Source organism: Pseudoalteromonas sp., assembly GCF_036960685.1.
Classification (GTDB): Bacteria; Pseudomonadota; Gammaproteobacteria; order Enterobacterales; family Alteromonadaceae; genus Pseudoalteromonas.
In genome coordinates this window covers 1-51,575 of record NZ_JBALXK010000012.1, presented here as the reverse complement: position 1 = coordinate 51,575, position 51,575 = coordinate 1, and the positions used below count along the sequence as shown (strand labels likewise).

Below are 51,575 nucleotides of genomic sequence, written 5' to 3'. Positions count from 1 at the left end.
GCGGAGTGGTAGTTCAGTTGGTTAGAATACCGGCCTGTCACGCCGGGGGTCGCGGGTTCGAGTCCCGTCCACTCCGCCACTTGATATCATCAATAAAATTAGTAAGTGCATTACCCCATGCACATACCACTGCGGAGTGGTAGTTCAGTTGGTTAGAATACCGGCCTGTCACGCCGGGGGTCGCGGGTTCGAGTCCCGTCCACTCCGCCACTTGTTATTTCCTCAATAACAAGTTAAAAAATACTTTCCCTAATAAATAACAGTAAATATATTTTCTATCAGCTATCAGCTATCAGCTATCAGCTAGTTATTTAGTTCGATAGAATGGTTAAATATTTAAGTTGATCGGTATGACTAGGCAATAAAAAAGCCCGCATACTGAGAAAGTCGCAGGCTTTAATATAAATTGGCTTACAATTAACCTTGTGGGCCAAATAACTCCTTTAAGTAAGTATCCAAAAAGTTTAGATACGCGTTGGAGGCGCTAATACGGTTTTCTTTTTTGCTAAAACCATGGCCTTCATCATCAAACAATACATACTCTACTGGCACACCATTGGCTTTTACTGCGGCAACCAGTTCATCGCTTTCAACTTGTAGTACGCGTGGATCGTTAGCACCTTGTATAACCATTAAAGGCTTAGTGATGTTCTTTGCGTGGAATAATGGTGAGATGGCACGATGACGTTCGCCATCAGTGGCAGGGTCGCCCATTTCATCATACAAGGCTTTTTTAAAGCTTTCCCACCAAGGCGGGATGGAGTTAAGTGTTCTTACCCAGTTGGTGACGCCAAAAATATTAATGCCAACTTTGAACTCTTCTGGCTCAAACGCCAGCGCTGCTGCAGTCATAAAGCCACCGTAACTGCCACCTATAATGCCGATTTTATCCGTATCAACCCAGTCTAAAGTTTGTAAGTGCTTTTTGCCGTAAACGATATCTTGTAAATCATCGGTGCCATGTTTTTTGTCATCCAGATGGAAGAACGTTTTACCATAGCCTGAGCTACCTCGGTTATTTACTGCAAAAATGGCGTAACCATGATTAACTAAATGCTGTTGCATCGCGCTATAACCTGTGCGACTTTGTCCACCTGGGCCGCCATGCACCCAAATAAGCGCAGGCACTTTATTGTTACTATTGGCTTGTTTAGGTTTATAAAGTACGCCGGGTATTTCTAAGCCGTCAAAACTTTTAAAACGTACGATAGTACTTTCAACTAAATCATTTTGGTCAATTTCTTTACTTAATGTATTCGTTAATCGCTGTGCTTTATTACTGCCTACTTGCCATACAAACAGGTTATTTGGGGATGTGTCTGAGTTTAGGTAAAACGCCATACTTTTTTCATCTGCAGAGAAGTTAACACCACGCAAGTTACCCGCTGGTAATTGCGGCATCGCAATTTCTTTGCCTGTTTGCGTGTCTATCACTGTAACTTTGGTACTGGCATCAGCATTAACACCACTGACTTGATAGCGCCCCGATTTAGAAAAATAAATAAAACTAACATCCCAGTCATCTTTGAGTGCTGGGCTATGTTCCCCTGAGGCTAAGTCATAGCGCCAAACTTGTGAAAACTCACCTTTAGCGTCTGTAGAGTAGTATAAAGATTTGCTATCGGCTGAGAAGGTTTCAGGGCCATATTGAGCGGGTGTGTCGTGTTTGGAAATTAATTGTGGTTTGAGGGTCTTTTTATAAGTATCAAGAATAAACGTGTCGCTGTCTTTATTAGTGTTACTTTTAGATAGTGCAATATAGCGACCATCAGGGCTGATTGCACCGACATCTAAACCTAGGGTGTTTTGATAAACAGGGGTCATTTTATAGGTTTTACTATCAACGCGATATAAGTCCATAAATTTAGCATCGCGCTGGTTACTGGTAATAAAAAACTGACTGCCGTCTTCAGTAAACCCTGCAAAGCTTGCACGGGTTTCTTCCCCTGGAGTTAAATCTTTTACAGATCCGTCAAGTTCACGCACGTAGACATGAAAGCGTTCATTACCACCGGAGTCCTTGGTAAATAAAACGCGCTCATCATTTGGAAAATAACGGACTGGATAGGTACTGTCTGCAAAGTTTGTTAAACGGGTTTTATCCCCTGTTTTTGCATCTACTTCATACAAGCTGTAAATACCACTTTCATCAGAGCTTACCAGTACTTTATCGCCACTGGGTGAAAAGCTACTGCCCATAATTGAAGTAGTATCAAAGAAGGTTTTTGCGTTATATGTTTTAACTTGCTGAGTTTGTTGTGACTGTGCGGCAGTGGTGGTAGTCGTTGAGGTTGATTGACTACAACCGCTCAAGGCAAGACTAATTGCACAGGCAAGTGCGGCAAATTTTAATTTGTTATTCATCGGACATTCCTTGGTTTATAGTTATCTAATCATATTTTTACCGATTTTAGTGTTGCCCGAACACTATTTAAACGCAAGTTTTTGGCTTATTTTATCTGCAACAGAGTGTTACAAAGCCTGTATCGTTATAAATACAGCTCACGCTATAATGTTTACTGATAAAGGGACCCTTCATATAAAAGGAAAGTGATGATTGAAGTTAGTGGTTTACATAAACAATTTGCACAGAACATTCTCTATAAAGATTACCGCATCAGCTTTACAGCGCCGAGAGTGTGAATTGAAGCGCCGAACGGGCAAGGTAAAACCACGCTATTGATGATGCTTGCTGGACTTGAACAACCACAAAGCGGGCAGTTGTTGTTTGCAGGTAAAGTGCTGTCTGAGCCTTATAAACAGGTAGCCATCGCTAGTGATCGCATCGCGCTGCCAGATTTCTTAACTGCGAAACAAATTATTAATTTAACGGTTAGCAGTTTAGGCTGCAATTGGCCAGCTGAGCTCATTAGCGGTTTTAACTTTACCGAATTTTTAAATACTCGTTTTGATGCATTGTCATCCGGTAATCAAAAAAAATGCCAGTTAATTTTAGCGCTGATGCGTGATGCACCGTATTTATTACTCGATGAACCCAGTGCTGCGCTTGATCAAGCCAGCATTAAATATTTACTTGGTTTGCTTGATGATTACTTAGCCGATAAAGCACATGGGCAAATCATTATCACTTGCCATGAACCGGCGCCGTTTATTGAGCATGGCTTTGAGTGTATGGCGTTATGAGCAATTTAGGTATTAAGCTGGTGATGGCACAATATCGCGCATTTATGGAGTATCGTTATCAGGCCTATAAAATTGAGCTGACACAATTACTACTGCAACTAAAAAACTTTGGTTTATTATTCTTAGTGATACTTGGCTCTGCCATGCTTGGTATGATTTTGCTGTTATTTTTAGGACTGGGCAAAATTATCGACAGCAGTGATGCGCCGCAGTATGGTGCCCAAATGGCGTGGCTGTATCTATTACTGCAAAGCGTGATGCTCAGTGCAATGAAATCAGCTATTAAAAATAACCAGCAGCGGCTCTTCCAACGTACGATTGTCAGGTCAAATTGGCTTAAGTTAATGGACATAAAACTATTATTTTTAAGCAATGGCTGGTTGCTAGCAAGTGCAGTGATTGCAATGGATCTAACCTTATCACAATGGCTAAGAGCACCGCATTTTGTGCTGTTTATGTTACTGCAGTTTGGCTTAGGCGTGCTGTGTTTGTATAAGCCAAGAGCATTAATATATGGCTTAGTATTCACTGCCATTTTAGTCTTGTTACCAATTAATATAGTGCCGTTAGCTTATCACTGTGGCTTTATTATATTATTTGCGCTGAGCATGTTACTGCCAGCATTTTCGCTGAGCGACCGATTATCGGTCAATTCATTATCTACTTTTTGGCTGAGCTTCTTTCTTCAACACAGTTGGATTTTAGTGTGGCGGGTGGCTTTATTGTTGTGTGTGTTTATGGCTGTTACTACTTTACTCAATGAGCGTAATGATTTAGCCGCAATATTTAGCGTTGTAGCGGTTGCTTTTATAGTACTATTTACCAGTTCACTGCAATTTGATTGTGGCAAATTGCGAGACAAATATGAGTTGTTTTTTCAACTAAATAACCAACAGCGGCTATTTTTTATTAGCCAATTTATACCGAGTTGTTTGTTCTTTTTTATAAGCATGCTCAGCTATTTGATGTTTGTAGCTAACATACAGTGGCTATTGTTGAGTTTGAGTGTTGTTTGGTGCACTTTACAATTATATATAGCGCAAAAAAAACCAGCGCATTATGCGCTGGTTTGGATGATCACAACAGGCGGACTGTTGGCTGCGTTAACCTAATAAGTTAAGCAGCATTCGCCTTGCTGTTTTTACTTTTTTGGGCGGCTTTGCCTGCTACTAGATCTGCAGGGTCAAAGTCGTCAACGTTAATTACATCTAAACGGGCTTTTTCAACTTCAGCCAGTTTATCAGCTTCGGCTTGCGTTAAAATACCTGCTTCAAGGCCCATTTGCGCGACTTTATCAAGCTGGAAGAAAGGCAGTTTCACGCCTTTTTCACGACATACCTTATCAAACAATGGCTCCACGGCTAGCACGTCTTTAAGCGTTTGCTCTTGGCGACCCACTAAGTTAAGCGGCTCATTTTTCAAGTATACATAGCTTGCTAAACGATTACGGGTTTCACTCGGTACTTGTAAAATTTGCGCTAGTTTATGTTCAAGTTTGTCAGTCGGTTTACGCACCGGACGGCCAAATGGGAACAACATGAGCTTAAGTGCGGCACGAAGTGGCGCTGATGGCATATTGTTAATTAAATCAGCCAGTGCACGTTGGCAATGGTAAAGATGATCTTGGCAACTCCATTGTACCAGTGCTAAATCTTCTTTTTTACGGCCTTCGTCGTTATAACGTTTCAGTGTTGCAGATACTAAATAAAGGTAACTTAGTAAATCACCTAAACGTGCTGAAATACGTTCTTTACGTTTTAATGAACCACCAAATACCGCCATGCTGATGTCAGACATTAATGCAAGTGATGCACTAAAGCGAGCAGCGGTGCGGTAAAACTCAGCTGTTTCATCTTTAAATGGCGTACTTGCAAAGCGAGCACCGGTAAAGCTCATCCACTTAGTGCGCACTAAGTTTGAGATAGTAAAGCCGATGTGACCCATTAAGGCTTTATCGAATACTGCCAGCGCTTCTTCACGGTCTTCAATATCGCAGGCACCTAATTCAGTTAATACGAATGGGTGACAACGGATAGCACCTTGACCATAAATAATCATATTACGGGTCAAGATGTTGGCGCCTTCAACGGTAATGGCAATAGGCGCACCTTGATAGCCACGACCTAAGTAGTTATTTGGCCCAAGCATGATGCCTTTGCCACCGTGAATATCCATCGCATGGATAGTCGAATCACGCATTTGTTCAGTTAAGTGGTATTTAATAATAGCCGATACCACCGATGGTTTTTCACCTAAATCCACAGCACCGGTTGACATGCTTACCGCTGCATCTGAGCTATAGGCGTATCCTGCAAGCTTAGCAAGTGATTCTTCAATCCCCTCCATTTGACCAATTGGTAAACGGAACTGACGACGAATACGGCTGTACGAACCACTGGCAAGAGCGATGGTTTTAATCCCACCCACTGAGTTTGACGGTAGCGTGATCGCACGACCAACTGATAAGCACTCAACCAGCATACGCCAGCCTTGGCCGGCCATTTCAGGGCCACCAATAATGTAATCAAGGGGCACGAAAATATCTTTACCGCGAGTCGGGCCATTTTGGAACGGCACGTTTAGCGGGAAGTGGCGACGACCAATTTCAATACCTGGCATATCTGTTGGGATCAACGCACAGGTAATACCAAGTTCTTTGGTGTCTCCTAGTAAGCCGTCAGGATCTTGCATTTTAAACGCCAGACCAAGTACAGTTGCCACAGGGGCAAGTGTGATGTAACGCTTATTCCACGTTAGGCTTAAACCAATTACTTCTTCACCTTCCCACATACCTTTACAAACAACCCCGTAATCAGGAATGGCACTGGCATCAGAGCCGGCTTCTGGTGAGGTTAACGCAAAACATGGGATCTCTTGACCACTAGCAAGGCGTGGTAGGTAATGATCTTTTTGTTCTTTAGTCCCATAGTGTTGCAGTAATTCACCTGGGCCCAATGAGTTAGGAACGCCGACAATTGATGAAAGCAGCGTTGATTTACTGGTTAGCTTTTGCAGTACACATGATTGTGCAAATGCTGAAAATTGCAGCCCGCCATATTCTTTCTTGATGATCATGGCAAAGAATTTATTATCTTTTAGGTATTGCCAAACATCTTGCGGTAAATCAGTTAGCTCATGGGTGGCTTCCCAATCATCTAACATGCTGCATACCACTTCAACCGGGCCATCGATAAAGGCTTGCTCTTCGATAGTCAGTTTTGGCATAGGGTATTGGTGTAGCTTTTTCCAATCAGGGCGACCACAGAATAAATCAGCTTCCCACCACGTAGTACCGGCATCAATCGCTGATTTTTCAGTGTCTGACATGGTTGGCGTTACTTTTTTAAACGCAGCAAAAATAGGCTTAATAATGTATTGCTGGCGAATGCCAGTAACAGAGAGTGGCACTGCGATGATCAAGAAGATTAACCAACTGATTGCGCCAAAAGCACCTGCAAAGGTACCAATAACAAGTGTTGCGATGGAAACGCCTAAGGCAGTATTCCAGCTCGCTCTGTGGTAACTCGCGATGCTAAGCAACACGATTAAACCAAGTACAAATATGAGTGTCATGTATTCAATCCTTAATAGAGGTCAGACCACCTTTGGTTAGAGTAGCGCTAGAGCGAATAATTATCAAGTAGCTTAGTGAAAATATCAGAGGCTGCAATTTACACTTCACCTCACAGCATACTGCTAAAGTAATGATTAGTCTGTATGGTTTTTAAGAAAATGTTCGATGCCTTGAATGTATTCATCAATTGTATTTACGTTCCTAAAATGGCATTATTTAATGGAGTTTTATAATTTAAAGGAATAAATTTAGAATGGCCTCTAAAGAACAAGAGTACGTCACCGTTCAAGAGTTAGAACAAGATCTTCTCACAGTGACAGGCAATCCCGCTATTGCAAAAAATCAAGCAGCTCAATATGCAATTTATTACCGAGGAGAAATCATTGATTCTGCTCGTTATAAAAAAGGTCTCCTAAGTAAAGACGACCTAATTTTAAGTAGGCACGTTCGTTGGGAGCATAATAAAAGGCACAGTAAAAAACTCAGCGATAATATGATAGCCGCCGGCCGCAAACGCGGAGAAAATGTGGCAGCCCACCATATAGTCGCTTGGGATGATCCCCGAGCTTCAAAAGCCAGGTTAAGACTCGCAGGGTTTGGAATCGATATTGACCATGAAGCAAATGGCGTATTTCTGCCAAGATTTGCTAAACATACTCCAATGGATACAATGCCTAAAGCTGAGGCACATACAAAAACTCACACAAACGAATACTTCTTAAACGTAGAAGTTTTACTTACCGATACTATAGGTGAGGGTTTAGGGCGCACAGGTATAATTGAATTACTTAGAGATATTGGCGACGAATTACAAAGTGGTGATTTTCCACTACATAAAGAATTATCAAATATGGTACCAAGGTAATTAAATGAAAGATTTTAATAAGGTTTATGCTGTTGGCGTTGATGCCGGAGAATATTTACTGTTACAAGAAACAATGTTCGAGCAGTCAATGCAGTTAACAAACAATGATATTTATACTTTCGACGGCAACCCAAAGGGTAATGATTGGCGTGCTGTAGATGTTGATTGGTTAATAGTTGAGGGTGAAACCCCTACTAACAAACCCGATGTTGCAGGCTGGGGAGCAATGGCGTTTGTAATTCCAGCATCCTTAAAAGAGATATTTGAACCAACACTTAAAGAATGCTGTGAATTTTTACCACTCAATCTTAATGGTGAAGAATGGTTCGCGTTAAATATTTTAGAGCAGCAAGACGCAATTAACCAAGAGCACACAGAGTTAAACATGAAGAATGGTCGCGTAAATAGGGTTAGGCGCTTTAAAAAGCTCACTTTAAGTAAGGATGCTATTAAACATGGTGGGTTATTTAAAGTTAAAGGAGCTGGAATATTTACCTTTTGTACAGATCAAGAAGGTGGCCTATACGACTTGACTAAAAGCCGTAATTTAAAAGGGCTAAAATTTACGGAAGTAAATGCTATTTAAATAAATTAGCTCGCATTTAGCGGGCTTTTTTGTACCTGTAATTTAAAGTGACTTACCTGCAAAAATCACTTTATTCACCAACGTACAATTGCCATTTATTGGTATGAGTTGCTCTGGCCAGTTGGGGTTGGCGGCTTTTAGGAATTTGTGGTCACCTTCGATAATGAGCTGTTTAAATGTGGTTTGGTTGTTGTCTAGGCGGGCTGGGCTACTACAACGAACCGTGTATGCATTCGGCTTCTAGGTTTACAAAAATCAAATCACCTCCATCGAATTTAGGTACCTGCTCTGTCTTTGTACTGAAAGCAACCTTTAGACAGCTTTATTAATTTAATACCTATTATTCTTATTTTCATCAGTTGTATGATGATAGATCAAGTAAATATATGGACAAACATAATCTATAGTAACTTGCCTTTGCGATAAGGTTGTTTAACAATAACCGCATAAAAGTTGTAATAATAAATTATATAGCAGCCACAAAAGCCAATGTGAAAGCGTAATGGTGACCAGGCCAAATTATAGATTATTTTTATATGCTTAACTATCTAATATTAAAGGTTAATTTATTTTATGTGTGAGTTGCTTGGCATGTCGGCGAATGTGCCTACGGATATTTGTTTTAGCTTTTCAGGGCTGTTAGAGCGCGGTGGTAACACCGGTCCCCATAAAGATGGTTGGGGCATTACTTTTTACGAAGGGAAGGGGTGCCGTACTTTTAAAGATCCTGAGCCTAGCTGCCAATCTGAGATTGCCAAGTTAGTAAAGGCGTATCCGATTAAAAGTGTTTCGGTGATTAGCCATATTCGCCAAGGTAACCGTGGCCGAGTGTGCCTTGAAAATACGCATCCGTTTACTCGTGAGCTGTGGGGCAGGGAACTGACCTACGCACATAATGGCCAGTTATCTAATTATCATGATTTAAAGCCTGAATACTATCGACCTGTTGGTAACACAGATAGTGAACTCGCTTTTTGTTGGTTGCTCGATAAAATTCGTGAAAAATACCCTAAACGTCCAGCAAATATGGCATCAGTATTTCGTTACGCGGCAAAACTTTCTCATACGCTGCGAGAAAAAGGCGTATTTAATATGCTACTGACCGATGGCGTGTACGTATTGGCGTATTGTACTAATAATTTACATTGGATCACCCGTCGTGCGCCGTTTGGTAAAGCTACCTTGATTGATGCGGATATGGTGGTGGATTTTCAACAAGAAACCACGCCAAATGATGTAGTGACTGTGATAGCAACTCGGCCGCTGACCAACGATGAGCGCTGGCAAAAAATGGAGCCTGGTGAATTTGCGCTATTTAAAATGGGTGAGTTAATTTAGCCGTCAGCCGTCAGCCGTCAGCCGTCAGCCGTCAGCCGTCAGCTGTCAGTTTTAAAGTTTGAATTAGTTATAAGTCATAAGGTGAAAAGCTCAAGTGATGATTGTCATACTTGAGCCTTTCATTTTGAACCTTATGCCAATTTACTCTGGGGCTATTTCGCTTTTTACGGCTTCTGGAATAGCGACAGGGCTGGTTACTGTGAATGATTTAAGTTGGACTTCAAACTGTTCCATGCCTTTCTCGCCTTTCCACATTCTAACTAACATGTAGTCCATTTCAGGGGCGAACCACGCAAGCGCTTGGCGCTTGTCGTTGTCGTAAAGACGTTTAACTTTTATCGCTTCAATATTACCAATAGGTAATGAGATCATCTCTTTGCCAACCACTTCAAAATTGTAGTCGCGACAGTTACCTTTTTTATCAACAAGTGGATAAGAAAAGCTGGTTTTACCCATTTTTAGCTCTTCACGTACTTGTACTTGATATGAAATTGAATCTTGAAATTGATCTGACCACTGACATTCAACTGGGTATTTACTCTCGCTACTATTAATTTGTTTTTTAGCGTCATCAAATTGCAGTTTATATTCTTTATCAGGACCGGTGCCTGTGCGGATCATACTATAGCTGACAGGCGTGACTTTTTCGTCAGTGTAGGTAAAGTTTGATGTTTCTTTGCGTGAATCTGAGAAGATCATCCACTCAATATCACTGTGGTAGCTAACTTGATAGCTGTTATCAGCTAGTTTTTTTAATGTGCGTATACCTTGACCATGATTTTCACCTTTGCGCAAAATATCATAGTTGGCTTCAAATTGAGTGAGTTCACCAGCTATTAAACCAGTAGGAAGTAATAAAGTGCCCGCACAAAATAGTAAGGCACTTTGTTTTTTATTCTGGGTAGTGCGCACCGTGTGCAGGAAGTTTTTTTTTGTCAAGAACTGCATAATCTGCTTCCATCGTAAGTCGTTGTTCACTGAACCACTTGACCACCAAAGGGTAGATTATATGCTCTTGCGCGTGCACTCGTTGTGCAAGTGTATCGGCAGTATCGTCTGCCAGCACAGGTACTTTGGCTTGAAGAATAACCGGACCGCCGTCTAATTCTTCAGTAACAAAGTGCACACTTACGCCATGAACGTCGTCTTTTGCATCAATTGCTCTTTGGTGGGTATTCAGCCCCTGGTACTTAGGCAACAAAGAAGGATGAATGTTCAACATTTTTCCTTTAAATTTTTGCACTAAGCTAGGAGTAAGAATACGCATAAACCCAGCTAATACAACTAGATTTGGTGCAAAAGAATCAATAACGTTCATTAATTGTGCATCGTAGGCTTCGCGCGAGTCAAAATCTTTATGGCTAAGCACTGCTGTGGCAATACCTGCTTGTTTTGCTCGCTCTAGGCCATAAGCGTCTGCTTTATTGCTGATCACAGCCGCTATGTTTGCGTTTATCTCGCCATTATTACAGGCATCAATAATGGCTTGTAAATTTGAGCCACTACCTGAAATTAAGACTACTAGACGAGAAGGGGCCATTAATCACGGCCGCCTAAGATTTCTACTTGCTCTTCGCCAGCTTTAGCGTCATGGATTTCACCAAGGTGCCATGCGTTTTCGCCAAGATCTTTTAAGATGCTTAAGCTTTGCTCAAGTTTGTCTGCAGGTACAACTAATACCATACCCACACCACAGTTGAATGTACGATACATTTCGTGGGTGGTGATGTTACCGTTTTCTTGTAACCAGTTGAAAATACCAGGCCACTGCCAGCTATCACCTTTTACAACTGCTTTTGCAGATTCAGGTAATACGCGTGGGATATTTTCCCAGAAACCACCGCCGGTGATATGCGAAAGGGCATGTACGTCCACTTGCTTGAATAACTCAAGTAATGGCTTAACGTAAATACGTGTTGGTTCAAGTAGGGTATCGCCTAATGTTTTGCCTTCAAATTCAGCGCTTGTATCAGCATTTGATACTTCAAGTACTTTACGAATTAAAGAGAAACCATTTGAATGAGGGCCACTAGATGCAAGCGCAATTAATTGGTCGCCAGCAGCTACTTTAGTGCCGTCGATGATATTTGCTTTTTCAACTACGCCAGTACAAAAACCAGCCATGTCGTAATCTTCACCTTCGTACATACCCGGCATTTCAGCAGTTTCACCACCGATTAACGCACAACCTGAGATCTCACAACCTTTACCAATACCTGTTACTACATCTGCAGCAGTATCAACGTCAAGTTTACCGGTTGCATAGTAATCTAGGAAAAATAATGGCTCAGCACCTTGAACGATAAGGTCATTCACACACATAGCAACTAAATCGATACCTACTGTATCGTGCTTTTTAAGGTCGATAGCTAAACGCAGTTTAGTACCAACACCGTCAGTGCCTGCAACTAATACTGGTTGCTTGTAACCAGCTGGGATTTCGCAAAGTGCGCCAAAGCCACCAATTCCGCCCATAACTTCAGGACGACGGGTTTTTTTAACTACGCCTTTAATACGCTCAACTAGTGCGTTACCGGCATCGATATCTACGCCCGCGTCTTTATAACTTAGAGACTGTTTTTGTTCGCTCACAGGATTTCCTCAAAAAAGTTGCATGGTTTTGCATGTGTATGCTTAGAAACGCGCGTATTTTACAACAATTGCAAGGTCGCGGCTAGTTCAAATATAACTTTAACGGTATTGACAAGGACACTTGTCCGCATCTGGAGTAATAGGCTTAGGTAATAAGTGCTAGGTAGTTCCTAGTACCTAAAACCTAGCGCCTTTTGTATTAGGCCTTTGCCGTTAATATAGCGCGCAGCGGTGCTGGGTAGCCTTCAATTGTTTTACTTGTATCGTTTGGATCTAAAAAGTCAATTAGCGATTCGTTTTCCATCCAATCGGATTTGCGCTGTTCTTCAAGTGTGGTGATTGCACAGTCTTTTATTTGCACGTCTTTAAAACCAATACGCTCCATCCAAAGTTTTAGTGCGGCGGTGCTTGGAATAAACCACACGTTACGCATTTTGGCATAACGATCCGTGGGCACTAATACTGTATTTTCATCGCCTTCAATCACTAATGTTTCAAGCACAAGTTCGCCTCCTGGGCGAAGCTGCGCTTTTAACTGTGCCAAAAAGCCGATAGGTGAGCGACGATGATAAAGTACCCCCATCGAAAACACGGTATCAAATGCTTTTAGCTCGGGTAGGGCTTCAACACCAAGAGGTAGCAAGTGTACATTTTCGTCAGGGTTAAAATGCTTGATTGCCTGAAATTGACATAAAAATAAATCAGAAGGATCAATGCCAACCACAAACGCAGCGCCTTCGCCACGCATTCGCCATAAGTGATAACCAGAGCCACAGCCAATATCTAATACTGTGCGGCCTTTAAGTGGTTCAATATGCGGTAGTAAGCGATCCCATTTCCAATCGCTGCGCCACTCGGTATCAATTTCAATACCGTGCACATTAAATGGGCCTTTACGCCATGGCATCATCCGCTTTAATAGATGGATGGTTTGCTTTTGCTCACCTTCAGTCATTTCTCCAGCAGCACCAATTTCTACTTTATCAATGATGTTTACATGGTTAGTAGTCACTTCTGGCAAGTTTTTTAAAACCTTTTGCCATTTTGGTAAATCGCCGTGGCTGGCCTCATTTTGCCAGTGTTTTAACTGGCTAGGCAGTGTTTCTAGCCAGTGACTCAGTGGGCTTTGCGCGATAGCGGCGTAAAATTGGTTAAACCATAAAGACATTACATATTTCCTAAATTACTTAATTGCTACCAGCGAGCAAAAATTAAAACACTGATACCACACTTGGGTTTGACTAAAGCCAATATCAGCAAGGCGCTTAAGGTGAGTGTTTAACGTATCTGGGCGCATAACATTTTCAATGGCGGTACGTTTTTGGCTAATTTCTAATTCTGAATAACCATTGTGACGTTTAAAATCATGGTGTAAATCAATCAGCAAATTGTCGCATTGCTCGTTTTCACCTTTGATTTTTTCACTCAATAACAGCACACCGCCGGGTTTTAAATTGGCGTATATTTTTTCAAGTACCGCAAGGCGCTGCGCAGGTGGAATAAACTGTAAGGTAAAGTTCATCGCAACCACTGAGGCATTTTCGATAGTTAGTTCGTTAATATCACCAAGGGTCACAGTAACGGGGACTTCTGAGCGAAAACCTTGTAAATGTAATTTACAGCGTTCAACCATGGCTTCGGAGTTATCAACTGCAATAATATGGCAATTATCAGTACGAATATTACGGCGCATGCTCAATGTTACTGCACCAAGCGAGCAGCCTAAGTCATACAGGTTTGAATTGCTTTGTGCATATTCGCCCGCTAATTTGCCCATAGTACTGACTATGGTGGCGTAGCCCGGCACCGAGCGCTGGATCATATCGGGGAAAACTTCTACTACATGTTGGTCAAAGCTAAAATCTTTAACCGCTTGCTCTGTGGCATAAATACTGTCTTTTATCGTCACACAAACAGTCTCTTTAAAAAATAATAGGGCTATTTTAGCATTTTATGCTGGATAGTCAGTGATAATTTCAGTAGCTTGGCTAGAATAATGAATAACAAGTATAAAAAGAGATGTTTAATGACTAAAAGTAAAGTAATTAGTACTGATGATATATTGGCAACCCTTTGTCATTCTGTAACTGGGGTATTGTCGTCGGCTAGTGGCAACAGCATTAGCTATTCAGCCATGGTGCAAAAGATCACCCGTACCTGTATGCGACCAGATATTGGCTGCTTTGTGTTATTTGATGGCGGTTTTACCGGGCTTGTTATCACTAACTTTACTTCGCAAGCTGCCATGGAAATTTATCACGATTATATGCGCAGTATGGGTATGCCTGAAGAAGAACTTGCTCATAGCCATTTATCGGATGATGTATCAAATGTGCTCGGTGAATTGATGAACCAAATCGTTGGTGATTTCACCTCAAAAGTACGCGAGCAATTACACACTTCAATTACGCAAAATCAGCCAAAAATGATGGCGATTAATAAGCAAGTGCAAATATCGGTTGATACCACGATGGATAGACCACAAGCACGCCGCGTGACTTTTACTACCAGTAAACAAAACATCTTTTATTTAGAATTAGCGATGGATAAAACTGAGTTCATCAAGCTACACGACTTTGATATTGTTGAAGCGGTAGACCCTGATGACATTATCGAAAACGAAGCGAAGCACAAAGCTGAAAAACAAAAAGCTGCGGACGATGCAAAAGCCAGTGATGCAGATGATGATTTTATGGCCGAGCTTGGTTTGTAAAGTCACGAGCTTTAAAGCTGTAAGTTTTAAGGAAAACAAAAAAGCGCGAGTGTATCTTGCGCTTTTTTTGTGTATCGGATTATTACGGTTTAGCAAAATATTTAAACTACCGCTGATAAATCTAAGATCTGAGCAATGTTAGCGATAATGAATGTTATCCAAGCAGTTTATTTAACCACTTGGATTAAGCTGAGTGATTAGCGGATAATCATTTGCTCACGCTCAGGCCCTACAGATACCATACTCACAGGTACGCCCATCAGTACTTCGATGCGTTCAACATAGTGTTGAGCGGCCGCAGGCAGACTGTCAAAAGTACGACAACCGGTAATATCTTCATCCCACGCTGGCATGCTTTCATATATTGGCGTTAAAGCGGCTGTTTGTGGCCAAATAGGGTTTTCGCTGTGATCGCCTGCATAACCAATACAGATTTTTAAATCTTTCATGCCAGACAGGCAATCAATTTTGGTTAAAGCAATTTCAGTGGCTGCTTGTAATTCAACTCCATTACGGGTTGCAACCGCATCAAAATAACCCATATCACGAGGCCGGCCAGTCACTGCGCCATATTCGTTCGCGCTTTCGCGAAAATTATCTTGCTCTGCCATGGCAGTAACAAGTGTGCCGGTGCCAACAGATGAACTAAACGATTTAGCCACGGCAATAACACGTTCAGGGCGCAGCGCTGGTAAACCGCTGCCAATTCCTGCATAGGCGGCAGTCACGTTTGATGATGTAGTATACGGGTATTCGCCATAGACTAAATCGCGGCCAGCGCCTAGTTGCGCTTCAAATAATAAGTTTGCATCTTGCTTTTGCAACGCTTTTAAAGGCTCTGTAACATTACAGATAAATGCACGCCACGGAGCAGTGACGTCTAATAGCCACTGAGTTATTTGTTCTGCTGTTTGTGAATAATCGCAGCTTGGGTAAAGGGCTTTTAGCTGTGGCATTTTCCAATCAAGCATAAATTGAATGCGCTCTAATAAAACCTCAGGTTGATTTAACCAACCAACTAAAATGCCTTTTTTCATTACGCGATCGCCGTATGCTGGGGCAATACCTTGGCGGGTTGAGCCGTAAGCGGCGTCACCTAAACGTACTTCTTCAAGTGTGTCTTCAAGTGCGTGTAACGGTAAGCACAGGGTTGCACGATCAGAAATACATAATTTTACCTCAACGCCCGCTGTTTTAACTTCAGCGATTTCTTCGCTTAATGCGCCAGGACTTATCACCATACCTGGGCCTAAGACGGCAATACAATCTGGATTAAAAATGCCGCTTGGTAATTGGTGTAGTTTGAACGTACCAAACTCATTCACAACGGTATGACCGGCGTTGTTACCACCTTGAAAGCGAATGCTTGCAGATGCGTTCTCTGCTAAAAAATCGACGATGCGGCCTTTGCCTTCATCACCCCAGTTTGCACCTACAACAACAATTGACGGCATAATTTACTCTCCAAATTGATTGAATGAATATGGTATGCCCACTATCTAAATAAGAGAAATTAATTATAATTATTATCCCGATAAGAATTCCATATCGATTTTAGATAATTAAGGTCATCAAGATGTTAGATATTCATTGGCTAAAAACCTTTGTCACATTAGCGGAACTAAAACATTTTGGTAAAACCGCCAATGCGCTGCATATGACACAGCCCAATGTTAGTTTGCATATTAAGCAACTAGAAAAAATGACACGGGTAAAACTGATCGAGCGTAATCCGTTTAGTTTGACGCAAGCAGGTATACGGCTATTGCAGTCTGGGCAAAAAACCTTGTGGGAATTACAGGTTTGCCAATCTGATTTAAATGCGATTAATGAGCTACGCCAAGGCACACTGACAATTGCCGCCAGTGATATTATTTCTCGATTGTTGTTGATTGAACCGTTTCAGCTATTTAAACGCCAGTTTCCGGGGATTGATTTTACCTTGCTCAATACCACCTCCTCACAAGCATCGACGTTGGTGAAAAGTGCGGAGGCTGATCTTGGTTTTGTTATTGCGCAAAAAGAAAGTGAACCACTGCATTTTACGCAATTGCAGCAAATCAAGTGGTGTGCGTTGGGGGATCATTTACAGCTATGGCAGCAAGCTAAAAATAACAACACTATAACGCTGACTGAGCCGCCAACATTAATTTTACTCGGCCATGATACGCGTACGCGCGAGTTACTCGATAGCGCATTACCGTCATTAAATTTACCTAATTACCGGGTAATGGAAGTGGGCAGTGTGGATGCACAAATTGATTGGGCTGAAGCGGGCTTTGGTGTTGCTATCGTGCCGGAGTTTTCACTGCGCAGTAAAGCAAATTTAACCACCACAGTCACCGCCTTGCCCAAGTTTCCAACCACTAGTTTAGGTTACATTGTGCGGCAAAATCAGGTGCTTTCAAAAGCAATAAAACAATTGTTGTATTGGGTGAGCGAAGAGATCTCGCGTAGTTATCGCTAACCAGCGGTATTTGTTTATTAGTTAATTTTCACAACAAAAAGTGTAAAGCTTTCATGCATATATTAAGATACAGGGCTGGTGGCTTTAAAGCTGCAATTATTACAGACTTATGCGGATCTTCTACTGAATGAGCTATTTTAAAAATTTAATCACAAAATTTATTATGATGATGCAGCAGCGGCCAGGTTTATTGGCGGTATTTGCTTTTTGTAGTGGGGTGGCAAGTTATGTGTTGGTTGAGCGTAAAGAATCATTTTCACAAATTATTGCCATACTGCTGTTAGTTAGTTGGCTATGGTTGATTGTTGATAACTGGTTGCGCGATAAAGTAGAGCAGCGCTTTGGTGTGGCTGTTTCTCCCAATTTTATGCGTTTTGCCCTGCAAATGGTGCAACAAGAAAGCCTATTTTTTGCATTGCCATTTTTTCTCGCGGTGACTTCTTGGAATCATCCGCAAGCTATTTTTACATCCTTAATTATTCTCTGTGCGTTTATATCGGTTGTCGATCCGCTTTACTATAAAAAATTAGCGAAGCACAGCGTGCTCTTTACAGTGTTTCATAACTTTGCGTTATTCGTCGTTCTGTCGGTAATTTTACCTATTTTATTTAATCTCACGACCAGTCAAAGTGTAAAGATTGCATTGATCACCGCCGTTATTTTTACTACTCCTAGCTTAGGTAAATTAATGCCTAACGCCAAATGGTGGCGTTTCCCTCTATTGGTTTTATTGCTAGGTGTTTTAAGTGCCGGTTTATGGCAGCTACGTAGTTGGGTGCCACCTGCAGCACTGCGTTTAACCGACATTACTTTATCGCATCAGGTTGATGTAGAGCAGCGTAAGGCGGTAGGCAGTATTAAGCATTTAGACGCTAACTCATTGCATCAGCAAGGTTTGTATACTTGGACTGCGGTTAAAGCGCCCAGAGGGTTAAATGAAAAAGTATTTCATGTTTGGCTACTTAACAATAAAGTGGTTGATCGTATTGCATTAAATATTAGTGGTGGGCGAGAGCAAGGCTATAGAGCATGGACGCATAAAGTAAACTTCCCAGCAAACTCTGTTGGTAAGTGGCAAGTACAAGTTGTTACCGAGTCTGGCCAGCTAATAGGTTTAACTAAATTTACGGTCACTCAATAAACTTATTTATGAGTCAATCAAACCAATAGAGTGGTCACTGTGTGTTGTAGGCAATAATGTTTACTTTAAATAAGGGTTTTTCCCTTGTGTGACTAACACACAAAATATTCGTAAATCTAATTCGAGCTGATGATACTGCGGCTCCATGTGGCAACATAACTGATAAAAACTTTTGTTATGGTCTTTTTCTTTAAAGTGGGCGAGTTCGTGTACAACTAGGGCTTTTAATAACTCCTCGGGGGCACACAATAAGTCACTGTTAATGGCCAAATCATGTTTACGGGTTTTACCTTGCATACGATAAGTGTGTGTGCCGAGTGCATTAGTGACCATGTCACCCTGCTTTTTAAACGCGGCACGGCCAAACGGCGGGGCATTTTTTAAGTAGCGTTTTTTAAGCTCAGTGGCGTATGCATATAATGATTTGTCACTGGTGATCGTATGTGCATGGGGGTATTTTTTAGTTAAATACGCGCCGTGTTTATCATTATCAATAAGCTGTATTACTTGGCTTATAATTTGTTCTGGGTAGCCTGTAAAATAGCGTTTAAAATCACTCATTCAATTACTTCTTGTTGTTAATTATATTTTAGCGGAATTCAAAATAAACTTGCTTGGCTGGCTTCTTTCTCACCAGTAAAGGGGTTGAGTACTGGATGATCGTAACCTAAATCTTCACAAAATGCCCGCGCTAACAAAGGGGCTTGGCGGTTATCTGCGGTATGAAAAAATACATACGGGTGCTTACCTTCATCAAGCCATTGTTTTACTTTTTTAAGCCAAGGTTGGTAATAACTTTTATAATCGTGCTCTAAATCGGCAATTACAAAGCGAGCCATAGGTTGACTGCCTGTTGCAAGTGCATGTACGGGTAGGTGCGGCTTTTTCTGCTGTGCATCGATAAGTGCCGCAGTGTTAGGTTTTACTGCAAACAGAGCGCGGGTATCCATTGCTATTCGGTTGATGTTGTTTGCAATTAGTAGCTGGTTTAACGCAATTTCCGCCGCGCCTTTTTTAAAAAAATCGTTGTGGCGAACTTCAACGCCATAATTTAAACCGGTAGGCAGTTTTGCAATAAATTGCGCCAGCAAAGGTAATTGCTGTGGGCTAAAGCTGCTAGGCAGCTGCAACATAATTTGCCCAACGCTTGGCAGTATTGGTTCAAACAAGTTAAACCACGCAGTTAACTCATCATCAATATTAGTTAGTTGTAATTCATGACTAAAACGGCGATGAAATTTAAAAGTAAATTTAAAGTCACGATTAACAGCCTCACGCCAGCGATTTAATGATTCAACACTAGGATCGGCATAAAAGCTAGTATTGCCTTCAACGGAGTTAAACACCTGTGCGTATTCGTGCAGCATGTCGGCATTTTTGCAGTGACTTGATAATAAATTGCCTTTCCACGCGGTACTTGACCACTGCGGACACCCTAAATACAACATAAAATGACTAACCGATAGTGTGTTTTTGTAAGTGTAACAAATATCTAGAACGACTGAAAATTGAATGCTTACAGGGCGCTGCGGTGCTCGCATTTTCAAGTAACTTGGGTATAATGCTCCCCCTAAAATGATTTATAAATAGTGGCTTTATCTCCCCAAAAACGTCAAATTCTTAGGGAAAGCGGCTATTAGTCTTAAACTGACAGGAATACTATGCGCTCTATATACTGCGGACAGCTAAATAAAACTCACGTAGATCAAGAAGTTGAATTATGTGGTTGGATCAATAAACGACGTGACCTTGGTGGACTAATTTTTGTCGATTTACGCGATAGAGAAGGTTTAGTACAAGTCGTATTCGATCCTGAAGTTGAAGGCTTAATGGATACAGCGAATAAATTACGCCAAGAGTTCTGTGTACAGCTTAAAGGTGTTGTACGTGCTCGCCCAGATAGCCAAGTAAATAAAGACATGGCCACGGGTGAAGTTGAGATTTTAGGCACTAGCTTAACTATCATCAACCGTTCAGAGCCACTACCACTTGATTTTAACCAAGTAAACTCTGAAGAGCGTCGTTTAAAATACCGTTACCTAGACCTTCGCCGTTTAGAAATGAGTGACCGTATTAAATTACGTGCAAAAGCTAGCAGCTTTGTTCGTCGCTTTTTAGATGAAAATGGTTTCTTAGATATCGAAACGCCAGTACTAACTAAAGCAACACCTGAAGGGGCACGTGATTACTTAGTACCGAGTCGTGTACATAAAGGCAGCTTTTACGCGTTACCACAGTCTCCACAGTTGTTTAAGCAATTGTTGATGATGTCTGGCTTTGACCGTTATTACCAAATCGTTAAATGTTTCCGTGATGAAGATTTACGTGCAGACCGTCAACCAGAATTTACCCAAATAGATTTAGAAACGTCGTTCATGAGCTCTGATCAAGTACGTGGTATGACTGAAAAGATGATTCGCGAAATGTGGCAGTCACTACTAAATGTTGATTTAGGTGATTTCCCAATCATGCCATACGCAGAGGCAATGAACCGCTTTGGTTCAGACAAGCCTGATTTACGTAACCCTATGGAACTGATTGACGTTGCTGATTTAGTTAAAGACGTAGAGTTTAAAGTATTCTCAGGTCCTGCAAATGACGAAAAAGGCCGTGTTGCGGTATTAACCGTACCAGGCGGTGCATCACTTTCTCGTAAGCAACTTGATGACTACACTAAATTCATCGGCATTTACGGCGCGAAAGGGCTGGCATGGATGAAAGTAAACGACCGTGCAGCTGGTGTTGAAGGTGTGCAATCACCAATCGCTAAATTCTTAAATGAAGAAGTGATCAATGAGCTACTTGCGCGTACTAACGCACAAACTGGCGATATCATTTTATTCGGTGCAGATAAGCGCAACACAGTAAACGAAGCGATGGGTGCACTTCGCCTTAAGATTGGTGTTGATTTAGAAATCACTAACCTCAATAGCTGGGCACCACTTTGGGTTGTTGATTTCCCAATGTTTGAAGAAGATGACGAAGGCACATTACACGCTGTGCATCACCCATTCACTGCACCAAAAGACATTGATGCAGCAGCCCTTGAAGCTAACCCAGCAGCTGCTATTTCAGATGCCTACGACATGGTATTAAACGGCTACGAAGTGGGCGGTGGTTCGGTCCGTATTCATAATGCTGATATGCAAGAAGCGGCCTTTAGAATATTAGGTATTGATGCGCAAGAGCAACAAGATAAGTTTGGTTTCTTACTTGATGCACTTAAGTACGGCACACCACCACATGCAGGACTCGCATTTGGTTTAGACCGCTTAGTAATGTTACTTTGCGGCACAGATAACATCCGTGATGTTATTGCCTTCCCTAAAACAACGCAAGCGTCATGTTTATTAACCAACGCGCCAAGTAAAGCCAATGTAGACTCATTGTCAGAGCTTGCTATTAGCGTTGTCGAAAAAGCTGAAAAAGCAGCAGAATAAATGATTAATTAGCACTTAATTTTGCAATTGATTTAAAAACCCTTAGGTGTATGTCTAAGGGTTTTTTTGTGCTTTAATTGCGCTTTAATTTATCGGTTAAATAAAATAATAAAGGAACAATATGTCAATTAATGCGACCCTTTTGGGAACAATCGTTTTAGTTTTGGTCCCTGTATTTGCGCTTGTTAGTTATTTTTTAAGTAAGCGTAAAACCACTACCCCCGTTATTGTTGCCGTTATAGGTGGATTTTTAGGCTTAGTACCTGTGCTTGGGCTTATTTTTATAGCTGTTTTGGCACTTAAGAGTGATTTAGCTAAAGAAGCGGTTTGATGTTTTCACAAAACGATTATTACGATCAGCAATTTGCAAACTGTACGGCTACATCGCAGCGCTTTAGCGACATAGAGTTTGAACAATGCCAGTTTATAGAATGCGACTTTAGTCAAAGCCAATTTAGTAGTTGCCGCTTTATTGATTGTGAGTTTATTAACTGCAACTTGAGTGACTTAAGTTGGAATTACAGCTCACTAGAAGAGGTGAGTTTTAAAAGTTGCAAGTTAAACAGCATTGTTTGGGGGCAAGTCAATTGGCCGCAACTGGCGTTAACTGCACCAGTGAGTTTTAAAGATTGCCAGCTCAGTCATAGCTCGTTTTATGAATTGCCATTAAAAGCCTTGAGAATGACAGACTGTTTTGCCAAGGATGTTGATTTTAGACACGCTAATTTAGCCGCGAGTGACTTTAGCGGTACTGATTTTAGGGATAGTTTGTTTCATCAGACTAACTTGAGTCGCGCTAATTTTGTAGGGGCTACTCAGTTTAATATTGATATAAAAAATAACGATGTGAGTCGTGCCAAGTTTGAGCGATTTGAAGCGCTAAACTTATTGACCGGGCTTGATATAGAGCTGGTGGATTAGCCGCAAATAAAGACGGCTAATCACTTATAATAATAAACGACTAGCAGGCAGGGCCGTTTTTATTACGTGCGCTGGCAAGTGCGCGGGCAATTTCAAGCAGCGCAGGAGAAATATCACTCGCGCCATCTTTAATTAGTTTTGATACATCACCCGATGAATAGAGGCTATCGCGTGGTGATTTAATGCCTAATTCACGCACAAAATCTTTAGTCTTGCCGGTGCTGCCTGTTTCAATAAATTTAAAAATAATACGCTCGTTATTATTTTTAGGCTCTGTTTCTAGCGTTTTGATTTCATCTTGGTAAGCTGCAATTCTGCTTTGTAAAATATCGATACGTTCTTCGATGCTGTTGTATGATTTCATGGGTAGGTACTTTTCTAAATAGAGTGAAGATAATACCGTCATTATCGCACAGTTTTAAAATAATTATTTCGTTCTTTAAACCTCATTCGCTTTTTAGTATCTGTTAGATTGTAATTAATATCGTTAGCTTTAAAATGACTGCAATTAAAAATAAAAATAATTTTTGTAAGTTATGCTGACACGTTCTAAGTATTTGGTGATCCTCTTTTCCTTTTTGGTTAGCGTAAATAGCTACGCAAGCGGTGATGTTATTTTTGATGAGGCTCGCGGCCGTAGCATCCCAATCCATATTACACTCCCTGCACACAGCACTCACTGCAGCCAACAAACAAAATGCCCGGTGGCGTTTGTTAATGCTGGTTATGGGATTGCGCATACTGACTATCAGTTTGCGGTAGATGTATTTACAGCTAAGGGTTATTTAACCACTGCTGTAGCCCATGAACTAAAAAACGATCCTGCGCTTAATTCTAATCCGCCCTATATGACAACTCGAATAGAAAATTGGCATCGTGGGGTCGTGACCCTAAAATTCTTAGTTGAGCAATTATCCGCTAAATACCCGGCGTACGATTTTAGCCAGCTTACTTTATTTGGTCATTCAAATGGTGGTGATATATCTGCACTCTACGCGGCGATTTACCCAAAGCAAGTGGGCCAAATTATCACGCTTGATCATCGCCGCATGTTGCTACCTCGTAATAAAAATATTCGGGTTTTAACGCTACGCGGCAGTGATTATCCTGCGGATAATCAGGTATTACTCAATGAAGATGAATTAGCACAGTATCCGGTTACGCAGATTTCGATAGAGAACTCACGCCATAATGATATGTATGACGGCGGGCCTAAGTGGCTGGTGGATAGAATGAGTAAAGAAATTAAGGCGTTTGTTGCAAATTGAAATATGAAACCAAGCGCGTAAATAGAATAAGTTACCAGTTTTACGCGCTTACTGGCTATTTTACCAGTTCACTGACGATTAATGGCTCATTGTGCAGTGTTTTGTGCACCGGGCATTTGTCAGCGATTTCAAGTAAGCGCTGGCGTTGCTCATCGGTTAAATCGCCTACTAGGGTGATTTTACGAGTGATGGCTTCAAGTTTGTCGCTTTGCTCGCAGTTATCGCAATCGTTATGATAGTCGCGGGTGTGATCTAGCTCTACCTTTACGTGTTCAAGTGGTAAGTTTTTACGACTGGCATACATGCGCAGCGTCATCGCGGTACATGCTCCAAGTCCGGCGAGTAAATGATGATACGGATCGGGGCCTAAATTATTGCCGCCCACTGCTGCGGGCTCATCGGCAAGCCAAGTATGATCTTTGGTGCTGACATGCTGAGTAAATACATGGTCTTTTTCTTCAACTAATACGTTGCCGTTGGTCAGTTTGGCACTGTATTGGTTTTCATCAAAAGCTACATAACGTTTTGCCCATGACGCTATAACGTCTGCTGCGTAATCGGCATCGTCTTTGTTAGTGAGTAGATGGTCGGCGTTATCTAAACTAATAAAGCTTTTTGGATGTTTAGCGCTTGCGTAAATCTTTTCAGCTTCGTTAATACTTACCGTGGTATCAATAGGGGAGTGCATTACTAACAAAGCACGCTTTAATTTACTGATATGGCTGCGGTTGTATTGGGCTATGTCATCGACAAACTGTTTTTTTATTGTGAACTCACGCCCAGCTAAATTGACTTTTGCTTCGCCAGCGGCGTTAATCTCATCTAAATGTGCGGCAAAGTTATGGGTTACATGTTGCGCATCTGAGGGCGCGCCAATGGTGGTAATAGCTTGCACTTCAGTAATGTGCTCGGCTGCTGCTAATACAGCAGCACCGCCCAAACTGTGGCCTATAAGCAGTTGTGGCGCTTTAAAGTGCTCACGTAAATGATCAGCTGCGGCAATTAAATCTTGGATATTTGATGAAAAATTACTGTTAGCAAAGTCGCCATCACTGTTGCCAAGGCCGGTAAAGTCAAAGCGCAGGACTGCAATACCTTGTTGTGTGAGCGCGCGGCTAATGCGCGATGCTGCAGCGATGTCTTTACCGCAGGTAAAACAATGCGCAAACAAGGCATAAAATTTAACATCACTGACAGGTGTTTCAAGCTGACCGGCGAGTGTTAAATCACCACTTTTGAACGAAATTTTTTGGCGCATAGGTTACCTTTTAGGATTGAAAGATTTTAGTGAAATAGGTTATGAAAGAGTAGACCATAAAATTGTGTTTATGATTTCAATTAGTTTCATGCTTTACCTATAACAGCAACGTTTTGATTTGCATCAACTAATAAACGCTTACTCAGTTGAAGAGGACATAAGTCCTTATTTTTTTTTGCCTGTTTTATTATCCTCGCGAAGCGCTACAATGGAGCAACTGCTATGATTAGCAAAGGCTTTTAACAACTTAATTCATTGGATATGAACATGCAATTACCTACCGTTGATTATAAAGCGAGCGATGCGGCCGCTCAATTTGTTGAGTCTCTTAGAAATACTGGCTTTGGTGTATTAAAAAACCACCCAATACCGCAGTCTTTAGTTGAATCAATTTATAAAAATTGGCAGGACTTTTTTAATTCTGAGCAAAAGCATGAGTTTTTATTCTCCAAAGACACCCAAGACGGCTACTTTCCGCCATCGGTATCGGAAGTTGCAAAAGGCTTTACAGTAAAAGACATTAAAGAATATTTTCATGTTTATCCTAATGGTCGCGTGCCGGCACAGCTTGAAGCGGATATTCGTGAATATTATCGATTAGCTAATGAGTTTGCTGCAACGCTTTTGAGCTGGGTACAAGCAGAAGCGCCAGCTGAAGTACGAGCTAAATTTTCAATCGATTTAAAAGATATGATTGCTAACTCTGAGCAAACATTGCTGCGTATTTTACATTACCCACCAATGACGGGTGATGAGGAGCCGGGGGCAATTCGCGCCGCTGCGCACGGTGACATTAATTTGCTGACGGTTTTACCAGCGTCAAACGAGCCTGGTTTGCAAGTGCAAAAAACTGACGGTGGTTGGTTAGATGTGCCATGTGATTTTGGTAGCTTAATCATTAATATCGGCGACATGCTGCAAGAAGCATCGGGTGGCTATTTTCCATCAACCATTCACCGTGTCATTAATCCTACGGGTAAAGCGTCAACTAAATCACGTATTTCGTTGCCATTATTTTTGCACCCGCGCCCCGATGTTGTGCTTTCTGAGCGTTATACCGCAGATAGCTACTTACAAGAGCGTTTACGCGAATTAGGTGTTAAGTAATTAAAATATTGGATAACAACTCTTATTTTATAAAAACGGCCATTGTGCCGTTTTTTGTTTTTAGGCATGCTTAGACAATAATTTTTTAAAGTTTAAGCGTATGGGAGCGGCGCAAAAGTTAATATTCAATGCATTATTGGTCACGATCGGTATAATGCGCGCAACTGGCCACTTTGGCCTTATTTAAAAGAGAGTTTATATGAGTTTTGATGGGTTAGGTTTATCACAGTCTTTAGTTAATGCAGTTTTAGAAAAGGGCTATGAAACGCCAACACCAATTCAGGCTCAAGCTATTCCTGCGATTATTGAAGGTCGTGATGTGATGGCTGCAGCACAAACAGGTACGGGTAAAACAGCCGGTTTTACATTACCGCTGATTGAATCTTTATCTAAAGGGCAAAAAGCCAAAGGTAATCAAGTACGCGCGTTAATTTTAACGCCAACACGTGAGCTTGCATTACAAGTGAGTGAGAATGTTGAGGAGTATGCTAAGCACTCTAATATCAGTTCATTTGTTGTCTATGGTGGCGTTAAAATAAACCCGCAAATGCAGCGCCTGCGCAAAGGTGTAGATATTTTAGTTGCAACGCCTGGACGTTTAATTGATTTACACAATCAAAACGCATTAAAATTTGATAACCTTGAAGTATTAGTGCTTGATGAAGCTGACCGTATGCTTGATATGGGCTTTATTCACGATATTAAACGTATTATCAGTAAACTCCCTGCTAAACGCCAAAACTTAATGTTTTCTGCAACTTTCTCTGACGATATCCGTGCGCTTGCAAAAGGGCTTATTAACGATCCCGTGGAAATTTCAGTTGCAGCTAAAAACACCACCGCTAAAAGTGTTACCCAATGTGTTTACGCTGTTGATAAAGCGCGTAAAACAGCTTTACTAAGTCACTTAATTCGCAGCAATGATTGGCAGCAAGTATTAGTCTTTAGTCGCACTAAACATGGCGCAAACCGCTTAGTTAAGCAACTTGAGCGTGATGACATAGTGGGTGCAGCTATCCATGGTAATAAATCACAAGGCGCACGTGTCAAAGCGCTTGATGGTTTTAAAAGTGGTGAAGTACGTGTACTCGTTGCAACTGACATTGTTGCCCGTGGTCTGGATATTGTAGAGCTGCCGCATGTCGTTAACTATGATTTGCCGAATGTGTATGAAGATTACGTACATCGTATTGGCCGTACAGGCCGTGCTGGGGCGTCGGGTGACGCTATTTCGTTTGTAACGATTGATGATGCGGATGACTTATATGGTATTGAGCGCTTTATTGGTGAGTTGATCCCTCGCGCTCAAGAGGCGGGCTTTGAACCAAGCAATCCAGTACCAGAAAGAGAGCTTGATGCACGACCAACAAAACCGAAAAAGCCGAAAAAAGCTAAACAGCCGTTTTCTAAGCCTAAGTCGGATAGCAAAAAACCAAATAGTAATGGCAGTGGCACAGGTCCACGCCGCGGTGGTTCAGGCAAAAAGCCGGATGCGAATAAAGCCAGTGGTGAGCAAACACAAAACCCATGGGCTAAACGCCAATCTGTAGGTGGCAACTCTCAGCGCCGCCGCCGTCCAAATAATGATGGTTCAAGCAACGGCTAATTGATCAGTTGATTAATAAAAAACGCGCCTACTATGGCGCGTTTTTTATGAGCTTGTAAAACTACAAAGCTTTAAGATAATTAACTGCTAAGCCAATAAATAAAGTCACACTGACACTGAGTAAGGTACCGAGCATCACGTATTCAGTCAGTTTTTTATCTTTACTGGCACTTAAATCACCAAATCGAAACACTGATTTTGCTGCTAGTAAAAAGCCGACTCCGGTAAATTGGTCTAGCAAAATAAATGTTAACATTAATACTCGCTCAAGCATGCCGATGCTTTGTCCTGCTGCTGGTAAACTCCCAGTAGTGCTAAAGCCGGAAGTGATCCGCTCTAACATCATGCGAATGAACACCGCACTTGGCGTTAATACCAATAAATACCCACACACTACCCATAATGTTGCTGGTTGTATTAACCATTGCCAAGCATGTGTGAAAAACTCACTGCTGTCACTTAACCAAATGGCTAATAACAGCAAAATGACTAAATGAGCGAGTTGATCGACAACAAAAGGCACCACCCCTTTATTGGAATACGATTTTGCTAAGTCAATAAAGTAATGAGTGACAATAACAATACTAGTGGCGATACATATAGGCGCAATGGTTTGCCATCCAAAGGTAAACTCCCACCAAGTGACAATAGCTGCGGTGGTCACGCCATGTACTAGCACATGCAAATACAGCTTTTTAGCGCGAAAATGGCGAGTGTTGCGGTTATTGACCCAGCTCATTGGTTGCCAGTAAAAATCAGCTAAAATATGGCCGATAATGAGTGCCACTAATAACAACATAAAGCTCATTTTATAGTTCCTTTAATGTGTCTGCGATGGTTTTTTCTGCATACTGTAAAAACCGTTCGACTAATTGATAATGACCAAGATTGAGTAATTTAGTGACATTTTCTCGGCTTGTATGCAATTGTTTGGCAAGCTCACTGTGCTGGTTATTGCTACTGGTTAAATAGACATACAGCGCGTTTGCTTGTTTTTGGGTCATTTTTCTCAGCAGCACATCAATAAAAGCTAGACTCAGTGTTAACCCTTCATTAGTGGGTTCGATAACACTGCTAAATATAAAACGTTGATTGTGTATTTCATCAAGACTGCGGCCAGATAAAGTAAATGCTGACCCCGTGGCTGTTTTTATATCTGCTCTGGCGTTATCTATTTCGCCAATTGCTAGGCTTTGGCGAACCTCATAACCGCTTGCCTTTAGATGCAAATATAATAACACAGCGACATTGCAGACCTGCGCAGGTTGATTTACTTGCAGCTGAAACGCATCGCCTCGATAAATAATACCCTGATTGTGTTTATCTTTCGTAATCGCTCGCAAACTTTGGTCAAGTTGATAGAGCATTGCATCATACTCGTGCTTTGGAATATGTTGTGATTTGATCACATCGCCGCTGATCACCGCAATCATAAATGTCCTAATTTAGTTACATAATCAAATGTAACCAATATTGGTTACATGGTGCCATGTAACTAATTTAGGTTACTTTAAAGGTAAATGCAAGGGCCGGAAATGGCTGTAGGTATGCTACAGTAACAGGCCCTCATAAAAAGGATATCGTATGAATCAAGAAACACACAGTACAACAAGCACAAAACCTAAGGTTGGGATTTTTGTCGATGTACAAAATATTTATTACACCTGCCGAGAGAGTTACCGGAAAAATTTTGATTACAATGCCTTTTGGGCAAAAATCAGTCATGACTATGATATAGAATGCGCGATAGCGTACGCTATTTATCGTGGTGACGAAAAGCAATCTCAGTTTCAAAATATCCTGCGTGCAATTGGTTTTGAAGTGAAGTTGAAACCGTTTATTCAACGTAAAGATGGCAGCGCTAAAGGTGATTGGGATGTTGGTATCACCATTGATATGCTCGAGCAAGGAAAGCATCTTGATAAAGTCATTTTACTCTCTGGTGATGGTGACTTTGCGCTATTATTGGGCCATTTACAGCATCAGTATAATGTACCGTGTGATGTCTATGGCGCTGATAAACTAACTGCGGAAGCGCTGAAGCAAAGTGCTGAGCATTTTTATTGTATTAATGACGCTTTGCTACTGTAACTTAAGTATAAAATATTTAACTCAGGGTCAGATATATTTGATATGGTGAAATGACACAGCAACAATTAGCAGATGCTGTGGGGTGACACGCCAAACCATTGCTGCAATTTTAGCTGTCCGTATTCACAGTCGTTGGAAGTTGCTTTTAAAATAGCCATTGTATTTAATCGACCGCTAGAAAAAATATTCCAATATAAGCGGTGATTCTTTACTAAGTTATTTTTTTTAGGTAAACTGGTACAGCATTACACAGTTTATTTACGTTATTAGCCATTTGTACTGTTAAAATAGCATGTTAAATCACTATTTTAGGTGTTGTTTTAGGTAATAATGTCATTTTTAAGCCTTATTATTGCGTTGAAAAATAGTCGACACTAATTTAATTAATATTAATTATTTATTTAATTCAGTTAATTAGAGATGAATATGGAATATGTGTGAATTTTTATGAAAAATATAATGACAACGCTGTCATTTGTTGTGTAACATTAATTCAACATGGGTTGAGGGTGAATCGCATTAAGATAATAAAAAAAGATGCGGTTAATACAAATATTAAACGAAGGTTAGAGGTCGTTAAATGATGGCTAAGAGTGCGAATGAGGACCAATTGTTTATTGGTATCGATGGTGGCGGAACTAAGTGCCGTGCAACTATATACTCTGCACAACATGGGGTATTAGGAACTGGTCTAGGTGGCCCCGCGAATCCATTACATGGGTTAGAACGCACATTAGAGTCAATAATGGTGTCTACACAGCTGGCAATGCGTGATGCCGGCTTGCAATTAGAAACTATTCACCAAGTCTATGCAGGCTTAGGGTTGGCAGGCGTTAATCTACCAAGCTTGTATGAAAAAATAACTGAATGGGAACATCCATTTAAACAGATGTTTCTAACTACAGACTTACACACTGCATGTATTGGTGCTCATGAGGGCGGTGATGGTGCAGTGATTATTACTGGTACTGGTTCATGTGGTTTTTCATATGTTAAAGGGCAATCAGTAAATTACGGTGGTCATGGTTTTGCACTGGGCGATAAAGGTAGCGGCGCATGGATGGGGCTTGAGGCTATCAAAGCGGTGTTAGTTGAGCTTGATGGATTAGGTCCGCAAACACTTATGACCCCAGTAATGATGAATCATTTTAATGCAACCAATGCTATGGGTATAGCCGAACAAATGGCTGGACAGCCGTCAAGCAGCTATGCCAAGCTTGCCCGCTATGTTTTTGATGCAGCGCATCAAGGTGACGTTATTGCATTGGCCATCGTTAAAGATGGCGCAGCCTATGTAAGTCAGTTAGCACATCGTTTATTAGAAAAAAATCCACCGCGTTTATCTATGATTGGTGGCCTTGCTGAGCCATTAAATAAATGGCTTGACCCAGAAATTGCAAAACTTGTTGAAGTACCAAAACAACCACCAGAAATGGGGGCTATTTATTTCGCTCAACAATCGGTACTAGAACAAGATCAAAAGGTAGCATTGTAATGAAAACCTTCTATCGCGCAGCGCGTTTATTTACCGCCGAAAACTTTATTGAGAACGCATTATTTAGTGTTGAAAATGGTGTATTTAAGCTTGAAGATTCGACTACTGAGTCAGTTGTTGAGTTGAATGGCTTAGTTGCACCAGGTTTTATTGACGTACAAGTCAATGGCGGTGGCGGTGCATTTTTTAATGCTCAGCAAAGCACAGATTGTTTAGACCGTATTGCAAAAGCGCACGGTAAATTCGGCACTACTGCACTCATGCCAACACTCATTACTGATAAAGTTGAAGTAATGCAAGCGGCCGCAGATGCAACGGCAAAAGCTATAAGTGAAGGCGTACCGGGTGTATTAGGTATCCATTTTGAAGGCCCACATTTATCTTTCCCAAAAAAAGGCACTCACAGTGAGCAGTTTATTCGTCCAATTAGCGAACAAGAGTTTGCTATTTATGCCCGCCAAGATTTAGGTATTAAAATGGTGACCTTAGCGCCAGAAAACGTCAGCATTGCGGATGTTGAGCGCTTAGTCGCTTGTGGTGTGAAAGTATCACTTGGCCATACCAATGCTGATTATCAAACAACTATGGCGGCTCTTAATGCAGGGGCCGATGGCTTTACGCATTTATACAATGCAATGTCACCATTTACCTCACGTGAGCCGGGTGTTGTTGGCGCCGCTCTTTGGCATGATAACAGCTGGTGCGGATTGATTGTGGATGGCCACCATGTGCACCCTTTGTCTGCGCAGTTAGCAATTCGTACAAAGCAACGCGGCAAAATAATGTTAGTCACTGATGCCATGCCTCCAGTGGGCACTGATGATATGGAATTTGATTTCTTTGATGGCCGAAAGGTAATTCGTACTGGAGATAGATTAAATTCAACCACTGGCGAATTAGCGGGTAGTGTTTTAGATATGGCAAGTGCTGTGCGCAACACCGTCAATACTTTAGATGTTAGCCTAAGTGAAAGCTTACGAATGGCAGCATTGTATCCGGCTCAATACTTAAACCTCAAGAACAAGGGACGTTTACTTGATGGCTTTGACGCAGATTTTGTGGTGCTCGATGAGCAACAGTATGTCAAAGCAACTTATATTGCAGGCATTGTAATCTAACGTTTCCCTGGAAAAAACCCCGCCGTTGTATCGCGGGGCTTTTTTGTTTTAAGAGTAAAGAATATGACAACAACAAGCGCAGTTGAAAAACCGATTAAAAAACGTCTTGCATCACTTGATGCATTACGTGGTATGGACATGTTTTGGATTTTAGGGGGGCAATCTATCTTTGCCGCTTTATTTGTTTTAACAGGCTGGTCCGGTTGGAAAGTCTTTGAAGCACATACCGTACACAGTGCTTGGCATGGTTTTACTTTTTACGATTTAATTTTCCCGTTATTTATCTTTCTTTCTGGTGTGGCGATGGGGCTTGCACCGAAGCGTATTGATCATCTTCCATGGAATGAGCGAAAGGTTTACTACCGCAAAGCGGTTAAACGTTTGCTGTTATTATGTTCATTAGGTGTAATGTACAACCATGGTTGGGGCACTGGTATTCCTTTAGCGTTTGATGAAATTCGCTATACCAGCGTATTAGGTCGTATTGCAATTGCGTGGTTTTTTTGCGCTATGTTGGTATGGCATACCAGTATTCGCACGCAAGTATATACTGCGGTTGGGTTATTACTGGGGTATTGGTTATTACTGTGTTTTATCCCCGTACCAGGTGGCGTTGCTGGTGATTTAAGCGCTGTTGGTAGTTGGAATGCATGGTTTGATAAACACTTTTTACCGGGTATTAGTTATCAAAATCGGCCTGTAGATCCTGAAGGGGTTTTATCAAGTTTACCTGCAATTATTAATGCTATGGCAGGGGTTTTTGCAGGACAGTTAATTATCCGATCATCAAAAATTGGTGAGTGGAAAACGGCTGGAATTTTGTTTGGAGCTGGTGTTGTAAGCGTTTGCTTAGGTTGGCTTTGGAATTTACAGTTTCCAGTTAACAAAGAATTATGGACCAGCTCATTTGTACTTGTAACGGTTGGTTGGAGTGCAATATTACTCGCGGTTTTTTATGCTTTGGTTGATATTTTAAATGGCCAAAAATTAGCGTACCCGTTTGTAATTATAGGTGTTAACTCAATTATTATTTATATAGCGTCAAGTTTAGTTAACTGGAGTTACATCAGTCGCAGTGTATTTGGCGGTTTTATTAATGCAGCTCCAGATCTATGGCAGTCTTTAATCGCTGTTATCGCTCTGTTATTAGTACAGATCCTAGTATTGCATTGGATGTATAAACGGAAGATTTTTGTCAGCGTTTAAACGGTCAATAAAATAATTGTAGAAATATAAAATTTTTATTCACTTTTACTTTACAAATGAAAGTGGAATGGTAATAATGACAGCGTTGTCATAATGGTATTAACCAAGCAGTGTATCCCTGTTAGGTTTGATCTAAGGCCCAATTCGATTGCACGTGGAATTGGGACTTAGATCCCATTTTTTCATCAACTAATTTAATAACTGAGCAAACAAATATGCAAATAGTAATTTTAAATGATGCAGCAGCCGTAGCTGCATATGGCGCAAATATTTTCGCAGCCCAATTACAAAAAAAACCAACATCAGTGCTCGGTTTAGCAACGGGCTCTACGCCGGTTGCGTTATATCAACAATTAATCGCTAAAAATAAAGCTGGTGATATCTCATTCTCTCAAGCGACAACATTTAACTTAGATGAATACTTAGGTTTAACGGGTGAGCATCCACAAAGTTATCGTTACTTTATGAATGAGCAATTATTTAGTCATGTTGATATCAACAAAGAAAATACTTTTGTACCGCCTGGCGATGCTGTAAACCCAATTACTGCGTGTAAAGAATACGAAGACAAAATAGCCAAAGCAGGTGGCGTTGATGTGCAGTTATTAGGCATAGGCCGAAATGGCCATATCGGGTTTAACGAGCCTTCATCGGGTCTTTGTTCACGTACTCGCGTAAAAACCCTGACTAAAGCAACCGTTGATGATAACGCTCGTTTTTTTGCTGCCGATGAATATCAACCACATTTATCTATTACCATGGGCATTGGGACTATTTTAGAAGCAAAAAAGGTTGTGTTACTTGCAACCGGCGAAAATAAGGCCGATGCAGTGCATGCCATGATTGAAGGCCCATTAATGGCTAAGTGTCCAGCCTCTGCGCTTCAGTTACATAAAGATGCTGTAATTGTTATTGATAAAGCAGCCGCAAGCAAACTTGAAGATTTAGAGTTTTATCAGCATATCGAAGCTGAAAATCAAAAATTACAGGCACATTTAGCTACATTGTAATTATTAAAAGAATTTATTGTGTGTTTAAAAAAGTCCGTAAGGGCTTTTTTTTTGCCTGTTTATCAGTGAGTAATAATTGGGTTTAGGTGAGTGTTATGGTAGTTTTAGCCATCTAAACAATTAAAAGGACGAGCATGCTTAATTACACTGCTATGTCGTTAAATCGGGCATCAAATTTACGTAAAGAGCCAAGCTGGTTTGCAACTCAAGTCAATGCGCAAAGTCGTTGGTTATTAGTGAATAATAATCAGACCTTATTTGACAGTAATAGCTATTCAGTGACGTTTTTGAGCTTCGCAACAGTGTGTAATTTAGATTTAACTGAGGCGATATTTTTAGGCTTAGATGAGCAACAAACCAGCCATTTCGCACTTGATGTAAGTCAATTAGATGAAGTGCTATTAGCAAAGCTGATTGGCGATGCTGAGTTTGTTGATATTCGTCGCTATGGCGTTAACGTTGCGCTTGAACAAGGCTCAATGGCAGCACTCGCGCGCGGCTTGTGTTACTGGCATGCAACACATCGCTATTGCGGACGCTGTGGCTGCGAAAATACCCTTGTTGAGGCAGGCCATTCTCGTTTGTGTAGTAATGATAAGTGTAAGCATCAAACCTTCCCACGTACGGATCCAGCTGTGATCATGGTGGTAACGCGCACTTTTGCTGATGGTATTGAGCGTTGTTTATTAGGTCGCCAAGCAGTATGGGCGCCCGGTATGTATTCGTCTTTAGCTGGTTTTGTTGATCCGGGCGAAAGTTTAGAGCAAGCCGTCGCACGGGAAGTGATGGAAGAGGCTGGTATTGTTGTTGGAAACGTTCGTTATATTGCCTCACAACCATGGCCATTTCCGTCATCAATTATGTTGGGATTTATAGCTGAAGCTGTTACCGAAGATATTCACGTTGATAAAGATGAGCTGGATGATGCGCAGTGGTTTAGCCGAGAAGAGCTGCAGGGCTTTGGTAATTGGCATGAAGAAGGGGAGCATTTAAAGTTGCCTCGCACGGACTCTATATCACGCTATTTAATTGACCACTGGTGTAATTTAAACGATTAAGCATTGTGTAATGCATGTATGAAATTTTTTAAGGATTAATAATGACGACAAGTAATAAAAATACGCTGTTAGTCAGTGCTGGACGTAAAAAAGCCTATACCCAAGGCGTTGTTAACCCTGTAGTGCAGCGAGCGTCAACGGTTGTTTTTGATTCCGTGGCCGAACTCAAAGATGCGGCAAAAAAACGCGGCGATAAAACGCTATTTTATGGTCGTCGCGGCACCACCACACATTTTGCACTGCAAGAAGCAATCACCGAATTGGAAGGCGGAGAAGGTTGTGCGCTGTATCCATGTGGAGCGGCGGCAATTAGTAGTGCGCTATTGGCTTTTGTGAAAGCTGGCGATCATATCTTAATGGTTGATAATGCTTATGAACCAACCCGTGATTTTTGCGATAAAATTTTAGCAGGGTTTGGTGTTGAAACTACCTATTATCCGCCAACAATTGGTGCTGGAATTAAAGCACTGATCAAAGAAAATACCAAAGTGCTATTTTTAGAGTCTCCAGGCTCTATCACTATGGAAGTGCAAGATGTACCGGCAATGGTTGCTGTTGCCAATGAACAAGGCGTGATGACCATGCTGGATAACACTTACGGCAATGGCTTGCATTATCGGCCATTAGAACACGGTGTTGATATTAGCATTCAAGCTGCGACTAAATATATTGTTGGTCACTCTGACGTGATGATGGGCGTTGCTGTAGCGAATAAAAAATACTGGCCAACTCTACGTGAGCAATCTTATTTGCTTGGTCAATGTACCTCAGCTGACGATGCATATTTAGCGCTTAGGGGGTTGCGTACTATGGCGGTACGTTTAAACCAGCATGAAAAAGCGGCTATAGAAGTGGCTAGCTGGTTAGAGCAGCATCCACTGGTTGATCATATTCGTCACCCTGCATTTGAGAGTTGCCCTGGGCATGAGTTTTTCAAACGTGATTTTGATGGCAGTAATGGTTTATTCTCATTTGTAATGAAAGAAGGTAATCAAGGGGCGATAGATGCCTTTTTAGATAGCCTTGAGCACTTCAAAATGGGCTTTTCGTGGGGCGGCTTTGAGAGTTTAGTGACCGCAAATTTAACAATGAAAGGCCTGCGTTCAGCGACGGGGTGGCAGCTGGGTCCGGTGATCCGCTTACATATTGGCCTTGAAGATGTTGACGATTTAATTACGGATCTAACACAGGCATTGGACGTGTATAAGCAACATTTATAATTATTTGCTTGTTACATTTTAATCTATTGTTACAAAGCTCACCATTTGGTGAGCTTTTTTTTGCTAGTAATTCAACACGTTTGCCCTTAGTGTAAGCTGTATATCGATTAAATAGGAATATCTGTGACACAATTACACCCACAGCGATTATTGAAAATTGCCCAGTTTGAACTGGTAAGGTTATTTTTGACTAAGCGAGGTTTACTGGCGGTTGCGGCTTTTGCAATATGCTGGTTACTCATTCTACGCTACCCAATTGGGCAAGCGGTAAGCTTGATTAGCTCCCCCGAGATAGCTGAATTAGCACAGCAAGTGTTTGGTGCTATAGGGTTAAGTAAATTGCTCGATTGGCCTGAGGCTGAGCTTGCCATGTATTGGTTAATTGCATTATACAGTTTCCCCAGTTTTTGCTTATTTTTATGCAGTGACCAACTCGTTGGTGACAAGCAGCGAGGCACGCTTAGATTTTTATCTCTAAGAGCGACCCGTAACGAAATGTTATTTGGTCGGTTTTTAGGGCAAGTGTTTATTTTGGCCGCGCTGTTAATTGTGACCTTAGTGGCTGCTGTCGCAGTGATGGCATTTCGTGAGGCGGCATTATTAATGACGGCTTTAAGTCGCAGCTTCATGTTGTTCTGTTACCTTTTGATAGCCGTTTTACCCTTTATAGCACTGATGACTTTATTAAATACATTTGCGCGTTCGGCACGTTTAACCGTGGTGCTGGCCGTGTTATTTTTTGCTGGCGGAAATATTGTTGTTGGTCTATTGAGTTGGCAAATTCCTGCAATGGCAATGCTTGATTATATTTTCCCTGGAGTACAGTTAGATCAAATGGCGGGGCAAAATGCAGGATTGTTTAACAGTTTAGGTATTCCCGTTATTCAAACTGTGGTTATGTTAGGCCTAGCCCAGCGTATTTTTGCAAGGAGTTCATTATGAGCACATTAATACAGGCAACAGGTTTAACTAAGCAGTACGGTAGTAAATTAGCACTTGATAATGTGAGTTTTGAAATTCAACAAGGTGCGCCAGTTGCGTTAGTCGGACCTAATGGGGCAGGTAAAACCACGCTGTTTAGCCTGTTATGCGGTTATATATTACCGACAAAAGGCACGCTCAGCATTTTAGGCCAAAACCCAGGCAGCAGTGAGTTATTTGGCAAACTCAGTGCGCTGCCGCAAGATGCGCAACTTGATCCCCGTTTTAGTATTTCTCATCAACTCGCGTTTTATGGCCAGTTGCAAGGGCTTTCATCTAAACAAAGTCAAGCAGAAGCAATCCGTGTCCTTGAATTGGTAGGGTTGGCAGAAGCTGCCAAACAACGCGCCGATGATTTATCGCATGGTATGCGCAAGCGGGTCACAATAGGGCAGGCACTGATCGGTAAACCGCAAATTGTGATGCTCGATGAAGCCACCGCAGGGCTTGATCCCATTCATGCCCGTGAAATACGTCAATTAGTTTCCGAATTGAGCTCAGAAGCGACGTTTATTTTAAGCTCACACGATCTGACCGAGCTAGAACGTTTATGTTCACATGTATTGCATCTTGATAAGGGCAAGCTTACCGAGCATCCCAAGCAAAACAATAGTAATGAACAGCAAATTGGCTTTATCACCTTGTTATTAAATGAGCAATACGCTGATGTTGAGGCAAAAATTCAAGCTCTGCCAGATGTATCCAAGGTATATAAGAGCCAAGCGAAAGAGTATGTTATTGAGTATCAAAAAACAGCCACACCATTTGATATCACGCTATTACAATTTTGTTATCAGCAAGGGTGGCGTTACCGCCAATTAGTAAATGGACACACATTAGAGAATCAAATTTTTAAACAGGAGACAGTATAATGGGTTTATTAAGTGGATTAATGGGCAATGCCAGCGAAGTTGATGACGCTGATTTAGAAAAAGTATTAGCGAATACCTTGATTGAGGGTGAGCAAGTAGAAAAAGCCTACAAGGTTGTACGCGATATGTTTATATTTACTAACAAGCGTTTAATTTTACTCGACAAGCAAGGTGTGACTGGCTCAAAAATGGAAATGATCAGTATTGCTTATTCAAAAATTACTAAGTTTAGTAAAGAAAGTGCTGGGCACTTTGATCTAGATGCGGAATTAAAAATTTGGGTGGGCTCTGATCCGACTCCAATTAGTAAAGACTTCAAATCCGGTGACAACATCAATGATGTTTATCGCATCATCAGTCAGTATGCCCTGTAAAGATAAGAAAAAAGAAAAATGTAGTGATTGTTTCAATAATCGCTACATTATTTTTACAATAGCTTACATAATTTTACATTTCCCCAATTAATACAATGGCTTAGTTAAGTTCCCGTTCAGTTAACAGGAGTTAGCATGTCCCCCGTCTTAGCCAGTCGGTTAAAACATGTAGCAATCAACAATGTAAAATAGGGAAATCTTTTTATGAAAAAGTTAGCAGTTATTATTTCGAGTATTCTTCTTTCAAGCGCCGCGACTGCTGCGGACAATTATCAGTCAATCAGCCATTTAGGATATATGGACACTGATGGCAACGACACAGTAAGCGTTGATTCAACGTATTACTTTTCTCCAAAAACGACTTTAGGTCCTTACGACCAATTCGAGTACATTAATAAGCAAACTAATGTTTATGGTGCATACACAGATAATGATTTTAGCGATGTCGCTACCATTGGTGGTGAATATTTCTTACAAGATTTTGTTCTAGGTGCTGAGTACAGCAATAATGACTCTGACGCTGGTTCAAGCACTGATGTAATTAAACTGTCTGCAGGTTACTTCTTTAATCCTAATCTTCTTTTAAAAGCAACATTTGAAGATGTTGAAGATGGCGAAAATCGTGTTGTATTTGATTTAGCATACAACCACCAGTTAAACAGCACAGATTACATCGGTTTCACTGTAACATCTGATGACGAGTTTGATTACCGCGCCGTGAACGCTAAATACTTCATGGATCTTAAGCAAGGTAACTACCTAACTGTTGAAGGTACTGTTTCAGATACTGATAATGGTAGCAGCTCTTGGGAACTTGGTTCAAACTACTACTTCACTAAAGCAACATCAGCGTTTGTTACATTTAACAAAAACGATGATTACACGTTTGGTGCTCAACATTTCTTCAACAAAAATGTTGGTTTAAAAGCAGGTTACGGTAATAACTGGGATGATTCTGGTTATGACGCTTACTTTGCAAATGTAAGCTTACAGTTCTAATCAAACTGTAAATTTAGTACTGCAATACTAAAAAAGCCCGCTCAATTGAGCGGGCTTTTGCATTTTTGCTATTTAACTAGTTTACTTACCAACCACATTGACGGCCTTTGTTTTGTTCATCAAGGTAGGCTTGCAACGGTGCAAAGTAATCAAGTAGGGCTGTTGCATCCATTTCAGGTTTACCCGTTATAGTGGCTAATGCTTCTTGCCAAGGGCGGCTTGAACCCATTTCTAGCATCGCATTGAGTTTTTCACCGGCTTCTTTAGAGTTATATACTGAGCAGCGATGAATGGCTTCTTTGTTACCAGCAATTTCACATAAACTACGGTGGAAATCAAACTGTAAAATATGCGCTAAGAAGTAACGGGTATACGGTGTGTTACCTGGCACATGATATTTTGCACCTGGATCAAAGTCAGCTTCGCTTCGTGCGATAGGTGCTTTTACACCTTGGTATTTTTCACGTAATTCCCACCATGCCTTATTGTAGTTTTCAGGCGTTACTGCACCAGAGAATACTTGCCAACGCCATTGATCCACAAGTAAACCAAATGGAATAAAGGCAACTTTATCCAGCGCCATTTTCATTAGTAAGCCAATGTCTTTTGATTCATCAGGAACTTGCTCTAATAAACCAATTTCTTTTAAGTAACCAGGTGTTACCGAAAGCGCAATGGTATCGCCAATGGCTTCATGGAAACCGTCATTAGCACTTTCTTGATAGTAAAGTGGTTGACTATTGTAAGCGCGTTGATAAAAGTTGTGACCTAACTCATGGTGAATAACTGAGAATTCTTCACCTGTACGTTGAATACACATTTTAATGCGTAGGTCGTCTTTGCTATCTATATTCCACGCTGAGGCATGGCACTGGACATCGCGATCCGCAGGTTTTGTGAATAACGAGCGTTCATAGAAGGTTTCAGGTAAAGACGCAAAGCCCATTGAAGTGAAGAATTTTTCAGCGCCTTGCACCATTTTTAGTTCATCGTAGTTATGCTCGGCGAGTAACGCGGTGACGTCATAGCCAGGATCGGCATTTTCAGGCGCAACAACATCGTAAATGTTACCCCATGTTTGTGCCCACATATTACCTAACAAATGTGCGGGAATAGGTTGATCTTGTGGAACTTTATCTTCGCCATACTTTTCACCCAACTTGGCACGAACATGACAATGTAGTGAGTCATACAGTGGTTTTACTTGGCCCCAGATACGATCAAGCTCTGTTGCAAAGTCATCTGCTGGCATATCGTATTTACTACGCCACATTGCGCCAGTGTCTGCATAACCAAGTTCTTTTGCACCTTCATTGGTTAATACAACTTGCTGCTCATACAGTGGTCGCATCGGCTTTGAAACCTGGCGCCAGCCCTGCCATAAATCAAGTAGCTCGTTGTAATCACGACTGGTGGCCATTGTTGCTGTCATATCACCAAGGCTTAAGCAGCTACCGTCATCTATACAGTATTTTCCTTTACCGTACATACCACCAAGCTCTGCCACAAGCTGTGATAATTTTGCTGTTTTTTCTGCATCTTGTGGGGCAGGTAAAGTGAGGGCTAATTTTAATTTATCGAGCTTACGACGAGCATCGTAATCAAGCTCAAGTGAGTCAAACTGTGCAGCTTCGTTTGCAAGACGAACCACTGCGGCAGTCATCTTACGGTTTACTTCTGCTGATAGTGCCGATGTATCGTGAGTAATAAAATTTGCGTAAATCCATTCAGCACGACTTGATTCTAAGTATAGCGCACTGAGCTCTTGCTCTGTGGTATCTAAAAAAGCTTGTGCATCTTTTGCGGTTGTCGGTGCTGGGCTGGCAGTTTGCGCTGTGGTGTTATTAGCTTCTTGGTTACAGCCAGTTAATGCTAATGTGCTGGCAACCATTATGGCGCTCAAACTGAGCTTAAAATGTGGAGTAGTCATGTTGACCCTTATATTTGTTATTTATCGCATTGGATAATAGCAGTGTCTGTTTGTTAGGCAAACTTTATCATTCTTTGTGTCGCGACCTTGGATCAGGCATGCGTATAGTGACATTGTATTTATTAAAGGATCGGTCATAATCAAGTCAATGCATTTCATTAATTAATAAGGATAGTTTTCATGTCAGTATTTATCTTGTTACTGGTGGTCGTCATCGTTATTTTTGCGGTCAAAGATATCCGCTTAAACTTGGTGAGCCGCCCGACATTTAAAATGTTTAAAAGAGTACTTCCGCCGCTTTCACAAACAGAGCGAGAGGCGATGGAGGCGGGCGATGTGTGGTGGGATGGAGAACTGTTTAGCGGTAATCCAGATTGGCAGGTATTGCACAGCTACCCAAAACCTGAACTTAGTGAGAAAGAGCGGGCATTTTTAGATAATGAAGTCGAAACTTTACTGGCAATGCTTGACGATTATCAAATAGTACAAAAAGATAAAGACTTACCGGCAGAGGTTTGGGATTACCTAAAAACCCAAGGTTTCTTTGCGATGATCATTCCAGAAAAATTTGGTGGTCGACAGTTCTCAGCAATCGCAAACTCAACCATAGTCGCTAAAATTGCCACTAAAAGCTTAACCGCGGCGGTGACAGTGATGGTGCCTAACAGTTTAGGCCCGGGGGAATTGTTATTACATTATGGTACTAAAGAGCAACAAGAGCGTTGGTTACCGAGTTTAGCCAACGGTAAAGATGTGCCTTGCTTCGCACTAACGGGCCCCGAAGCCGGCTCTGATGCGGGCAGTATTCCTGATTCTGGCGTGGTGTGTAAAGGTGAGTTTGAAGGCGAAGAAGTGTTGGGACTGCGGTTAAATTGGTCTAAGCGTTATATTACACTGGCACCCGTTGCCACCGTACTTGGGCTCGCTTTTAAAATGTATGATCCAGATGGCTTGCTTGGTAAACAAAAAGAGCTGGGCATTACCTGTGCGCTGATCCCCACAGATCACCCCGGTGTTGAAACCGGAGAGCGTCATTTCCCTCTTAATATGGCGTTTATGAATGGTACAACATACGGCAAAGATGTATTCATTCCGCTGGATTGGATCATTGGTGGTCAACAAGGAGCTGGGCGAGGCTGGCGCATGTTGGTTGAGTGTTTAAGTGCAGGGCGCGGTATTTCATTACCTGCGCTTAGCAGTGCAACAGGACATTTATGTGCTCGAATGACATCTGCGTATGCCACAGTTCGCCAACAGTTCGGTGTATCTATAGGGCAGTTTGAAGGGGTGCAAGAAGCGCTTGGCCGCATTGGTGGTTTAACCTATAGCCTTGAAGCATGTCGATTAATGACCGCAGGCGCCATTGATTTAAAACTAAGTCCGTCAGTGGTGACTGCCATTGCTAAATACCATATGACAGAAATGGGTCGTACGGTGATGAATGATGCAATGGATATTCACTCAGGCAAAGGAATACAAGTTGGGCCAAATAACTATTTAGCCCACGGTTATATGGGGATCCCGGTCTCAATTACTGTTGAAGGAGCCAATATTTTAACCCGTAACTTGATGATCTTTGGTCAAGGTGCAACACGTTGTCATCCATTTGTACTCAAAGAAATGGAAGCTGCGGCGATGGAAGATGATGATTTAGCACTCAAAGAATTCGATTCATTATTACTGCAACACATCATTTTTGCAGCCACCAATGCAGGTATGGCATTCGTGCATGGTTTAACGCGCAGCTACTTTGCTAAATCGCCCGTGTGTGGTGCCACTGCAACCTATTATAAGCAACTCGGACGAATGAGCCGTGGACTTGCTTTTAGTACTGATGTGGCCATGTTAGTGCTTGGCGGAGAGCTTAAACGCAAAGAGATGATTTCAGCGCGTTTAGGGGATGTGTTAAGCCATTTGTATTTGGCATCTTGTGTACTTAAACGATTTGAAGATGAAGGACGCCAACAGGCTGATTTACCGTTTGTTAAATACGCCGTGGAGTTATCACTGTTCGAAATTGGCCAAGCATTTGACGGCTTCTTTAAAAACTTCTCAAATCCGGTTGTTAACTTCATACTTAAACGTATCGTATTTCCGCTTGGTAACCATTACCAGCGGCCAAGTGATGAGATTGCGCAAGAAATTTGTGAGCATATGACACAACCTGGTGTGTTTAGAAATCGCTTAACCCATTTATGCCATGTCGATGAAAATGCAGGCACTGGGGTGATGGAAAATGCATTCATGGCCATGCATGACACTAGCGCTGCATTTAAACGGTTGAAAAAGTGGCAACGTGAGGGCACCCTTAATCGTAATCATGATATCGAAACTGCGATTAACAGTGCGCGTGAAAAACAGTTGATCACCGATGAACAAGCAGAAAAACTGCACGGAGCTAATAATTTACGTAAGCAAGCCATTGCAGTCGATAATTATAAAGCGGGTGAATTATAACTTTAGGGTAATTGATTTACGCTGAAATAAAGAAAGCCTTGCAGATGCAAGGCTTTTTGTTAATTAACCAGCGCTAAGCTAGTTTTGGTAATTATCTACTTTTTAACGTGCAAATGGATCTGCGTTGATTTTATCAACATACCAATTGCCTTTTTTACGAACCATTTTTACACTGCGCATATCATCGACTTTATTACCATTGAATTGGCCAGTAAAAATCAGGTTGATATTAGCTGTCTCACCGTATTGCTCTCTTAAACTCATATTTGTCATATCGACTTCAATGACGACATTATCGTATTGCATGTTGACTAAATTACGAGCAAATTGCTTAGAGGTGCCATATGATTTCATGATCCGAGCCATTCTTGGCGTTGCCATCGTACTGGCTTTAGTAAGATCTTGTTCGTTATAAAGCGTATCAAAGAACAGGGCAGCGCTATTTCCTGGGGTATTCTTTTCACCTTTTGGTGCATCGTCACCACCGCAGCCGCTCAGTAGTAATAAAAATGTAGCAGTAAATAGAGTTATAAATAATTTCATTAGGTAAATAGACTTGTTAGTGATGATTTAGTGTGTGACGAAATGCGACAGATGTAAAGTTTACGGTAAGAATTAGTGATGTTAGTGCAATAAATAATAAAAAAGGATGCATTTAGCATCCTTTTTTCAAAGTAAATAGTGTTATTGCACAAGCTCTTGTTCAGAAAATTCTTCAGCAAAAAGCGGACTTGATAAATAACGCTCGGTTGCACTTGGTAAAATAACCACTACGTTCTTACCTGCATTTTCAGGTAATTCTGCAATACGCTTAGCGGCAACAACCGCAGCGCCTGATGAAATACCGACTAAGATACCTTCGTCTTTCATAAGCTTGTGAGCCATTTCAATGGCTTCTTCATTTGAAACAAGTTCAGCACCATCAATGACACTAAGGTCTAAGTTACCAGGGATGAAGCCTGCACCAATACCTTGAATTTTATGAGGGCCAGGTTTAATTTCTTCACCCGCTAAAGTTTGGCTAATAACGGGTGAATTTGTCGGCTCTACAGCGATTGATTTAACACCAAGGCCTTTTTCAAGTTTCAAATAACGGCTTACACCCGTAATAGTACCACCCGTGCCAACACCTGCGACGAAGAAATCAACGTTACCGTCAGTTGCTTCGAAAATTTCAGGCCCTGTTGTTTCAAAGTGAATTTTTGGATTCGCTGGGTTTTCAAACTGTTGTAATAGGATGAACTTTTCAGGATCGCTGGCTTGAATTTCTTTTGCTTTTTCAATTGCCCCATTCATACCTTTAGCGCCATCAGTTAATACTAAATTAGCACCTAAGGCTTTTAGTAATTTACGACGCTCAAGGCTCATGGTGTTTGGCATAGTAAGTGTTAATTTGTAACCACGAGATGCTGCTACAAACGCAAGCGCAATACCTGTATTACCTGAAGTTGGCTCAATTAACTCTTTATCTTTTGTCAACTCACCTGATTTTTCAGCTTCCCAGATCATTGATGCACCGATACGGCATTTAACACTAAAACTAGGGTTACGAGATTCAACTTTAGCAAAAATATTACCAGTAGTGACACGGTTTAGCTTTACTAATGGTGTATTACCAATACTGAGTGAGTTATCTTCAAAAATTGTAGACATAATGTTCCCTTAGGTGCAATTTATTCAATCGGGACCGATTTTAAGCAATCGATCTTTAATAATGACACTTTACTGCTGAATTAAAAAAACTAAAGTAAAGTTTGGCTATAAGATATACCCAAACGACTTATAATTGAATGAAATAAAAACAGCTTACTGTTCTTATCCACCAGTTCATAATGAATAAGGTACAGCAGATTATAATGGCTAAGAAATTAGACTGGATGTTTAATGATAAAAGTGATGATATTTTGTGCAAACAGGTCGCTATTGAGCGGTTTTATGATACAAGTAATTAAAAACATGTTAAAACCACATCCACCAAAATTTATAAAGTGATCACAATGACATTAATCTTAAAATTAATTGCCGGCATATTAGGCGGTATTTTAGTGGGCTTATATGTTCCACTGACTGGGGTTGAACTCCTTTACACGGTAAAAGAAATAATTGGCCAGTTGATCACTTTCACGATTCCGTTGATTATTTTGTTCTTTATTGCCTCTGGTATCGCGGGTTTACCGAAAGGGTCAGGCCATTTATTGGGTAAAACAGTTGGCTTTGCATATGGCTCAACAATTATAGCTGGTACTTTAGCTGTGTTGGCTGTCAGCGCTATTATTCCATTATTTGATGGCGGCTTAACGTTTGAAGCCGAGATTGCAACCGAAGTAGCCAGTTTTATTGATTTAGAAATTCCACCACTTATGGGGGTGATGACCGCACTTGCGACAGCATTTGTGTTTGGCATTGGCATGAGCCAGCTGCAATTAGAAACGTTGAGAAAAGTATCAGATCAAGGTCGTGACGTGATTGATGGTTTATTAGCGAAAGTCATTATTCCAGCATTACCTTTTTATATTGCAGGTGTATTTGCTGAAATGACTGTGGCGGGCACCGTTGTCGATACCTTACAAACATTTGGTGTGGTATTAATTGCCGCATTAGTGATGCATTGGCTTTGGTTAAGCATTTTATATATTGGCACTGGGATATTATTAAAGCGCAATCCGATTGAGTTAATTAAAAATATGCTCCCCGCTTATTTTACTGCATTAGGGACTATGTCTAGTGCGGCAACAATTCCTGTATCGCTGCGTTCGAGTAAAGCTAATAATGTAAAAGAAGATGTAGCAAACTTTACAGTACCACTGTGCGCCACAATACATTTATCGGGTTCAACAATTACGATAGTGACATGTGCGATGGCGGTGATGTTCTTATCACCTAATATGGATGTTCCTTCACTATTTGGTATGTTGCCATTTATCATGATGCTCGGTGTGGTGATGATTGCAGCACCGGGTGCACCGGGTGGCGCTGTAATGTCAGCATTAGGTTTGTTAACCAGCATGCTAGGATTTAATGAAGGTGCAGTGGCGTTAATGATAGCGCTTTACCTCGCACAAGACAGCTTTGGTACTGCTTGTAATGTGACCGGTGATGGTGTAATTGCATTATGGGTTGACCGCTTTAGTGAAAAAGCGTCTTCTTAAATTTAGTTATCCGAAGCGATATTAGAGTTATCGTTTCGGGCTTTCTGTGTTAGTGTGCTGTATTAAATTGTCACAATGACATGCTGTTAGGTTATATGAGGGTGTCCCATTGATTAATGTACTTTTAGTTGATGACCATGAACTCGTACGAACGGGTATCAAACGTATTTTAGATGATGTTCGTGGGTTTAAAGTAATTGGTGAAGCTAAAACAGGTGAAGAGGCCGTGCAATTTTGCCGCCAACACTCTCCTGATATCGTGCTAATGGACATGAATATGCCAGGTATTGGCGGATTAGAAGCGACTAAAAAGATTTGCCGCTATTGCCCAGACGTGAAAATCATCGTGCTAACTGTGCATTGTGAAGATCCATTTCCAAGCAAAGTGATGCAAATTGGTGCCCATGGTTATTTAACCAAAGGCGCAGGCTCTGACGAAATGGTTAATGCTATTCGCGCAGTTAATGCTGGGCAACGTTACATTGCTCCAGAAATCGCGCAACAAATTGCTTTAGCACAAGTGACTGGTCGTACAGATGAAAGCCCGTTTCAGAGTTTATCTGAGCGCGAATTACAGATCATGCTAATGATCACCAAAGGTGAGAAGGTGCAAGATATTGCTGAGCGCCTTAATTTAAGCTCTAAAACAGTGAACAGCTATCGTTATAGAATGTTTGAAAAGCTCAATGTTGGTGGTGATGTTGAACTTACCCATTTAGCGATTCGCCATAAGATGATTGACATCGACAGCGCCCATTAGCCTTGCCCCATGGCAGAATTTGATCACGCCCACTTCTTAAAAACACTATCAAGCGATCCAGGCGTTTACAGGATGCTTGATAGTGACGACAACGTTATTTACGTTGGTAAAGCGAAAAACCTTAAAAAACGTGTTAGCAGCTATTTTCGCAGTAATGTTACCGATGGTAAAACGCGCGCCTTAGTTAGTAATATTAGCGATATTGATATCACTTTAACTAACACCGAGACTGAAGCTTTACTGCTTGAAAATAATCTAATAAAAAAATACCAGCCTCGTTACAACATATTACTGCGTGATGATAAATCCTACCCTTATATTTTATTAACAGCACATAAACACCCGAGACTTGCATTTCATCGTGGCAGTCGCAAAGTAAAAGGCGAGTATTTTGGGCCATTTCCAAGTGCTGGCGCTGTTTCTGAAAGCTTGCGGTTAATGCAAAAAATATTTCCAGTTCGTCAATGCGAAGATGCGTATTATCGCGCTCGTAGCCGGCCATGTTTACAATTTCAATTAAAGCGCTGCTCAGCACCATGCACAGGCGAAGTTAGCGATGATGAATATAGCCAGCAAGTGGATTTTGTGAGGAAGTTTTTAGCCGGTAAATCCCATGAAGTTATTGCCGCACTCATTACTAAAATGGAAGCAGCTAGCCAAGCGCTACAGTTTGAACTAGCGGCGAAAGTGCGCGACCAAATAATGCTGCTGCGGAAAATGCAAGAGCAACAGTCAATTTCGGGTAATTATGCTGAAATGGATGTGGTCGGCTTTGCCCATCTCAATGGCCTTAATGGTATTCACTTATTGATGATCCGTGATCACAAAGTGCTCGGCAGTAAAACTTACTTTCCTAAAGTACCCAAAGACTCACAGCAACAAGAAATACTAGCCTCATTTCTTGGCCAATATTATTTAGCGCCAGGTGCAACAGGGCGCATAGCAAAAGAAGTGATTTTGCCCTTTGCGATTGATGAAGCTGATGTGCTGGGTGAGGCGTTAAGCCAAGTAAGCGAGAGAAAAGTCACTTTAAAAACAGTAACACGCGGTGAGCGCGCGAAATACTTGCAGCTCGCTAATAAGAATGCACTTAATAGCATTACCGTGAAGCAAAGCACTCAAGATTCAATTAATAAACGTTACGCGCAGCTTAAAGCAACGCTTGGCCTTGATGATATTAGCCGTATGGAATGTTTTGATATTAGCCATACCATGGGTGAAAATACAGTAGCAAGTTGTGTGGTATTTGATTCGCAGGGGCCTAACAATAAAGAATATCGACGTTTTAATGTGACAGGGATCACCGGTGGCGATGATTACGCTGCAATGGAGTTTGCATTAAACAAGCGTTACAACAAATTAGTAGATGAAGATAAAATTCCAGATGTAATTTTTATCGATGGCGGTAAAGGCCAGTTATCACGCGCTGAGCATTACTTCTCAACTTGGCCGCATGCAAAAATGCCGTTACTAGTCGGTGTAGCAAAAGGCACCAGCCGAAAACCTGGGCTTGAAACGCTGTTAATCGATGGGGGTCGTAAAACCATTCCAATGGACTCAGACGCCCCAGCACTGCATCTCATTCAGCATATCCGCGACGAATCACATCGATTCGCGATTGCAGGGCACCGTAATAAGCGTCAAAAACAACGTACACAATCACTATTAGAAGAGATAAGTGGAGTAGGCTCAACACGCCGCCAAACATTATTAAAATTTTTAGGGGGCATGCAGGGAGTAAAAGCTGCTAATATAGACCAATTAAAGCAAGTACCCGGGATCAGCTCTGACATGGCTGAGAAGATATTTAACCATTTGCATGACAAGGGCTAGCCCTTCATGCGAATATAGAAAAAAAGACATCCTCAAGTAGTTATGTGGAATATTCCAAACACACTCACAACATTTAGACTTTTTCTTATCCCCATTTTCTTGGTGGTATTTTACTTGCCTTATTCATGGGCTTTCTTTGCTGCTGCCTTTATTTTTTGGCTAGCATCAATCACTGACATTCTCGATGGCTATTTAGCGCGCAAGCTTGAGCAGTCTACGCCTTTTGGTGCATTCTTAGACCCTGTTGCTGATAAAGTCATGGTGTGTACGGCATTGGTTGCGTTGGCGAGTTATTATCAATCAATGTATATGACTATCCCGGCTTTAATTATAATAAGCAGAGAAATTGTGATATCAGCATTGCGTGAATGGATGGCTGAGCAAGGCAAGCGTGGCAATGTAGCTGTATCCAATATGGGCAAGTTTAAAACGGCTGCACAAATGTTAGCCATCATTGGACTTATTTGGCAGTACGATAGCTGGATGATGTATTTAAGTTATGCCTTATTGTACATTGCGACCTTCTTAACGGTGACTTCTATGCTGCAATATTTGATAGCAGCGTGGTCTGAATTGACTAAAAATTGAGTCTAAACGTATAATAACGCACCGTTTTAGATAAAAAATAATCAAACAGTTCAAAACTAGCATTTTTTGTATTGACGCGTTTAATAATCTCTGTAGAATGCGTCCGTGTTGAGAGGGCATAGCCCCTTAGATAAACCAAGTAACACAAGTTGAGTTGCTAGAATGTCATACCGCGATATAGTCGCGCGCCGACATAGTAACAACTTACAAGTATTAAGCGGCACTAGCTCAGTTGGTAGAGCGCGACCTTGCCAAGGTCGAGGTCACGAGTTCGAGCCTCGTGTGCCGCTCCAGTTTATCTTAAAGGCTAACCCAGATGTTGGGGCGGAATGGCAGAGTGGCCATGCACCGGATTGCAAATCCGTTTACCCCGGTTCGACTCCGGGTTCCGCCTCCATTTCAACACTCCACATG

The 51,575-nt window shown here is 41.4% G+C and carries 47 protein-coding genes, 4 tRNA genes and 2 pseudogenes; 35 read left to right on the top strand and 18 right to left on the bottom strand.

The window, feature by feature from the left end:
• Window positions 1-2: 2 nt before the first annotated feature.
• Together V7783_RS11645 and V7783_RS11640 are read left to right on the top strand one after the other, a co-directional pair.
• Window positions 3-79 (top strand) — tRNA-Asp (locus V7783_RS11645).
• Window positions 80-133: 54 nt separating this feature from the next.
• Window positions 134-210, top strand: a tRNA-Asp gene (locus V7783_RS11640).
• A 207-nt stretch (window positions 211-417) separates the two neighbouring features.
• Here the strand turns inward: V7783_RS11640 and V7783_RS11635 are convergent.
• Complete coding sequence (locus V7783_RS11635; RefSeq protein ID WP_335678849.1) at window positions 418-2,364, bottom strand: S9 family peptidase; 1,947 nt, start codon at window positions 2,362-2,364, stop codon at window positions 418-420.
• 189 nt (window positions 2,365-2,553) lie between these two features.
• Here V7783_RS11635 and V7783_RS11630 point away from each other — a divergent pair.
• Both V7783_RS11630 and V7783_RS11625 read left to right on the top strand, forming a co-directional pair.
• Window positions 2,554-3,144: pseudogene (locus V7783_RS11630) on the top strand (ATP-binding cassette domain-containing protein).
• Window positions 3,141-4,256 carry a DUF6136 family protein gene (locus tag V7783_RS11625; RefSeq protein ID WP_283710896.1) on the top strand — a complete coding sequence of 372 codons (1,116 nt, stop codon included), beginning with the start codon at window positions 3,141-3,143 and terminating at the stop codon, window positions 4,254-4,256. The pseudogene V7783_RS11630 and the gene V7783_RS11625 overlap by 4 nt, the downstream one beginning before the upstream one ends.
• Before the next feature lie 4 nt (window positions 4,257-4,260).
• Here the strand turns inward: V7783_RS11625 and fadE are convergent, their stop codons facing one another.
• A complete protein-coding gene (gene fadE / locus V7783_RS11620; RefSeq protein WP_335678848.1) occupies window positions 4,261-6,717 on the bottom strand; it encodes an acyl-CoA dehydrogenase FadE in 2,457 nt (818 codons plus the stop codon).
• Between the two features lie 254 nt (window positions 6,718-6,971).
• On the opposite strand from fadE, the gene V7783_RS11615 reads away from it, so the two are divergent.
• Both V7783_RS11615 and V7783_RS11610 read left to right on the top strand, forming a co-directional pair.
• Window positions 6,972-7,583: an AHH domain-containing protein gene (locus V7783_RS11615; protein WP_335678847.1), complete on the top strand. Its 612-nt coding sequence runs from the start codon at window positions 6,972-6,974 to the stop codon at window positions 7,581-7,583.
• Window positions 7,584-7,587: 4 nt separating this feature from the next.
• Window positions 7,588-8,169 carry a hypothetical protein gene (locus V7783_RS11610; protein WP_335678846.1) on the top strand — a complete coding sequence of 194 codons (582 nt, stop codon included), beginning with the start codon at window positions 7,588-7,590 and terminating at the stop codon, window positions 8,167-8,169.
• A 42-nt stretch (window positions 8,170-8,211) separates the two neighbouring features.
• On the opposite strand, the gene V7783_RS11605 is transcribed toward V7783_RS11610, so the two are convergent.
• Complete coding sequence (locus tag V7783_RS11605) at window positions 8,212-8,331, bottom strand: hypothetical protein (RefSeq protein ID WP_442961369.1); 120 nt, start codon at window positions 8,329-8,331, stop codon at window positions 8,212-8,214.
• A 411-nt stretch (window positions 8,332-8,742) separates the two neighbouring features.
• Here V7783_RS11605 and V7783_RS11600 point away from each other — a divergent pair, with 411 nt between their 5' ends.
• Window positions 8,743-9,507 carry a class II glutamine amidotransferase gene (locus V7783_RS11600; protein ID WP_210796645.1) on the top strand — a complete coding sequence of 255 codons (765 nt, stop codon included), beginning with the start codon at window positions 8,743-8,745 and terminating at the stop codon, window positions 9,505-9,507.
• A gap of 141 nt (window positions 9,508-9,648) precedes the next feature.
• Here the strand turns inward: V7783_RS11600 and V7783_RS11595 are convergent, their stop codons facing one another.
• The 5 genes from V7783_RS11595 to cmoA all read right to left on the bottom strand — a co-directional run bounded on the left by V7783_RS11595 (window position 9,649) and on the right by cmoA (window position 14,008).
• Window positions 9,649-10,455: a DUF3108 domain-containing protein gene (locus tag V7783_RS11595; RefSeq protein WP_442961366.1), complete on the bottom strand. Its 807-nt coding sequence runs from the start codon at window positions 10,453-10,455 to the stop codon at window positions 9,649-9,651.
• Window positions 10,400-11,047 carry a phosphoribosylglycinamide formyltransferase gene (purN, locus tag V7783_RS11590; protein WP_335678845.1) on the bottom strand — a complete coding sequence of 216 codons (648 nt, stop codon included), beginning with the start codon at window positions 11,045-11,047 and terminating at the stop codon, window positions 10,400-10,402. Before purN ends, V7783_RS11595 begins: the two co-directional genes overlap by 56 nt.
• The gene (gene purM / locus V7783_RS11585; protein ID WP_210796650.1) at window positions 11,047-12,099 is read right to left on the bottom strand and encodes a phosphoribosylformylglycinamidine cyclo-ligase; all 1,053 of its coding nucleotides are present in this window, start codon (window positions 12,097-12,099) and stop codon (window positions 11,047-11,049) included. Before purM ends, purN begins: the two co-directional genes overlap by 1 nt.
• Before the next feature lie 199 nt (window positions 12,100-12,298).
• The gene (cmoB, locus tag V7783_RS11580) at window positions 12,299-13,267 is read right to left on the bottom strand and encodes a tRNA 5-methoxyuridine(34)/uridine 5-oxyacetic acid(34) synthase CmoB (RefSeq protein WP_335678844.1); all 969 of its coding nucleotides are present in this window, start codon (window positions 13,265-13,267) and stop codon (window positions 12,299-12,301) included.
• 15 nt (window positions 13,268-13,282) lie between these two features.
• Entirely contained in the window at window positions 13,283-14,008 is a 726-nt protein-coding gene (gene cmoA / locus V7783_RS11575) for a carboxy-S-adenosyl-L-methionine synthase CmoA (protein ID WP_335678843.1), read from the bottom strand.
• A gap of 117 nt (window positions 14,009-14,125) precedes the next feature.
• On the opposite strand from cmoA, the gene V7783_RS11570 reads away from it, so the two are divergent.
• The gene (locus V7783_RS11570; protein WP_335678842.1) at window positions 14,126-14,812 is read left to right on the top strand and encodes a DUF3334 family protein; all 687 of its coding nucleotides are present in this window, start codon (window positions 14,126-14,128) and stop codon (window positions 14,810-14,812) included.
• A gap of 197 nt (window positions 14,813-15,009) precedes the next feature.
• Here the strand turns inward: V7783_RS11570 and V7783_RS11565 are convergent, their stop codons facing one another.
• Window positions 15,010-16,266: an adenylosuccinate synthase gene (locus V7783_RS11565; RefSeq protein ID WP_335678841.1), complete on the bottom strand. Its 1,257-nt coding sequence runs from the start codon at window positions 16,264-16,266 to the stop codon at window positions 15,010-15,012.
• A gap of 122 nt (window positions 16,267-16,388) precedes the next feature.
• Here V7783_RS11565 and V7783_RS11560 point away from each other — a divergent pair, with 122 nt between their 5' ends.
• Window positions 16,389-17,279 carry a LysR family transcriptional regulator gene (locus V7783_RS11560; protein ID WP_335678840.1) on the top strand — a complete coding sequence of 297 codons (891 nt, stop codon included), beginning with the start codon at window positions 16,389-16,391 and terminating at the stop codon, window positions 17,277-17,279.
• A gap of 127 nt (window positions 17,280-17,406) precedes the next feature.
• Window positions 17,407-18,420 carry a DUF5924 family protein gene (locus tag V7783_RS11555; protein WP_335678839.1) on the top strand — a complete coding sequence of 338 codons (1,014 nt, stop codon included), beginning with the start codon at window positions 17,407-17,409 and terminating at the stop codon, window positions 18,418-18,420.
• 60 nt (window positions 18,421-18,480) lie between these two features.
• On the opposite strand, the gene V7783_RS11550 is transcribed toward V7783_RS11555, so the two are convergent.
• Together V7783_RS11550 and V7783_RS11545 are read right to left on the bottom strand one after the other, a co-directional pair.
• The gene (locus V7783_RS11550; protein ID WP_335678838.1) at window positions 18,481-18,981 is read right to left on the bottom strand and encodes a M48 metallopeptidase family protein; all 501 of its coding nucleotides are present in this window, start codon (window positions 18,979-18,981) and stop codon (window positions 18,481-18,483) included.
• Between the two features lie 38 nt (window positions 18,982-19,019).
• On the bottom strand, window positions 19,020-19,868 hold the full coding sequence (locus tag V7783_RS11545) for a DUF72 domain-containing protein (protein ID WP_335678914.1): 849 nt from the start codon (window positions 19,866-19,868) through the stop codon (window positions 19,020-19,022).
• Window positions 19,869-20,081: 213 nt separating this feature from the next.
• Here V7783_RS11545 and aspS point away from each other — a divergent pair, with 213 nt between their 5' ends.
• The 3 genes from aspS to V7783_RS11530 all read left to right on the top strand — a co-directional run bounded on the left by aspS (window position 20,082) and on the right by V7783_RS11530 (window position 22,781).
• Window positions 20,082-21,860 (top strand): aspartate--tRNA ligase, encoded by a 1,779-nt coding sequence (aspS, locus tag V7783_RS11540; RefSeq protein ID WP_335678837.1) that lies wholly within the window; start codon window positions 20,082-20,084, stop codon window positions 21,858-21,860.
• Window positions 21,861-21,981: 121 nt separating this feature from the next.
• A complete protein-coding gene (locus tag V7783_RS11535) occupies window positions 21,982-22,191 on the top strand; it encodes a hypothetical protein (RefSeq protein WP_335678836.1) in 210 nt (69 codons plus the stop codon).
• Window positions 22,191-22,781, top strand: a complete 591-nt coding sequence (locus V7783_RS11530) for a pentapeptide repeat-containing protein (RefSeq protein WP_335678835.1) — start codon at window positions 22,191-22,193, stop codon at window positions 22,779-22,781. The genes V7783_RS11535 and V7783_RS11530 overlap by 1 nt, the downstream gene beginning before the upstream one ends.
• A 40-nt stretch (window positions 22,782-22,821) precedes the next feature.
• On the opposite strand, the gene V7783_RS11525 is transcribed toward V7783_RS11530, so the two are convergent.
• Entirely contained in the window at window positions 22,822-23,145 is a 324-nt protein-coding gene (locus V7783_RS11525) for a hypothetical protein (RefSeq protein WP_335678834.1), read from the bottom strand.
• Between the two features lie 172 nt (window positions 23,146-23,317).
• Between V7783_RS11525 and V7783_RS11520 the strand changes: the two genes are divergently transcribed.
• The gene (locus V7783_RS11520) at window positions 23,318-24,049 is read left to right on the top strand and encodes an alpha/beta hydrolase (RefSeq protein ID WP_335678833.1); all 732 of its coding nucleotides are present in this window, start codon (window positions 23,318-23,320) and stop codon (window positions 24,047-24,049) included.
• Between the two features lie 55 nt (window positions 24,050-24,104).
• On the opposite strand, the gene V7783_RS11515 is transcribed toward V7783_RS11520, so the two are convergent.
• Window positions 24,105-25,307: a bifunctional alpha/beta hydrolase/OsmC family protein gene (locus tag V7783_RS11515; RefSeq protein ID WP_335678832.1), complete on the bottom strand. Its 1,203-nt coding sequence runs from the start codon at window positions 25,305-25,307 to the stop codon at window positions 24,105-24,107.
• 267 nt (window positions 25,308-25,574) lie between these two features.
• Between V7783_RS11515 and V7783_RS11510 the strand changes: the two genes are divergently transcribed.
• Window positions 25,575-26,414 (top strand): isopenicillin N synthase family dioxygenase, encoded by an 840-nt coding sequence (locus V7783_RS11510; RefSeq protein ID WP_335678831.1) that lies wholly within the window; start codon window positions 25,575-25,577, stop codon window positions 26,412-26,414.
• 199 nt (window positions 26,415-26,613) lie between these two features.
• The gene (locus V7783_RS11505; protein WP_335678830.1) at window positions 26,614-28,020 is read left to right on the top strand and encodes a DEAD/DEAH box helicase; all 1,407 of its coding nucleotides are present in this window, start codon (window positions 26,614-26,616) and stop codon (window positions 28,018-28,020) included.
• A 61-nt stretch (window positions 28,021-28,081) separates the two neighbouring features.
• On the opposite strand, the gene V7783_RS11500 is transcribed toward V7783_RS11505, so the two are convergent.
• Together V7783_RS11500 and V7783_RS11495 are read right to left on the bottom strand one after the other, a co-directional pair.
• Window positions 28,082-28,828 (bottom strand): DUF3307 domain-containing protein, encoded by a 747-nt coding sequence (locus tag V7783_RS11500; protein ID WP_335678829.1) that lies wholly within the window; start codon window positions 28,826-28,828, stop codon window positions 28,082-28,084.
• 1 nt (window position 28,829) lies between these two features.
• The gene (locus V7783_RS11495; RefSeq protein WP_335678828.1) at window positions 28,830-29,453 is read right to left on the bottom strand and encodes a hypothetical protein; all 624 of its coding nucleotides are present in this window, start codon (window positions 29,451-29,453) and stop codon (window positions 28,830-28,832) included.
• Between the two features lie 151 nt (window positions 29,454-29,604).
• On the opposite strand from V7783_RS11495, the gene V7783_RS11490 reads away from it, so the two are divergent.
• From V7783_RS11490 to V7783_RS11435, 12 genes and pseudogenes are all read left to right on the top strand, one after another.
• Window positions 29,605-30,111 (top strand): LabA-like NYN domain-containing protein, encoded by a 507-nt coding sequence (locus V7783_RS11490; protein ID WP_335678827.1) that lies wholly within the window; start codon window positions 29,605-29,607, stop codon window positions 30,109-30,111.
• Window positions 30,112-30,161: 50 nt separating this feature from the next.
• Window positions 30,162-30,315, top strand: a pseudogene (locus V7783_RS11485) (helix-turn-helix transcriptional regulator).
• 376 nt (window positions 30,316-30,691) lie between these two features.
• Window positions 30,692-31,606: an N-acetylglucosamine kinase gene (gene nagK, locus V7783_RS11480; protein WP_335678826.1), complete on the top strand. Its 915-nt coding sequence runs from the start codon at window positions 30,692-30,694 to the stop codon at window positions 31,604-31,606.
• Window positions 31,606-32,724 carry an N-acetylglucosamine-6-phosphate deacetylase gene (nagA, locus tag V7783_RS11475; protein WP_335678825.1) on the top strand — a complete coding sequence of 373 codons (1,119 nt, stop codon included), beginning with the start codon at window positions 31,606-31,608 and terminating at the stop codon, window positions 32,722-32,724. The genes nagK and nagA overlap by 1 nt, the downstream gene beginning before the upstream one ends.
• 63 nt (window positions 32,725-32,787) lie before the next feature.
• Window positions 32,788-33,930 (top strand): transmembrane glucosamine N-acetyltransferase NagX, encoded by a 1,143-nt coding sequence (gene nagX, locus V7783_RS11470; RefSeq protein ID WP_335678824.1) that lies wholly within the window; start codon window positions 32,788-32,790, stop codon window positions 33,928-33,930.
• Between the two features lie 215 nt (window positions 33,931-34,145).
• The gene (nagB, locus tag V7783_RS11465; RefSeq protein WP_304182165.1) at window positions 34,146-34,940 is read left to right on the top strand and encodes a glucosamine-6-phosphate deaminase; all 795 of its coding nucleotides are present in this window, start codon (window positions 34,146-34,148) and stop codon (window positions 34,938-34,940) included.
• 134 nt (window positions 34,941-35,074) lie between these two features.
• Window positions 35,075-35,998: an NAD(+) diphosphatase gene (nudC, locus tag V7783_RS11460; protein ID WP_335678823.1), complete on the top strand. Its 924-nt coding sequence runs from the start codon at window positions 35,075-35,077 to the stop codon at window positions 35,996-35,998.
• Window positions 35,999-36,039: 41 nt separating this feature from the next.
• The gene (locus V7783_RS11455; RefSeq protein ID WP_335678822.1) at window positions 36,040-37,218 is read left to right on the top strand and encodes a cystathionine beta-lyase; all 1,179 of its coding nucleotides are present in this window, start codon (window positions 36,040-36,042) and stop codon (window positions 37,216-37,218) included.
• Between the two features lie 123 nt (window positions 37,219-37,341).
• A complete protein-coding gene (locus V7783_RS11450; RefSeq protein ID WP_335678821.1) occupies window positions 37,342-38,160 on the top strand; it encodes an ABC transporter permease subunit in 819 nt (272 codons plus the stop codon).
• A complete protein-coding gene (locus V7783_RS11445) occupies window positions 38,157-39,071 on the top strand; it encodes an ABC transporter ATP-binding protein (RefSeq protein ID WP_335678820.1) in 915 nt (304 codons plus the stop codon). Before V7783_RS11450 ends, V7783_RS11445 begins: the two co-directional genes overlap by 4 nt.
• Window positions 39,071-39,445, top strand: a complete 375-nt coding sequence (locus V7783_RS11440) for a PH domain-containing protein (protein ID WP_064668306.1) — start codon at window positions 39,071-39,073, stop codon at window positions 39,443-39,445. Before V7783_RS11445 ends, V7783_RS11440 begins: the two co-directional genes overlap by 1 nt.
• Before the next feature lie 204 nt (window positions 39,446-39,649).
• Entirely contained in the window at window positions 39,650-40,444 is a 795-nt protein-coding gene (locus V7783_RS11435) for a putative porin (protein ID WP_335678819.1), read from the top strand.
• Between the two features lie 85 nt (window positions 40,445-40,529).
• Here V7783_RS11435 and V7783_RS11430 read toward each other — a convergent pair whose 3' ends face one another.
• Window positions 40,530-42,374: a M2 family metallopeptidase gene (locus V7783_RS11430; RefSeq protein ID WP_335678818.1), complete on the bottom strand. Its 1,845-nt coding sequence runs from the start codon at window positions 42,372-42,374 to the stop codon at window positions 40,530-40,532.
• A 180-nt stretch (window positions 42,375-42,554) separates the two neighbouring features.
• On the opposite strand from V7783_RS11430, the gene V7783_RS11425 reads away from it, so the two are divergent.
• Window positions 42,555-44,831 carry an acyl-CoA dehydrogenase gene (locus tag V7783_RS11425; protein WP_335678817.1) on the top strand — a complete coding sequence of 759 codons (2,277 nt, stop codon included), beginning with the start codon at window positions 42,555-42,557 and terminating at the stop codon, window positions 44,829-44,831.
• 102 nt (window positions 44,832-44,933) lie between these two features.
• Here V7783_RS11425 and V7783_RS11420 read toward each other — a convergent pair whose 3' ends face one another.
• Both V7783_RS11420 and cysK read right to left on the bottom strand, forming a co-directional pair.
• Window positions 44,934-45,374: a hypothetical protein gene (locus V7783_RS11420; RefSeq protein WP_335678816.1), complete on the bottom strand. Its 441-nt coding sequence runs from the start codon at window positions 45,372-45,374 to the stop codon at window positions 44,934-44,936.
• Window positions 45,375-45,515: 141 nt separating this feature from the next.
• Window positions 45,516-46,484, bottom strand: a complete 969-nt coding sequence (gene cysK / locus V7783_RS11415) for a cysteine synthase A (RefSeq protein ID WP_335678814.1) — start codon at window positions 46,482-46,484, stop codon at window positions 45,516-45,518.
• 344 nt (window positions 46,485-46,828) lie between these two features.
• Between cysK and V7783_RS11410 the strand changes: the two genes are divergently transcribed.
• The 6 genes from V7783_RS11410 to V7783_RS11385 all read left to right on the top strand — a co-directional run bounded on the left by V7783_RS11410 (window position 46,829) and on the right by V7783_RS11385 (window position 51,558).
• Window positions 46,829-47,980, top strand: coding sequence for a dicarboxylate/amino acid:cation symporter (locus V7783_RS11410; protein ID WP_335678813.1), 1,152 nt, complete (start codon window positions 46,829-46,831; stop codon window positions 47,978-47,980).
• Window positions 47,981-48,089: 109 nt separating this feature from the next.
• Window positions 48,090-48,740 carry a UvrY/SirA/GacA family response regulator transcription factor gene (gene uvrY / locus V7783_RS11405; protein WP_016707677.1) on the top strand — a complete coding sequence of 217 codons (651 nt, stop codon included), beginning with the start codon at window positions 48,090-48,092 and terminating at the stop codon, window positions 48,738-48,740.
• Window positions 48,741-48,749: 9 nt separating this feature from the next.
• Window positions 48,750-50,573, top strand: a complete 1,824-nt coding sequence (uvrC, locus tag V7783_RS11400; RefSeq protein ID WP_335678811.1) for an excinuclease ABC subunit UvrC — start codon at window positions 48,750-48,752, stop codon at window positions 50,571-50,573.
• Window positions 50,574-50,615: 42 nt separating this feature from the next.
• Window positions 50,616-51,161, top strand: a complete 546-nt coding sequence (gene pgsA / locus V7783_RS11395; protein ID WP_064668298.1) for a CDP-diacylglycerol--glycerol-3-phosphate 3-phosphatidyltransferase — start codon at window positions 50,616-50,618, stop codon at window positions 51,159-51,161.
• 217 nt (window positions 51,162-51,378) lie between these two features.
• A tRNA-Gly gene (locus tag V7783_RS11390) sits at window positions 51,379-51,454 on the top strand.
• 30 nt (window positions 51,455-51,484) lie between these two features.
• Window positions 51,485-51,558: transfer RNA gene (locus tag V7783_RS11385), tRNA-Cys, on the top strand.
• The last annotated feature ends 17 nt before the right edge of the window (window positions 51,559-51,575 follow it).

What these genes read in the sequence shown, in the direction of transcription:
- V7783_RS11635 (WP_335678849.1), bottom strand. Translation starts at nt 2,364, where the DNA reads ATGAATAACAAATTAAAATTTGCCGCACTTGCCTGTGCAATTAGTCTT.
- V7783_RS11625 (WP_283710896.1), top strand. Translation starts at nt 3,141, where the DNA reads ATGAGCAATTTAGGTATTAAGCTGGTGATGGCACAATATCGCGCATTT.
- fadE (WP_335678848.1), bottom strand. Translation starts at nt 6,717, where the DNA reads ATGACACTCATATTTGTACTTGGTTTAATCGTGTTGCTTAGCATCGCG.
- V7783_RS11615 (WP_335678847.1), top strand. Translation starts at nt 6,972, where the DNA reads ATGGCCTCTAAAGAACAAGAGTACGTCACCGTTCAAGAGTTAGAACAA.
- V7783_RS11610 (WP_335678846.1), top strand. Translation starts at nt 7,588, where the DNA reads ATGAAAGATTTTAATAAGGTTTATGCTGTTGGCGTTGATGCCGGAGAA.
- V7783_RS11600 (WP_210796645.1), top strand. Translation starts at nt 8,743, where the DNA reads ATGTGTGAGTTGCTTGGCATGTCGGCGAATGTGCCTACGGATATTTGT.
- V7783_RS11595 (WP_442961366.1), bottom strand. Translation starts at nt 10,455, where the DNA reads ATGCAGTTCTTGACAAAAAAAAACTTCCTGCACACGGTGCGCACTACC.
- purN (WP_335678845.1), bottom strand. Translation starts at nt 11,047, where the DNA reads ATGGCCCCTTCTCGTCTAGTAGTCTTAATTTCAGGTAGTGGCTCAAAT.
- cmoB (WP_335678844.1), bottom strand. Translation starts at nt 13,267, where the DNA reads ATGTCTTTATGGTTTAACCAATTTTACGCCGCTATCGCGCAAAGCCCA.
- V7783_RS11570 (WP_335678842.1), top strand. Translation starts at nt 14,126, where the DNA reads ATGACTAAAAGTAAAGTAATTAGTACTGATGATATATTGGCAACCCTT.
- V7783_RS11565 (WP_335678841.1), bottom strand. Translation starts at nt 16,266, where the DNA reads ATGCCGTCAATTGTTGTTGTAGGTGCAAACTGGGGTGATGAAGGCAAA.
- V7783_RS11560 (WP_335678840.1), top strand. Translation starts at nt 16,389, where the DNA reads ATGTTAGATATTCATTGGCTAAAAACCTTTGTCACATTAGCGGAACTA.
- V7783_RS11555 (WP_335678839.1), top strand. Translation starts at nt 17,407, where the DNA reads ATGAGCTATTTTAAAAATTTAATCACAAAATTTATTATGATGATGCAG.
- V7783_RS11550 (WP_335678838.1), bottom strand. Translation starts at nt 18,981, where the DNA reads ATGAGTGATTTTAAACGCTATTTTACAGGCTACCCAGAACAAATTATA.
- V7783_RS11545 (WP_335678914.1), bottom strand. Translation starts at nt 19,868, where the DNA reads ATGTTGTATTTAGGGTGTCCGCAGTGGTCAAGTACCGCGTGGAAAGGC.
- aspS (WP_335678837.1), top strand. Translation starts at nt 20,082, where the DNA reads ATGCGCTCTATATACTGCGGACAGCTAAATAAAACTCACGTAGATCAA.
- V7783_RS11535 (WP_335678836.1), top strand. Translation starts at nt 21,982, where the DNA reads ATGTCAATTAATGCGACCCTTTTGGGAACAATCGTTTTAGTTTTGGTC.
- V7783_RS11530 (WP_335678835.1), top strand. Translation starts at nt 22,191, where the DNA reads ATGTTTTCACAAAACGATTATTACGATCAGCAATTTGCAAACTGTACG.
- V7783_RS11525 (WP_335678834.1), bottom strand. Translation starts at nt 23,145, where the DNA reads ATGAAATCATACAACAGCATCGAAGAACGTATCGATATTTTACAAAGC.
- V7783_RS11520 (WP_335678833.1), top strand. Translation starts at nt 23,318, where the DNA reads ATGCTGACACGTTCTAAGTATTTGGTGATCCTCTTTTCCTTTTTGGTT.
- V7783_RS11515 (WP_335678832.1), bottom strand. Translation starts at nt 25,307, where the DNA reads ATGCGCCAAAAAATTTCGTTCAAAAGTGGTGATTTAACACTCGCCGGT.
- V7783_RS11510 (WP_335678831.1), top strand. Translation starts at nt 25,575, where the DNA reads ATGCAATTACCTACCGTTGATTATAAAGCGAGCGATGCGGCCGCTCAA.
- V7783_RS11505 (WP_335678830.1), top strand. Translation starts at nt 26,614, where the DNA reads ATGAGTTTTGATGGGTTAGGTTTATCACAGTCTTTAGTTAATGCAGTT.
- V7783_RS11500 (WP_335678829.1), bottom strand. Translation starts at nt 28,828, where the DNA reads ATGAGCTTTATGTTGTTATTAGTGGCACTCATTATCGGCCATATTTTA.
- V7783_RS11495 (WP_335678828.1), bottom strand. Translation starts at nt 29,453, where the DNA reads ATGATTGCGGTGATCAGCGGCGATGTGATCAAATCACAACATATTCCA.
- V7783_RS11490 (WP_335678827.1), top strand. Translation starts at nt 29,605, where the DNA reads ATGAATCAAGAAACACACAGTACAACAAGCACAAAACCTAAGGTTGGG.
- nagK (WP_335678826.1), top strand. Translation starts at nt 30,692, where the DNA reads ATGATGGCTAAGAGTGCGAATGAGGACCAATTGTTTATTGGTATCGAT.
- nagA (WP_335678825.1), top strand. Translation starts at nt 31,606, where the DNA reads ATGAAAACCTTCTATCGCGCAGCGCGTTTATTTACCGCCGAAAACTTT.
- nagX (WP_335678824.1), top strand. Translation starts at nt 32,788, where the DNA reads ATGACAACAACAAGCGCAGTTGAAAAACCGATTAAAAAACGTCTTGCA.
- nagB (WP_304182165.1), top strand. Translation starts at nt 34,146, where the DNA reads ATGCAAATAGTAATTTTAAATGATGCAGCAGCCGTAGCTGCATATGGC.
- nudC (WP_335678823.1), top strand. Translation starts at nt 35,075, where the DNA reads ATGCTTAATTACACTGCTATGTCGTTAAATCGGGCATCAAATTTACGT.
- V7783_RS11455 (WP_335678822.1), top strand. Translation starts at nt 36,040, where the DNA reads ATGACGACAAGTAATAAAAATACGCTGTTAGTCAGTGCTGGACGTAAA.
- V7783_RS11445 (WP_335678820.1), top strand. Translation starts at nt 38,157, where the DNA reads ATGAGCACATTAATACAGGCAACAGGTTTAACTAAGCAGTACGGTAGT.
- V7783_RS11440 (WP_064668306.1), top strand. Translation starts at nt 39,071, where the DNA reads ATGGGTTTATTAAGTGGATTAATGGGCAATGCCAGCGAAGTTGATGAC.
- V7783_RS11435 (WP_335678819.1), top strand. Translation starts at nt 39,650, where the DNA reads ATGAAAAAGTTAGCAGTTATTATTTCGAGTATTCTTCTTTCAAGCGCC.
- V7783_RS11430 (WP_335678818.1), bottom strand. Translation starts at nt 42,374, where the DNA reads ATGACTACTCCACATTTTAAGCTCAGTTTGAGCGCCATAATGGTTGCC.
- V7783_RS11425 (WP_335678817.1), top strand. Translation starts at nt 42,555, where the DNA reads ATGTCAGTATTTATCTTGTTACTGGTGGTCGTCATCGTTATTTTTGCG.
- V7783_RS11420 (WP_335678816.1), bottom strand. Translation starts at nt 45,374, where the DNA reads ATGAAATTATTTATAACTCTATTTACTGCTACATTTTTATTACTACTG.
- cysK (WP_335678814.1), bottom strand. Translation starts at nt 46,484, where the DNA reads ATGTCTACAATTTTTGAAGATAACTCACTCAGTATTGGTAATACACCA.
- V7783_RS11410 (WP_335678813.1), top strand. Translation starts at nt 46,829, where the DNA reads ATGACATTAATCTTAAAATTAATTGCCGGCATATTAGGCGGTATTTTA.
- uvrC (WP_335678811.1), top strand. Translation starts at nt 48,750, where the DNA reads ATGGCAGAATTTGATCACGCCCACTTCTTAAAAACACTATCAAGCGAT.
- pgsA (WP_064668298.1), top strand. Translation starts at nt 50,616, where the DNA reads ATGTGGAATATTCCAAACACACTCACAACATTTAGACTTTTTCTTATC.